Below are 45,945 nucleotides of genomic sequence, written 5' to 3'. Positions count from 1 at the left end.
AAGCTGTGGATGACTATCTGCAAAAAAATGAAAAAAGTTTTGAAACAGGGGGGGGACGGATAGGTCAAGAAAAATGAATAATTATATAAAAATATCAGTATGTGTTTTATTAAGTTTCGCGTTCTCGGTTGCTCCTCTCTTCTGCGGAGAGAAAGGAGTACCGAGACTTACGATGCAGCAGTTGATAGCCAAAATCGCTGAAGCTGAAAAACAAATGAAGACCGTGAGTTTTAGTTTTGTCCAGCAGACAAAACTTACTGTTGCTGAGACTGAGTATACGGTTGTCGGTACGGTAAAGATTAAGTTGCCTGGCCAATTAAGGCTGGAATGCGAGAAGCCAGAAATGTATACCGCTGTTTTGAAAGGCGATTTGTTAACCATATACTATCCCAGGTATAACCAGGTTACCACCGCAAAATTGTCGTCAATGACAAACGATGCAATGTTCAGTGATCTATTGTTAAAAATAATTGGTTCTTCAAAACAACTGAGTAAAACTTACCAGATGTCTATTCTCGAACAGTCAGAGCAGCAATGCGTCTTGGTGATGATCCCGCGCATAATGCCTTCTCTTAAGATAAAGGTGTGGGTTAATATGAAAACTTTAGTTTATGAAAAACTTGTGATTAACAGTGACAGTTTTCAGACTACAATGGAGATAAATGATTTTGAGATTAATACAATCCAGGACGATAATGTGTTTGAACTAAAGTTACCGTCAGATGTAGAAAAACTTGATCTGCCTCAAGAATAGAGTGTGCGGTGTAGCGGAACGTTAATAAATAATAGTAAGTCAGAAAGGTATTAATACAAAAAAGGTTTATGGATAATACTATCGGCGAGCTGTTGAAGCGTCGGCGTGAAAATTTGGGGTATACCCTTGATAAGGTTCATGTCGCAACTAAGATTTCTGTAAATTTTATTATAGCGATAGAAGCGAATGAATGGGATAAATTCCCGGCACGCGTGTATCTACGAGGATTTCTTAAAAAATATTCTGAATATCTGGAGTTAGATACACAAGAGATTTTACGGATGTTTGACCATCCGCCTGAAATAAGTGAGCCTAAAAGTATACAACAGGGCGCTAAAGATGGGATCAAGGATATATTCGGCCGCTTAGGTAAGTATATTACTCAAAATAATGATACCCCTGTTAAATATGCAGTTGGAATTGTTACCGGTGCGGTATTAGTGGTTTTACTGGTTATTTATGTTATAGATAATTATGATTTCATTGATTTTTCTTCTGGTAAAAATGTTATTTCAGCGATAAGTGTAAAAACAAGTAGTGTTACAGTACCATCAAATACTCAGCCTGCGGGGAAAAAGTATGTGTTAACTATAAAAGTATTTGTGGACACATGGATACGCGTAACGCTTGATGGTAAAAAAGAATTTGAAGGTATTGTGTATACAAACAAGAATTATCGTTGGGATGCCGGTGAGGCAATCAACCTTAAGGTGGGATATGTGCGCGGGATTGATGCTATGCTTGACGGTGAACATGTAGACTTACTCAGTGGCGCGAGGCAGGGAGTTAATGAAGTAAATTTACCAGTAAAAAGTAATTAAGATAAAATGCGTATACTTTTCTTGGTATTGGGATGCAGTAAAAATCAGGTTGAAGCTGAAACATTAGCGTCATTATTTGCTAATAAGGGTTATGAAATAGTTGATTCTTATCAAAACGCGGATTGTGTTATCATCCATACCTGTGCGTTTATCAGTACCGCAAGGGAAGAAGCGGAATGGCATATCCGTAAAGTGCTGGAGTACAAAAAAACGGGGAGCTGCAGAAAAGTTGTAGTGACCGGGTGTTGGGTGCAGTATCATACTGAAGATGTTGAAAAGATATTTCCTGAAGTAGATCATTTTGTTGGCACTGCTGAACTTCATAAATTAGAAAAAATATTGTCTCAAACTGATAAGTGTTTACAACAAAAACATGTTTCCCGCTCAGGTGGAGGGTATCTCGACCTGCCTTTAGGTTATAAACGTATGCTCCCAAAGGGCGAATATTCCGCGTTTATCCGTTTAGCAGAAGGGTGTAATCACGGATGCAGTTTTTGCGTAATACCTCAGCTGCGAGGGAAATATCGATCAAGGAGTATTAAAAGTATTGTGAATGAAGTTCGAATACTGTCATCATACGGGGTTAAAGAAATTAATCTTATTTCTCAGAATACAACATATTACGGATTGGATCTTTATAATAAACTTATGTTGACAAGGTTAATTGAAAAACTTGAAAACATTGAGGGTATAAAATGGATAAGATTACTTTATACTCATCCAATGTATATCAACTCTGAGTTGCTTAAGTTAATGAATGAATCCGATAAGTTGTGTAAGTATCTTGATATGCCGGTACAACATGTGAATGACAGGCTGTTGAAACTTATGCGGCGCGGGATGGGGACGAAGAAGTTGTTGGAGATCATCGGGAGAATAAGGAATACTGTACCTGAGATTGTATTAAGGACAACATTGATCGCCGGATTCCCAACTGAAACCAGAAAAGAATTCCGTGAACTTTCTGATTTTGTGAAGGAAATAAAATTCAACCATCTTGGCGCGTTTGAGTATAGTGATGAACCATCAACTCTGTCATATAAATTAAAAGAAAGAGTACCGCCTCTAGAAAAAACGCTGAGGGTGGAAACATTGTTTTCTATACAAAAACGTGTAGTATCGGATTATATGAAGAAACGTTTGGGTACAATATCAGAAGTGTTAATTACCGGCCTTAATCAGAAACATGCTGTAGGGAGGAGTTGTTACGAAGCGCCTGAGGTTGATGGTAATGTTATAATTAATACTCTAGCGGTAAAACCCGGTGATATTGTAAAAGTAAGGTATATCGGTTATCGCGAGTATGATATTATAGCGGAATTGGTGAAGGAATAATAGGATAGGGGTGGAATATGACAGTATTGAATATCGCAAATAAGATTACGCTAATACGTGTAGTGCTAATACCGTTTTTTATTATATGCTTGCTGATACCTGGATTTGTTTATACTGTCGCAGCGCTTATAATTTTTGTTATATGTTCATTAACGGATTCATTTGACGGTATGCTCGCAAGAAAATATAACCTCGTTAGTACGTTTGGTAAATTTGTTGACCCATTAGCGGATAAACTTTTGGTATCTTCCGCGTTTGTTTCGTTTATCGCGATTGACCAGCTTTCGGTTCCGGCATGGATGGTTATAATCATACTGGCTAGAGAATTTATTATTACCGGTATGCGCGGACTCGCGGCAACTAGCGGACGCGTTATTGCAGCGGATACCTCAGGGAAAGTTAAAACTACGGTACAGATGATAGTAATAATTTTAATACTTACGGTACTATGTGTATTGTCGGGTATTAAATACGGTATGTTTGATACAGGTATTGATTATGACAGAGCGGTAGTAATTGCAAAAAATGTTGGTTTTTATTCAGTAGCGCTTACTGTGGTGGTTACTATATACTCAGGGATAGATTATCTTGTTAAACACCGGGATCTGTTTTTATGACAAATATAAAACCCGGGATAGCTGTTGTATTAGCTAATATTGTGTCCACTTTTTTTGGGGTGGGGTATACAGGGTTTATAAAAGGAAGAGGGCAGGGAACCGTTGCTAGTTTTGTTGCTATGGTTGTCTTGTTTTTGCTTCATCGTAAAATTAATACTTATACGGAAGCGGGTATTCTGGTTGTTTTCATTATTATCGCTATTATTACTTCCGGGATTACAGAAAAGTTTTATGGTGTTAAAGATGACCCGAGGGTGGTTATCGATGAAGTTGTGGGGTGTTTGGTTACAATGTTTCTTTTACCAAAGAGTATCATTTTTTTAACTGCAGGGTTTATATTGTTCCGGGTGTTTGACATACTAAAACCTTTTCCAGCGAAACTCTCACAAAACCTGTCCGGCGGGATTGGGATTGTTGTAGATGATATTATAGCCGGGATTTATGCTAATGTTGTGATTTACATATCCGCATACGCCATAATGTTACTGTATAAATAAATGGTTGTTATACTAAAAAAAATTGTATAATTTTTAAAGATATGAACGAAAAACGTGTGATAAGTACGGAGTTCGAAAAAATGGTGGGTGAAACGAGGGAAAGAAAAAACGGAGGGAATGTGTGATGGTAAAAGAAAGAGAAAATGAAGAAATGAAAGATGCCGGTAAGGAAGTTAAGAAAGATACTGAGAAGGCTAAAGCGTTAGAGATGGCAATGACCCAGATTGAAAAAGAGTTTGGTAAGGAAGCTATTATGCGAATGGGTGAGAAGGTTGCAAAAATTAAGTTGGAATCTATCTCCACTGGTTCAATCGGGCTTGATATCGCTACCGGTATAGGAGGTATTCCCCGCGGGAGGATTACTGAAATATATGGTCCTGAATCTTCAGGGAAAACTACGTTGTGTCTTCATATAATAGCAAATACGCAAAAAAATGGCGGAGTTGCAGCGTTTATTGATGCGGAACATGCGATGGATCCTATATACGCGAAACGTATCGGGGTTGATGTTGAGAACTTGTTAATATCTCAGCCGGATTCCGGGGAACAAGGGTTGGAAATTTCGGACCGGTTAATCCGCAGCGGTGCGGTGGATTGTATAGTAATTGATTCAGTCGCAGCGCTGGTTCCCCGTTCAGAGATTGAGGGCGAGATGGGTGATATGCAGATGGGGTCACAGGCACGGTTGATGTCTCAAGCTTTAAGGAAACTTACTTCTAATATTTCGAAATCCAAGACCGCAATTGTTTTTACTAATCAGTTACGTCAAAAGATAGGTGTTATGTTCGGAAATCCGGAAACTACACCGGGTGGATTGGCATTAAAGTTTTACGCGTCAATACGGCTTGATATCCGCAAGATTGAAACCTTAAAACAAGGCGATGTGGTTGTGGGGATAAAAACACGGGTCAAGGTTGTAAAGAACAAGGTTGCTGCACCGTTCCGTAATGCAGAATTCGAACTTAACCCGCAAGAAGGTATTTCACGGACCGGTGAATTGCTTGACTACGGGGTTAATGAAAATATAATCGAAAAAAGCGGGTCATGGTTTATGTACAAAAACGAGCGGGTTGGGCAGGGACGGGATAATGCGAAGAAGTATTTTGTTGAACATCCCGAACTTCTGGATGAGATTGAACGCGTAATCCGTGAAAAATATAATCCTGTGGTTAAAGGGGACGAGTAAGTAAGCAGGCGATGTTGATAACGTTAAAAGTTGGCAGCCTTGCAACTAACTGCTATATATTATCCGATGATAGTACACGCAAATGCGTGATAATTGACCCGGGAGATGAAAGTAAAAGGATTATTAAGAAACTAAAAGAACTCGGCTTGGTGGTTGAGTATATTATCAATACGCACGGTCATCCTGATCATATATTTGGGGATAATGACGTAAAAGAATTTACAAGCGCAAAGATACTGGCGCATAAAAATGATGCTACGATGCTGGAACTCATTGATATTAAAATTGACAGGTTTTTGGAAGAGGATGATGTGGTGGAAACAGGGAAAATTAAGTTAAAGGTAATTCATACACCGGGGCATACACCCGGGGGGATATGTTTGTTATACGATGATATCTTATTTACCGGGGACACTTTGTTCTGCGGAACTGTCGGGCGTACGGACTTACCTGGGGGTAGTGAAGAACAAATTATTAGTTCAGTAAAGAATAAATTGATGATATTACCGGGTAAAGTAAAGATATTGCCCGGCCACGAGGATGCGTGTACTATTGAAGGTGAAAAATTGCATAACCCTTATTGTAGGTAAAGAATGCAGGAATAAATGAACGAAAAAACACATAAAGAACAGCAGCGCGGTTATATTTATAGGTTTATTGAATATTTAAAACCTTACTGGTTGAGAATACTCATAGGATTGTCTTTTATGGGTGTTGTTTCAATAATTGTGATGATTGTACCGTCCGTAGTAAGGTTTGTAATTGATAAAGTTATTCATAACAGCAGTGTTGTCATAAAATTGTTCTGGTTCGAGAAAACAGTATCTAGCGGGGAAGCGCTAAATATAATATTTGTCGTTCTAATAACAATATTTATCATACGTTCACTTTCTGTTTTCACAAGTAATTACATTATGTCATATGTTAGCCATAAATTATTGATGGATCTCCGAATGGCAATATTCAAGCATTTACAGTTGTTGTCGATGAAGTTTTATGATACCCGGCAAACCGGTAAGATTATGGCCAGGATAACGTCGGATGTTGATACACTGGCAGGTCTTAGCCGTGAACTTGCAATTGAGTTAACCACAGACACAATGACGCTTATCACAGTGATAACAATTTTGTTCATTATGAACGCAAAACTTGCAGTGATTGCGTTATGCGTACTTCCGTTATATGTGATTAATTATATGACATTACGCAATAAAATACGTAACCGCAGTTTGAGTATCCGTGAGAATTGGGCTGAGATATACGGGGGGTTGCAGGAAGTTATTGCCGGAGCAAAGGTTGTGAAGTCATTTACCGGTGAAAAACGTGAAGAACTTGGGTTTTTTCATGATTTGCATCAAACACTTATATCTAATATAGAACTCGCTAAATTATCGGGTACACTAGGCGGGGTAAGCAGTTTTCTTCATGGATTGGGCGTAGCTCTTATACTATGGCTTGGCGGGAGAGAAGTTATAAAGGGTGATCTCACCGCAGGGGCGTTAGTTGCGTTTTACTCGTATCTCGGATTATTATATGCTCCGGTAATTAAACTGACTAATATCAACGAAATGATAACCCGCGCTAACGTTTCATTACAGCGTATATTCGAAATTCTGGATACCCAGCCTGAAGTAAAGGAAAGTGAAAATGCGAAAAGGATTCCGGATATAAAAGGCCATGTTGTATTTGAAAACGTGTGTTTCAACTACGAACATGATCAAAGAGTATTAAAAAATATTCAGTTTGAAGTATTCCCGGGAACGATTAATGCGTTGGTAGGACGCAGTGGCGCAGGAAAAACTACAGTAACAAACCTTATATGCCGGTTCTACGATCCTTCTTCAGGGAGGATTTTAGTTGATGGAAATGATCTTAGTAATGTAACTCTAAAATCTTTACGCAGCCAAATCGGGATAGTTCTTCAGGAAAGTTTTTTGTTTTCAGGTACTATTAACGATAACCTTAAATACAGTAATATGGATGCTACTCAGTATGAAATTATAGAAGCTGCAAAAGCAGCGAATGCACATGAGTTTATAATGAATCTGCCCCGCGCTTATGAATCACAGATCGGTGAACGCGGTGTGAAACTTTCTGGCGGGCAGAAACAGAGGCTTGCAATTGCCCGGGCAATACTCAGGAATCCCAGAATATTGATTTTGGATGAAGCAACTTCAGCGCTTGATTCAGAATCCGAAGCTCTTATACAGGAAGCATTGGAACGGTTAATGCTTAACCGCACCAGTTTTGTTATTGCACATAGGTTGTCTACAATACTGAAGGCGGATAAGATATTGGCGTTCGAAAACGGTGAATTAATGGAATCAGGGAAACATGATGAGTTGTTGAAGAATGACGGTGTTTATGCGCGGTTATATAATCAGCAGTTTAAGCTCGTGAAGACGTATATGGATAACGATGTCGCAAATACAGTATCTTGATCTCTTTATCAATTTTGTGGCGTTAGATAAAGGATTGGCGGTTAATACTCAACTTGCATACCGCCGTGATGTAAAAACTTATCTTGAATACCTTGAACAAAAAAAAGTTGATTTATTCAAACTTTCGCATACAGATATCACGGAATACCTTTGGCAGCGGAGAGAGAAACGGTTGGAACCCACAACCTTGTTTCGCAATATTGAGTCAATCAAAATGTTTCATAGGTTCCTTGTGACGGAAGGATATGCGCAGGTTGACCCTACTGTTAATATTGTAACTCCTCAGCTTGCACAAAAACTACCGGAAGTTCTTTCCATTGAAGAAGTACAGGTGTTGATGGAACAGCCTAAGGTTTCTGACCGTGACGGTTATCGTGACCGCGCAATACTTGAAGTGTTGTATGCTGCCGGGTTAAGGATTTCTGAACTTAGCGGGTTATTGGTTTCAAACGTAAATCTTGAGTTAGGGTATGTTAGTGTTATTGGTAAGGGAGGGAAGGAACGTGTTGTCCCGTTAGGCAAGATTGCGCGTACCTCAGTAGTAGCATATATAGAAAATGAACGCGGTAAACGCGCGGGATCGGATGTTCCTGAACTTTTTGTTAGTTCCAGGTGCAAGAGAATATCCAGAATATCATTATGGAAAATAGTAAAAAAATATGTTCATCGCGCGGGAATACAAAAAAAAGTTACCCCTCACAGTTTAAGGCATTCATTTGCAACGCATATGCTGGAACGCGGGGCGGACCTAAGGTCTGTACAGGAAATGCTTGGCCATGCGAATATTGCTACTACACAAATATATACGCATCTTGACCGTGAACACTTGAAACAAATGCACCGTAAATACCATCCCCGCGGTTAAGATTGTCTAAAGTATTTTTGTATTTGTTAAAATCCCGTAAAGTATGATAATATTATTACTATAACAATGTAAATAGGCGGTATTTATTCATGGAAATTGCAAGGCAAGTAGAGGTTTTTAAAAAAAACCTAGTTGATTTAATATCAGAAGAAGAATTGATTAGTAAACTTAAACGCGGGAAGCCGTTAAGGATAAAACTTGGTGTTGATCCCACAGCGCCGGATCTTCATCTCGGGCATACCGTTAGTTTACACAAATTGCGCCAGTTACAGGATATTGGGCATCAGGTGGTTTTTATTATCGGTGACTTCACTGCGTGTATCGGCGATCCCAGTGGCAGATCGGCTACACGGCCGTCTTTAACTAAAGACCAGGTATTGGTTTATGCTAAAAGTTATACTGATCAGGTTTTTAAAATCCTTGATAAATCAAATACAGAAGTGGTGTTTAACAGTAGCTGGCTTGATAAACTGGGTATCAGCGGTATGCTTAACCTCGCATCACGGTATACTGTTGCGCGGATGATTGAACGCGATGATTTCCATAAGCGGTACACTACCGGCGTGCCAATAACAATCCTAGAGTTTTTATACCCGTTGATGCAGGGTTATGATTCAGTAGCAGTGCGTTCCGACCTTGAACTTGGGGGAACGGACCAGAAATTTAATTTACTTGTAGGGCGTGAACTGCAAAAAGAGTTTGGGCAGGAGCCTCAGCTGGTAGCTACATTGCCGTTGCTTGAGGGTACGGATGGCATAAAAAAAATGTCTAAATCATATGGGAATTATATCGGTATAGATGAACCGGCAAAAGATATGTTTGGGAAATTAATGTCTGTGCCAGATGATATTATGTATAAATACTTCCAGATATTTACGGATCTAGATATTAATGAATTAAAGACAAAGCATCCGCGGGATAATAAAGTGTTGCTCGCAAAACTGATCGTCGCAGAATATCATTCTTCACAAGAAGCAGAAGCTGTATCGGAAGAGTTTGCCAGGACGTTTACAAAAAAGGAATTCCCGCAGGATGCGCAAACGTATACCTGCCCGAAAGACGGGATGGGGATAATTGAATTATTGCTTGAGACCAAACTTGCTTCCTCAAAGAATGAAGCGCGCAGGTTGATACAACAGCATGCCGTGGAAATCGGCGATAGGAAAGCGGAAAATGACAAAGAAGTTGTTAATGTATCAGTACCGCTGGAATTACGTGTTGGTAAACGCAGGTTTATCAAAGTACTGCCTCCGAAATGAGTAATTCAAAAAGTAATTATCAGGCAATAGATTATAGGTATATACTAGCTCTGCCTTCAATTGTTTTGGTAGCATCAATACTACTGTCAATACTTGCCCCGCAATATTCATCTGTATTTCTTTTATTTAATGCGATACCATTGATTTATGTGTACTACGTCCGGGGATATGTTTTACCGCCTGTGTGGACACTGCTGGCAGTGCTTAGTTGTTTCCCAATCATAATAATAAAAGATGAAACTCTCATGAGCCAAATATATCAATTATTGATGGCGATATTGTTTTTATCTGCAGCATGGTGTTTGGTGAATAGGTTACACAGGGTAGTGAGTAAACAAAAACATGTTGTATTGGTAGGACTCTCTGAATCACAGAATAGGTGTGCAAGGATAGATGCAGAGATTGCTAATTATGAAATTCAGGAGAAAAGTTATATTGAGAAAAGTGAACGGTATCAGCTACTTTCTTCTGCTGCACGGGAACTCGGGGGGACACTTGACACAATAAAAATACGAACACAATTACTCAGTTATGCTCAAAAATGTTTTCCACAACAAAATGCAAAGTATCAGGTATCAACCCAGATAAATGATATGGTTTCTGACTGGGTTATAGCAAGGCGATCGCCGTTGCTTATAAGCGATATATCCCGCGATTTAAGGTTTGCCAGTATTCCTGATTATGTTGCGAACTCCCTGATTGCCGCACCGGTGTTTATTGACAAACAGATTGCCGGGGTGTTAAGAATTGATTTAATAGTAGGTAAAGCGTTTGATTCGGAAGATCTCAGGATGCTTGATATTTTGTGTTCAATTGCGAGTACGGCGTTGAGTAATGCTTTAATGTTTAATAATCTCCATGAACTGTCAGTCACCGATACACTTACAGGGATGTATACCCAGCGCTTTTTTATTGAACGGATGAATGAAGAAATCTTGCGTGCGGGACGGTATCATACAGAACTCGGGTTAGTAATGATAGATATAGATCATTTCAAAAAATATAATGATACCTACGGGCATGATGTTGGCGATATTGTGTTACGCCGGGTAGCGGGTAATATAAGTAATTGTATTGAAGAAACGGATATCCTGGGCCGTTACGGTGGGGAAGAATTTGTGGTACTGTTCCCAAGAGAGAATACCGTCGGGATTAAAGATATTGCTGAACATATTAGGGATGTTATAGAAAAAGACAAGTTCTTACTTAAAGGTAAAGAGTCTTTTGTTACGGTTAGTGCCGGTACTGCGGTATTCCCGGGTGAGGCTACCACCGGGCAGCAGTTAGTGAGGGTTGCGGATGAAAGGTTATACAAAGCTAAACAAACCGGTCGTAACCGCGTGGTGGGTAGCCTATGACTATAAGCATCTTTGTTAATGGATTCACGTTTTTGATGACAGCTATAAACCTGTGGTTGTTGATCTACCACGAAAAACATTTATTGATTGGAATTGCAATTACCGCGGTTGCAGGTATTTCTGCACTTGCTATTAATCTAAGCATTTATACAGCAGGGACTCAGCTGGTTTTGTTGATTGTATCTGTCCTTGTGTTCATAATTAAGAATAAGTTGATCGTAGAGAAGCGTATTCGCGAGAATATGGTTAATGAAAACTTGATTAAAGAGAAAAATAAAGTTGTTAAACTTGAGAACATTAAGAACAGGATAACCAATCTTGAGCAGGGAATTAGGAAAGTATTAAAGTTTTACGGTGTTACCCGCGAGCTTGCCGGGATTGTGGAGTTTGACGATATGATTACTCACCTGGAACATTCAGTAAAACTATGCTTACCGGTAACAAAAAAGGTTATGTTTTTTCTTACGTCCCCTGAACTTAATAAAGTGGAATTCGTGGGTGCAGGTAGTTCAGGAGATGCAAACAGTGAATATGACAATGAATTGGCTTTACGTGCTATACATAACCGCAAGTTAGAGATAGCTGGTGAAACCGGTATGATTGCGGTACCGCTGGTATTGATGTCTGAAGTTATCGGAGGGTTTATTATAAGAGTTCCTAATGATACCGAGCTTACTTCTCCAGTATTGTTACTGGATATTGAAATCCTGGCTAATCAGTTAAGTTTGGGTGTTGAAAAAGCTAGGTTGTATTCGCAGGTACAAAGAATATCGCGGACTGACGGGCTCACGGGTCTGCATCGCAGGCATTATTTCTTTGATAGGATGGAAGAAGAAATAGTACGTGCAAAAAAGTATGCTACTAATTTTGCGGTTGTTGTGATAGATATCGATCATTTTAAGAAGGTTAATGATACTCATGGGCATCAGGTAGGGGATGAAATCCTAAGGGGTATTGCCGAAATTATTAGAGAGTGTATTTATGAGACTGACATGGCAGGGCGTTTCGGTGGAGAGGAATTTATGATACTGCTCCGCCGGGCGGATGATCCTGCGGGGGTATTCCGTAAAATGGAATGGCTAAGAAATTGTGTGGAACGCAAAATGTTCGGGAATATTATGGAACCGTTAAGAGTGACGATAAGCATAGGTATTGCGTTTTATCCGAGAGATGATCAAACCGGCCGGAAAGTTTGGCAGTTAGCAGACCAGGCGTTGTTGCACTCAAAAAACACGGGACGAAATCGGACAACGGATTATTTAACAATAAAAAATGTTATTGATTAATTTTTCAGGGAGGGATTGTATGAAAACTGTAGAGAAACCATGGGGTAAGGAAATATGGGTAGCGCATACGGATAAGTATGTCGGTAAAGTTATCTGGATAAACAAAGGGCAGAGGTTGAGTAAGCAGTATCATAATATTAAGCATGAAACACTGTACGTGGATTCAGGTGTGCTTTATATTGAAATTAACGGGGAAGATCGTGTGATGCATGAAGGTGATGCCATTGTTATTACGCCGAAAACTGTTCATCGCATGGGTGCAAAGGGAAGTGATGTTAAAATATTTGAAGTCTCAACTAGTGAAGTGGAAGATGTGGTAAGGCTTGAGGATGATTATGGGCGTAAAGGTAAATAAGTTGCGGTTGGAGTGAATCTATGAAAAAGTATATTGTCGGTGTGGATTTGGGCGGGACTAAAGTCGCTGCGGCTGTTTTTAACAGAACAGGGAAGATTATTGGTGCACGGGTAAAGTTACCGACAGAAAAACGGTTTGGAAAACACAGTCTCCTGCAGAGTATTTATAATACAATCAATATGGCTATCCGTGATGCGGGTATAAAAATTAATATGGTTGAAGGTATTGGGCTTGGCTCGCCTGGGCCGCTGGATATTGAATCCGGAAGATTACTCACGCCAATAAATCTTAAACCATTGCACGGGTTTAATCTTCGTAGATGTTTTGAGAATAAGTATAAGGTTCCGGTAAGGTTGCAGAATGACGCAAATATTTTTGTTTTAGGTGAAGCCGTATACGGTGCGGGTAAAAAGTGTAAGATTGTTTATGGAGTAACTTTGGGGACAGGGTTGGGGAGCGGGTTAGTTATTGATAAAAAAGTGTATAACGGTGCAACGGGGAATGCCGCTGAAATCTGGTGTTTGCCTTACAAATCAGGGATTATAGAGGATTATGTTTCAGGCCGCGGGATTAAGAATATTTTTCGTAAATTGACTAACATGGATGTGGAACCCAGTATAATTGCGGAACGCGCCAGGGATGGGCATAAGATGGCAATATATACGTGGAAACTTTTTGGAAAGCATTTAGCATATGCGCTTAGCTGTGCGGTTGAGGTTGTTGACCCTGAAATAGTTGTAGTGGGAGGGTCGGTGTCAAAACAATACACGTTATTCTTTCCTTCGATGAAGAAATGGATGTCTTACTATCTGAGATATCTTCCACAAAAGAATGTGAAGGTTGTTCCTGCGACGCTTGGGAGCGATAGCGCGGTAGTTGGTGCAGCGGCGTTGTTCTTAAAATAATTAATATTGATTTCATAGAACTTGTTCTTGTATTTATTGTAAAATAAGTTATTAAGTGAATAACAAACGGGCAGATAGGGGATCTAAGCTTTTGGAGCAAAAAGGGCAGTTTCCACGCCGGCAGTTGTTAGTAAAGCCTCTACAAGTTAAGTACGCCAGCCTCCTAGCGTTGGTATTGATGTTATTTTTAATACTCTCCGAGGTTGAATTGTACTTTGTCATAAAACTGTTAGTGAACGCATCAGCGGCAGTTGATACTATGGCGCAAGTTAAAAAGTTGCAATTGATAATTCTAACCGCAGGATATGTGTTTATTGCGCTTGTGTTATTTATTGCTTTATTATTTTCTCATCGCATAGCCGGGCCGTTATACAGGATTGAAAAAATTATTAATAACATAACGGAAACCGGTAATATTGACCAAAAAATAGTATTGCGTAAAAGCGATGAACTTCATGAACTGGCAGAAGCGTTAAATAAAATGTTTGCTGTATTGAAAGACAAATATGAGCGAAAATAATTGGGACAAAAAATCTAAACTAATTAGTTTACATGAAACTGAATTGTTACTTCATGTAAGTGCGGCACAACAAAAAAGTGAGGCGAAGAATAAGGTTACCCATAAAATTAATTACAGCGATAAAGGGTCTCACCGTGTTTTAGTGATTGACGATGATGACGAGGTGCGCCGTGTTATTACACGTACAATCTTATGGCTTGGTTTTATCGCTGATGAGGCATCCACACCGGTTAAGGCGCTGGAGATGGTGGAAAAACGGTTTTATGACGTTATATTTTTAGATGTAATCCTTCCCACTATGAACGGGTTACAGTTATATAAAAAGATCAGGTATAAATCACCGTTGTCAAACGTATATTTCATGACAGCGTTTTCGGTAGATGAAATTATCCGGGAAGGATTGTTATTGGGTGCAAAAGCGTATATCCCAAAACCATTTGATCTGGATACTATTATTAAAATTGTGCGTACTGAAACAGAATGATTTCAAGGTTATTTTTGCTTATCTTATCAATATTGTTTTTGTCTTCCGAAAGCCTTATGGGTAAAGAGATTAATAGGATACTTCAGGAGTTTGATCTTATTGACAGATGTTATATCCGCGGTAACGGCGCCGAATTTACAATCGAGAATATTGACAAAAAAAGTGGTATCGGTGCAGGACGCGTGGTTTATGATTTTCAAAAGAACGAAAGTAATGACTATAGAGAACTTGTGTGTAGTAAAGAAGTGGATGGTAAGCCCAGAAAAGTAGTTGTTTGGATAAAAGGGGATGGAAGTAATAATACTGTAGCTATACGGTTACGTGACCGCAGCGGTGAGATGCATCAGTATAAACTATGTACATTGAATTTTAATGGGTGGAAGAATATTGAAGTTGTTTTAGGGAAAGATGCACTGTTAGGCAATACCTGGCTTGGGGACAGTAATGGCGAACTTGATGTTCCTGTAAGAGTTGTGAGTTTGGTAATCATGCACCCGGAAAATGCTGGTTTGACAGGTACGGTTATGTTTGACGGGCTGGCGTTGATTTCAGAAGTTTCTGATACTGAAGTGATAAAGTTGGGTTTTGTTTGGGAAAAACAAGGTGTTTGGGTTGTTGATGACAAAATTGGGGTGTGTCTTCGTATCAGTAATACTGACAATAATGAACATAAAGCTGTACTTCATCTCGTTGTACGGTCAAGTTATGATAAGGCCGTATACTCTGTTGAAGATGAAGTAGTTGTTCCTCCAAATGCGTCAATTGAGAAAGAGGCAGGGGTTATTATCAGTACTTCAGGTTATTACATTGTTGATGCGTGGCTGGCCTTTGGGAGCACCTCTACAACTGTTATAAGTACTGTTGTGCTAAAAAGTGATGTTTCAGATAACCAGAATACAAAATCAAAGTATTTTGCTGTGAATACCGAGCTTGCTACTCAACGAGACACTGTACGTGAAAAAGTTGTGAAGTTAGTTTCGTCTGCGGGGATTGGGTATGCTGTTGAGCCTTTAATATGGCAGGTAGTTGAGACCGAGGAACTAAAGTATAGTTTTGGTAATTACAAGGAGTATATTGATATTTGTCAAAGTAACGGTATAGAGCCTGTAATCTCGGTTGATTGCAGTGTAATACCTTATTATGGCAAAGAATTTACGGTACAACAACGCCGTGATGCGTTTTTTAAAATGGTAGAAATGGCTGTGCAAAAGTTGTCTCCAGGTTTATGGGGTGTTGAGTTTAAGAATATTGAAAGTTTAGTTATTCGTTCTGCTCAGGATAAGTCCGTCGACAGGTTCACAGCAAAAGAATATGCTGCGGTTGTAAAAATGTTGAGTGATACTGCGAAAAGAGGTAATCCAAAACTTAAGTTATTATTGAATATAAGCAGTGTAAAAGATCTAAAACTCGTAGAAGGGATTGGGAGTCAGCTTGCGGGAAGGTTCTTCGATATATTAACCGTTTCTTGTGAAGGTAATGACTTGCTTCAGTTTACTGAATCTTCTGTTTACAAAAATATAACGGGATTTACTAAAAATTTTAAGTTAAAGAATGTGTGGTTGACTGATGTCGGGGCTGGGTTTACTGGGCGGGAGGATAGGTTTTATGCTGGTTTGATTACCCGTGCGGCTGTTATGTTCAAAAACACAGAGGGAATAACGAATGTTGTGTGGGTTGCAGCACAAAACAAAAATGTTGGTTCAACAGATCAATATCCCGGCGGGATAGTAGGTTCTCACGGTCTCCCGTCATTGCAGTACTTGGCTATTAAAGTTACGATTGAAATGTTACAGGGTTGCGTAAAAGATCCTGCGTTTGAAGATAAGATTAATTATAATCCCGGGGTCTTGTCTTATGTGTTTGTTTCAAGTAAGGATAATTCAAGGATTCTGGCGTTGCTTCCTTATAAAAATATCGGCAATACAGGATTATCAGTATCGAATGATGGGGCGGTTATTACCGATAATGTGGGATATACTGAACGCGTGAGGCCGTCATTAAGCAAGGTGTCTATCCCATTGTGTATTAATGAAGGAGTATTTGTAAAACTTCGGGAAATTACTAATATGTATCTCACTCCGGCGCATTGCGTATTTGAACCTGATAGTGCGGTGATAAAACCGGGGGAAGCTGAAGCTGTTGTGAGAATTAAGGCTGAAATAAACACAAAAATATTGTGGGAACCCAATGATTACGTACACGTATCTTCCACTACTACCGATGTCCTCTCAAATACCGGTGCGGAAGTGCGGGTGGGACTTAAGAAGAAGGAGAAATTAAAGAAAGTTATCTGGCTTATAGGGCGGTTACTAAGCCCGTACGGATTTAATATCGGCACGGTCAAACTCCAGGTGGTAAGCCCGTAACCGGTTATTTGTATATTGACTTGTATTCTGGTGATAAGTGATAATATAAACATAGGTTGGGTTATAAGTTGCCGGGCGATTAGCTCAGTTGGCTAGAGCGCTAGTTTCACATACTAGAGGTCACAGGTTCAAGTCCTGTATCGCCCAATTTCTCGCCGGTACTGTTGGGATAGGTAGTTTTTACGGAAGGAAGGTATTGTGAACGACCAATTGAGAGCTTTGCTAGACCTGCAGAAGATTGATTCACAAATTGATGCGGTTAATGCTGAATTAAAAAAAATCCCTGAAGAAATTGAGTCTGAACGGTTGGCTATAAATGACGCGAAATTGATGCTGGAAGACAAAAAGAAGAGTTTTGTGCAGTTGAAACTGGAACAAAAAAGCCTGGATATTGAACTGTCTAATAAGGAAGAGGCTATTAAAAAACACAATACTGAACTTAATATGGTGAAAGATAATTCAATGTATCGCGCATTACTCTCAGAGATAGAAAAAGCGAAGATTGACAAAGGTATGATTGAAGAAAAAATGCTGGAATTGATGGATCTCGGGGATAGTCTTAATAAAGATAATAAGATTGAGGAGCAGAAGTATAAAGTTGAGGAAGCTAAAATCAATGACAGAATTGCTATTTTTGAAAAAAGAGTTGTGGAACTTAATACTCAACTCCAGCAATTATCTCAGCAGCGGCCGGGTTATATTGAAAAAATAGAACCTGGGATCATTTCTAAGTATGAACAGATACGAAAACTAAAAAGTTTTGTTATTGTTCCGATAGAAGGCGATTCCTGCGGTGGATGCAGGATACTGTTGCCCGCGTATATGCTTAACGATGTAAAAAAAGATAAAAATATAGTATTCTGCGAAAATTGTTCGCGTATATTGTATTATCCGGAATAATATTTTTTGTTATTTGAAATAATGAATATGCCCCGGTACGTAATGGTAAGTTGCGGCGCCGCCCGGTAAGTGATTACCAGGGAGGAAAGTCCGAACTCTCTTTGCTCCGGTTCTTCCGGTTGTGAAAAAGGGTAGCCTGTTAAGAGCAGGCCGCTGGAATTATGGAATATACTTGGTATTTCCATTATTTTAGCAGAGGTGCGAACAGTGACGGTAAAGATTGAAAAATCTTTACTTCCCGTTTATCACGGGAAATGTCCGTTGTTAAAGACGCGACGTGAAACGGCTAAATCCTTACCTGTGAGCAAGGCCAAAGATGGTGTGCGCGTGTTTGCCAAGTAAACAGCGCCTGCCAAAGTAGGCCGCATATCGGCGTGAAGCTAATTTGCGCCGGTTGAGTATCCGCAGCGATGTGGTACCCAGAGAAATGGCGTCGGCGTAACAGGAAAGAAATGTCCTGTTAACGCACAAAATTCGGCTTATGATTTATCTTACTGCCGGGGCATATTTATTGTTTTAAACTTCAGTGTTTCTCCTTTTAATATTTTATTTAAATTAAATACTTGACAAAAGAGCACGCTTATGTAAATAATATAGTGTAGTAAAGTGGAGAAAAGTGGAGAGTAATGTATGTTATTAGGCCAGTCTGTGCATATGCTCGATGAAAAGAACAGGTTTATTCTTCCTGCGCGATTTAACGGGGATACAAATAAGTCGGCATTCATGGTATTAACCGCCGGGACGGAACAGTGTTTATTTCTATTTAATGAATTTGCGTGGAACAATATCACGGAACGGTTGCAGAATATGAGTCAAATAGGTGAAGCTGAACACAGGGCGTTCAAACGCGTGTTTTTTTCAATGGCTATGGAGATCAAGCTTGATACGCAACGGCGTGTGTTAATTCCTAATATGTTACTGAAATTCGCAGGGATAAAGAAAAACATTATGATCATCGGCGTGGGTGACCGCATAGAAGTATGGACACCGGAGAAGTGGCAGTTGTATAGAGATAAGATAAGCGGGGCGAAATATAACAAGATTGCCGGTAAAGCGGGGATATGACAGAAAAATATCATGTCCCTGTAATGCTATCGGAAGCTGTAGAGTATCTGGTCACTGTGTTAGATGGCGAGTATGTCGACTGTACTTTGGGTGACGGCGGGCATACACAGGCAATTCTCGAGAAATTGAATGATGAAGGAAAAGTCGTAGCGTATGACCGTGATCCTGCAGCAATAAGTACCGCAGAGGTAAGGCTGGAAAAATGGCGTGGCCGTATACAATTCGTTAATGCACCGTTCTCAAAGATGAAGGAAACAGTACAGTCATGCACAGTGAGCGGCGTTTTGTTTGATCTTGGTGTTTCCACAAAACAGTTGATTGACTATCGGAGGGGATTCAGTTTTATGGGGACAGGGCCGTTGGATATGCGTATGGGTATTGGTTCGGTGGTTACTGCCGGGGATATTGTTAATAGTTATCAGTATGATGAGTTAGTAAAGATCTTCAGGGATTACGGGGAAGAACGGTACTCAAATAAGTACGCACATAAAATTGTTGAAGTAAGAAAAAATAAAAGAATTGAGACAACTTCTGAACTTGTAAGTATTTTAGCTGGGGGATATCAGGGTAAACATCCTGCTACACGAGTATTCCAGGCATTGCGTATTGCTGTGAATAACGAACTTGAGGAGTTAAACGCGGGGTTGATAACAGCAGTGGATAGCTTGAAACAGGGAGGGAGGATTGTTGTTATCTCTTATCATTCACTTGAAGATAGGATCGTTAAAAACATGTTTAAATCATATAAAAATGACGGGGTATTGAGTGTATTAACAAAAAAACCGTTGATTCCGAGTGAAGATGAAGTTCGAATAAACCGTTCTTCACGTAGTGCAAAAATGCGTGTAGCGGAGAAAAGATGAACGGTATTAACAAATAAATGCTGAAGAACATCCTGTACTTTGCTTTGTTCGTAAGCATACTCGTAACTGTTGTGTGGACACAGGTTGAGTCTGTACGGTTAGGGAATGACGTAAGTTCTATCTGTAAAAGAATAGCTAATGTTGAGAATAATAATAAGTATTTAAGAATACAACTTGATGAGTTAAGGGATCCCGGGCGGATAGAAAAAATTGCAAAGGAAAAGTTTGGAATGATCGAACCGAAGGGAAGTGAAGTGGTAATTCTTAAGTTGAAGAGTAAGTGAATATACAGATGAATTACAAAAAACGGTATAGTACTAACAGGTTTTCAGGAGAGAAGTCTGAAACAGTAAAAAATGTTAACTTAAAAAAACTGCGGTTCATTCGGAGAATGACTTTATTTGCGTTTTTCTGTATATCATTACGTTTGTTTTACGTACAGGTTGTACAGTTTAAACATTACCGCGGGAAAGCTGATGATTATACCAGGAAGAAAGAAGTGCGGTTCCCAATCCGCGGCAGTATTCTGGATCGTAACAACCAGGAATTGGCGTTAAGCCTATCAACTTATTCCTGTAAGATACTCACTAACGCGGTTAGGGATGCGAAAGAATCAGCCGAGGTTTTCAGTAAGTGTTTAAATCTTGACTATGGAGAGGTATACAAAAAAATATCGGATAAATCCAGGCGGTTTGTGTATCTAAAAAAACAACTCTTACCTGAAGAATGCCGTGCGTTGGATAGATTGGATACAAAACAGTTTAAGTGTTTACAGAAAGAAAATACTTATCGCCGGTTTTATCCTAATAAACAGCTTGCTCAGTATGTAGTGGGGTATATGAAATCAGAAAATCCATCGTCCGGGATTGAACTTTGTGCTGATGAAATTCTTTCAGGCGCGCCTGTGAAACAGATGAGGTTTAGGGATGCTCTGGGGAATGATGTCGGCAGTGTTATACCAATTGAGAAAACAGAAGATGCCCCTCATGATGTGGTGGTTACTATCGACAAAAAAGTGCAGTATATTGCGGAACGCGAATTAGCCGAAGGTATGCGCGTAACCCGTTCAAAAAAAGGTATTGTTGTAGTGCAAGAGCCGTTTACCGGTGAAATCCTTGCGTTAGCGTGTTTACCGTCTTATTCACCGGAAGATGTTCAGCGTGATTCTAAAGTACTGAATAATCCGGCAATTTCGCATGTATTTGAACCGGGTTCGGTTTTTAAGGCCATAACATTTTCTGCATTATTGGAAGAAGGAAAACTGGATATACATGAAAAGGTTTTTTGTGAGAATGGTAAGTGGGAGTTCCATAAGACAAGAATTATTAGTGATCACGAAAAAAAGGGTGCTCTTACTGCACAACAGGTGATGGAAGTGTCGTCAAATATTGGTACTGCAAAGTTGTCGTTGAGGTTGAATAAAAATAGTTTTTATGAATATATATGTATGTTCGGATTCAATGTTCCTACGGGAATATTTTTACCGGGAGAAAGTGGCGGATTATTGGAAGAGCCTAAACGCTGGAGATTGCCTACTCAGCCGACATTATCATTTGGGCAGGAAATTGCTGTTACTGCGATACAGGTGTTAAACGCATATTCTGTTCTGGCAAACGGCGGGGTATTGATGGAACCACAGATTTTAAAAGAAATACGTTGTTCAGAAACTGATAAAGTTGTTTGGTCCGGTAAGCCTGTTCGTATACGAAGAGTAATCTCTGCAGAAACATGCGCAGTGGTAACAAGTTTATTGGAGAGTGTTGTTCAAAGAGGTACTGGTATAAAAGCACAGGTGCCGGGGTATAGAATTGCCGGAAAAACCGGAACTGCACAGAAGTATGAAGCTGCGTTAAAGAGGTATTCTGATACAAAGTATAATGCGCTGTTCTGCGGGTTTCTTCCGGTTGAAAAGGCTAGAGCGGTAATTGTTGTTGTTTTAGATGAACCTGCGGGGTATGACCATACCGGCGGGAGCGTAGCAGGGCCGATTTTTGCGAGGATTGCGCAAAAGTTGATGGAATACTGGAATATTTCTCCTGATGGTACGTATGTTGAACAAAAAAACAAGATGGCAAGGAAACAGGATTATGCAAGCGCTAGGTAATTTATTAAAAAAGGTTAAAACTGAGAGTAAGTTCGATTCCAGGAAAATAGTTTCCGGGTTAAGTTGTGATTCCAGGCTGGTGAAACCGGGTGATATTTTTTTTGCAGTGCCCGGAGTTAAAGATGATGGGGTGAAGTATATTTCCGATGCTGTTAAAAACGGCGCTATTGCAGTTGTTGCTCATAGTAGTTTTTGTGGAGTCATTCCAGCAGAGGTTGTGCTGGTGAGTAATGTCCGTGAAGCTATGTGTTCGGTCTCGCGGGAGTTCTATGGGATTACGGTTGAAAATAATAAACTTGCCGGGATTACAGGGACTAACGGTAAAACTACAATAACATATTTGCTTGAGAGTATCGTATCCTCTGCGGGGTTGGTGCCCGGAGTGATCGGTACCATTAATTACAGGTGGAAAGGTAATGTGTGTGATTCAAAGAATACCACACCGGAATCAATTGAGTTTTACCGTATAATTTCAGAGATGATAAAAGCAGGTGTGAATACCGTGATTGCTGAGGTGTCTTCTCATTCACTTGACCAGACAAGGGTTTATAACGATGATTTTGATGTGTCCGTTTTTACAAATCTTACACCTGATCACCTGGATTATCATAAAGATATGGAAACCTATTTCCTGGCAAAGAGTGTGTTGTTTAAGAGTAAGGGTAGTACTCCTAAATGCCGGTACGCCGTGATTAATATTGATGATCCTTACGGTAAACGTTTAGCTCTTATTGCTGAAAATAACAAAATTACATTACTTACTTACTCGATAAATAATGGTAACGCAGAATTGAACGTAAAACATGTTGAGTATGGTGATAAGAATACAAGGTTTGTGATTGTTAATTCTATTACAGGTAAGGAAATATCTGTAGATACCCCGTTAATCGGGCAGCATAATGTTTATAATATCCTTGCTGCTTGGGGTGCGGGGATGTGTCTCGGGATTGAGGAAAAAAAAATTATTGATGGTATAAAACATATGACAGCTGTACCAGGTAGGTTGGAAACTGTCGATGCGGGACAAAAATATTCTGTATTTGTTGATTACGCTCATACACCGGATGCATTGGAGAATGTTTTAGGGATACTGCGTAAAGTAGCGAAGAAGCGTATTATCACAGTTTTTGGTTGCGGTGGTGACCGTGACCGCACAAAACGGCCGGTAATGGGTGAGATTGCGGTACGTTTAAGCGATTATGCAGTGGTTACGTCAGATAATCCCAGGACTGAGGATCCAGTGAAAATTGTTGTTGATATCGAGGTAGGAATTAAGCGTTCCAACCGCACAAACTATATTGTTAATATTGACCGCGAGAATGCTATCGCGGAAGCGTTGTCAATGGCGAAAGAAGGGGATATTGTTCTTATCGCAGGAAAAGGGCATGAGAATTATCAGATATTCAAGGATAAACGTATACATTTTGATGACCGTGAAGTTGCGCTTAAGTATCTTAGAAGGTTGATATGAAATATTTTAGTTTAAAGCAGTTAGCGGATATCGTGAACGGTAAAGTTGGTAACAACGGAGAGAATGTTGTTGTTAACGCTGTTATCCATGATACCCGTACGATGCTGGGCAGTGCGTTATACCTACCCGTGAAAGGGTTAAAGTTTGACGGGTATGAATTTATTAATACAGCATTTGAGAACGGCGCGGTGGCTGTCATTGTTGATGAAGAATGGCTGAAAAAGAATGCGGACAAACTTAAATCCAAGCCATTCATCTCCGTTCCTGATGCTGTTGTGGCAGTACAAAAACTTGCGGTATATTTACGTAATCAGGTATCGCCGGTGGTTATCGGGATAACAGGGTCTAATGGTAAAACTACAACTAAAGAGTTTGTGGGTAAAATATTTTCAGTTGACGGTAGCACAATAGTTAATCCGAGCAGTTGGAATAATTATCTTGGGCTACCCTTGACTCTGTGCCGGTTGAATAATAACACTAAATACTGTGTGCTGGAAATCGGGACTAATCATTTCGGGGAAGTATCGATGCTGGCAAAAATAGCGCTACCGGATATCGGAGTCATAACAAATATCGGGCGTGCGCATCTTGAGGCTTTTATTGATGAAGAAGGTGTTTTAAAAGAAAAATGTGAATTATTTAATAACATAAAACACGGCGGTACTGCGGTCGTTAATATTGATGACAAACGGTTAGCGGGATACGTTCTACGCGGGGATATAAGAAAAGTAACTTATTCTGTGATAAACGTTATGGCAGATGTGCATTTGATTGAAAGCAAGGTTAATGAAGATATCGGAGGGTGTAGCGGTAAAGTTGCATATGGTATAGACGTTATTAATTTTGATGTGCCGTTGTGGGGGGAGCATAATATCGCAAATCTTGTATCCGCAGTTAGCTGTGCGTATGCTGCAGGGATTAGGGCGGATGTTGTTGAACGTGCGTTGGTAAATTTAGAGTTGCCCAAATTACGGCAGGAAGTTGTGGTTCATAAGTCAGGCGCTGTAATTGTGGTTGATTGTTATAACGCAAATCCTGACTCAATGAAAAAATCAATTGCCGCGGTGAAAGATAAATATGCCGGGAAAAAGATTGTGCTTGTCCTTGGTGAGATGCTGGAACTCGGTGACAGCGCGGAAAAAGAGCATCGAGAAATAGGGTTGTTTATAGGGGCATTGAAAGTACAGAATACTTTGTTATACGGCAAAAACGCCGGGTTGATTGGTGAGGAGTTAGGCAAGCTTGGGAGATCATGGAAGTTATACAGTGAAAAAGATGAGTTATCAAGGGATCTTATTAAGGAACTTACTCCCGGGGTTGTGGTGTTAGTGAAAGGATCGAGGTTGTTGGAGTTAGAAAAAGTTGTGGAAAGTATTAAGTAAAATACAAAAGGGAGATTTATTATGTTATACCACTTATTATATCCTCTGAAACAAGTAGTATCGGGATTTAATATTTTCCAGTACATAACTTTTCGTTCAAGCGGCGCGTTATTGACAGCACTGATAATCTCGTTTATCTTAGGGCCGTGGGTTATTAAGAAGTTAAAAGATTGGAAGTTCACGCAGACTATCCGTACTGACGGCCCGCAGACACATCTGCAAAAATCCGGGACGCCTACTATGGGCGGGTTGCTTATACTGTTATCGCTGGTAGTATCAACACTTTTATGGGCGCGGTGGGATAATAGGTTCACGTGGTTGATATTGATAACAACCTTGGTGCTTGGCGCGCTTGGTTTTTATGATGATTACCTTAAACTTACCCGCAAGAATGTTAAAGGCGTTCCTCCGGCGGGGAAAATGGTGGTACAGTTTCTACTGGCATTGGGGGTAACAACGTATTTATTTTTTTATCCGCCAAATACTGATTTTACCACAACAATCAATATACCGTATCTAAAAGACGTATTTCTGGAACTTGGATTTATATACCTGTTTTTTTCTATGTTGTTGATCATAAGCGCGTCAAATGCTGTGAATCTTACCGATGGGCTTGATGGGTTGGCAATCGGAGTAGCAATGATCTCCGCGGTGGCGTATCTGATATTTTCGTATTTTGCGGGTAATGCAAAATTCGCGGCATATTTAAGAATTATACCGGTACGTGATGCTAGTGAACTTGCGATTTATCTTGCTGCGTTTATCGGGGCGGGGTTAGGGTTTTTGTGGTATAACGCACATCCGGCGGAAGTGTTTATGGGTGATACCGGGTCATTGTTTATCGGAGGTATGCTGGGAGTAACGGCGTTATGCGTAAAACAGGAAGTTATTATTGTTCTGGTAGGCGCTGTTTTTCTTATTGAGATTATGTCAGTAGTAATACAGGTATATTCATTCCGGCGGTTTGGGAAACGGGTGTTCAGGATGGCACCGTTACATCATCATTTTGAGCTTAAAGGATGGGCGGAGAATAAAGTTACCATACGGTTTTGGATTATTGCAATAATATTTTGCTTAATTGCTCTTGGATCGTTAAAGATCAGATAATCTGAAATTAAGGATTTTATGGGAAATAAGATGGCAGGTTTAAAAGGTAAACGTATAAGCGTTCTTGGTGCGGCTAAAAGCGGGATTGATGCTGCGAATTTATGTGTTAAATATGGCGCGAAGGTGTTGTTAAGCGATAATAAGCCGGAACAGGAATTACGGCAGGTTATTGGTAAAGTTAACCCTGAAGTATACCTTGAGTTCGGGGGGCATAGTAACAAACTGTTTGAATGTGATATCATGATAGTATCACCCGGTGTGCCTGCGTGTAGTGAGGTTGTAGTAAATGCGGGTAAACACGGGGTGGAGGTTATGGCGGAACTTGAGTTTGCGTGGAGGTTGATAAGCCCTGCGTATGCTGTGGCAATAACGGGGACTAATGGTAAAACTACAACCACAACACTAATTGACCGTATTTTCAGGGATGCTATTAATCCCGGGCAATCAAAGAATATGGGGTATGATAATGTGCTCTGTGCGGGGAATATAGGTACACCGTTATCCGGGATTGTTGAACAGGTAACTGAATCTACTGTGCTTATAATTGAAGTATCAAGTTATCAGCTTGAATTATGCTCAACGTTCTGCCCGAAAGTCGGAGTACTGATGAACCTGACCCCGGATCATCTTAAACGTCACGGGACTATGGATAGATATGCAGAGATAAAACAAAAAGTGTTTGATAATCATAAAAGTAATGGCAAGCATTTTGCTGTACTTAATTATGATGACCAGTATTGTCGCAGGGTTGCTGATAAGATTGATTCTGAAGTATTGTTTTTCAGTTGTGAAACTCCACAAAAACAGGGGTTGTGGTATTCCGATAGTAAGGCGGTTGGTATTTTCAGGGATAAGCAGTATGAGTTTAATTTATCGCCGGTTATTCCGGGGATGCATAATGTTTCAAATATACTCGCAGCTACGTCAGTTGGGTTGGCGTTAGGGTTTGATGAAAAGGTTGTCTCAAAAACTGTTAATACCTTTGAGGGAGTTGAGCATAGGATAGAATTTGTGCGTGAACTTCACGGAGTGAAGTATTATAACGATTCAAAAGCTACAAATGTTGATTCTGTGGTGGTTGCATTGGAAAGTTTTAAAAAAAATGTGGTTCTCATTATGGGTGGGCAGGATAAGGGTAGCCCGTATAAGCCGTTAATGGGGTTAATAAAAAACAGGGTTAAGAGTGTATTGTTAATAGGAGAAGCAGCGAGGATTATTTCCGGGGAATTAGGGCATATTGTCCCAACGGTGATGTGCAAAACATTAACCGGTGCGGTAGAGTACGCTCATGTAAATGCGTTACCGGGTGATGTCGTTTTATTATCCCCGGCTTGCGCGTCATTTGATCAGTTTAGTGATTATGAACATCGGGGAAAAGTGTTTAAGGAGTTGGTTAATAGGTTATGAGCCGAGCAAGTTCGCAGGAAAACGGGTACCTAGTATTTATCCCGGCGTTGGTATTAATGGCGATAGGCGCTGCGGTTGTGTATTCAGCTAGTGCGTTCATCTCCGCTGATTCTACAATGTATCTCCGCAAACATCTTATATGGATATTTGTAGGGCTTGTGTGTATAGGAATATTCAGCAGAATTGATTATCATTTCTTTAACGATAAAATGTTGTATATTGCAATAGGGACACTGGTTTTGTTAGGGTTAGTTTTAATTTTTGGGAAGTCGGTACTAGGTGCGAAAAGATGGTTCCGGTTGGCAGGGTTAAGTTTTCAACCGTCAGAACTTGCTAAGTTTGTTATGATACTATATTTTGCGAGTTACTTTGACAGGCATAAGAGTACTATTACTGATTTAACAAAAATGTGGCCGCTGTTGTCTGTATGGGTTGGGACAATGGGATTGATTTTACTGGAGCCTGACCTTGGGACACCGATGCTTATATGTTTTACCGGTGTTATACTATTATACGTCGCTGGGTTACCGAAAAAGGTGTTGATGATAGTAGGGTCTGTTGCCGTGATTGCCGGATTAGCGGCATTGATCTCAAAACCCTACAGGGTAATGCGTGTATTATCGTTTATAGGTATTTTGTTTGGTAATACACAGGGTGTTGATCTTAAGACCGGGTACCAGCTTGACCAGGCGTTATGCGCAGTGGGTTCCGGCGGGTTATTGGGTAGAGGGTTAGGGAAAAGTGTGTTAAGATACGCGTTTTTGCCGGAACGCCATACAGATTTTATTTTCCCGATATTTGCTGAAGAAATGGGATTACTGGGATCATTGATGATCCTTCTTTTGTTTATTTCAATCGCGTATGGCGGGTGGAAAATTGCGATTGAAGCAAAGGATGCGTTTGGGCAGTTAGTGGCGGTTGGGGTGACGGTGTCAATTGTATTCCAGGCGTTGTTTAATCTCGCGGTAGTAACAGGTTGCGCGCCGACAAAAGGGTTGCCATTGCCGTTTATATCATTCGGCGGGACTTCACTTGCAATTACGTGTTGTATGGTAGGAATTTTGTTGAATATATCGGGTTGGGAAAGTAAGAAGAAGAAAGGGTTGGCATTAAGTGCGCGCGGAAGAAGATGGTAAACGCGTAGTTATTGCAGCGGGAGGAACCGGCGGGCATTTATTTCCCGGGATTGCAGTGGGAGTTGAACTGCAAAAACGGGGTTACCGTGTAGTTTTTGTTGTAAAGAAAAACGATCAGGGGTTGCACGTTGTTAAATCTTATGGGTTTGAATTTCACGAGATTGATGTCATAGGATTACCCCGGAAATTAAGTTTCGGGTTATTTACTTTTGGATTTAAGATGATTGCCGGTTTTGTGGGGGTGTCAAGATTTTTGAATTCTTATAATCCTCAGGTAGTAGTCGGGATGGGTGCGTACGTATCATTCCCGGCCCTTCTGTGTGCAAAAATACAGGGAAGAATTGCTGTTGTACAGGAGCAGAATTATGTTCCTGGTATGGCAAATAAGGTTTTGTCAGTGTTTGTGGATATAGTAGCCGCTGCGTTTCCGGAAAGTATAAAAATGTTTTGGTGTAATAAACACAAATTTGTGTATACAGGAACGCCGATACGTGAGATGAAGGTTTGGGAGAGTGAAAAAGTGCGTGAAGAACTGGGTTTACGTGCTGAAACAAAGACTGTTCTTGTGTTTGGAGGAAGTCTTGGTGCTGGGAATATTAATAATGTAGTAAGCGGGTATATAGTTAAAAATGATAATGGATTACAGGATAATCTACAGGTTATACATCTTACAGGTAGTAAGGATTATGAGCATATAAAAAAAGTGTATGACGGTATTAAAACAAAAGTTGTGGTTTTGGAGAGAAGCGCTGAGATGGATAAAATGTATACAGCAGCGGATGTTGTGCTCTCTCGTGCAGGAGGGAGTACGCTTGCTGAATTATGTGTTTACAAAAAATATGCGTTACTGGTACCATATCCATACGCTACAAATGATCATCAGTGGCATAATGCGCAATGGTATACTTCCCACGGAGTTGCGGAAACTGTGCGTGATAATGAGTTTAATGAACGCATGTTTTCGGGTTTCATAGAAAAGGTGCTCAACGGGATTGATGTAAATGCTGTTGTAATGAAGTATAATATGTATAAATTCCCTGACGGGAGGAATGGTGTAGCCGATATTGTTGATGAATTGGTTTTTTTGAGGAAAAATGAAAAAAATTAATGTTTTAGTCACAAATGATGATGGATTTGATGCTGTAGGATTGAAGGTTCTTGTATCATCCTTGCAAAAAGTGGCAAGTGTGTATACTGTTGCTCCGGATTATCAGAATAGTTCGGTTAGTCATAGTTTGAATTTAAAATATCCTGTGTTTATTACCCGTGAGAATTCTAGGTTGTTTAAGATAACCGGTACTCCGGCGGATTGCGTTAGGCTGGGAGTGCTTGAGATTTACAAAAAAGTTAAGTTTGACTTAATTCTCTCGGGGATTAATTATGGCGCGAATATGGGTGAGGATGTGCTATATTCAGGTACTGTTGCAGCGGCACGGGAAAGTGTTTTATTGAATATTCCCGGAATAGCGGTGTCGTTGGTATGCGATAATGATAATTTTCAGAATTATAAACCAGCCGGTGATGTTGTTAAGAAGGTTGTTTCAAACTTATTGGTGTTAAGCAAAAAAACCGGGTGTAAGTTATGGAATATTAACGTTCCTAATATCACGGTCAAAACAGGGAAACTAAAAGGGATATGTTTTACAAAGCTTGGAAAACGTGTATATGACAACAAAATATGTGTGACCAAAAATCCGAGGGGCACAGATGTTTATTGGTTGATGGGAAGGTATGTTAGCGGTAAGAGCGTCATTAACAGCGATATTACAACTGTTGAAAAAGGATATGTGTCCGTCACGCCAATGATTACCGATACTACAAATAACGGTGTGTTAGATAGTATTATAGACATGGATTTATTGAAAAAATAAAGTTATGAAAATTGTACACGCTATTTTGTTGGTGGTGATATTAATGGCTTCGTGTACAAATGTGAACGCAGAGTTTGCCGCAAAGTTTGATCCTTATTATTCTTATCTCAGTTATACCACCTCATTTTTCCCGGAACGCGCGGTTGCAATCGGAGAAGAGCTTAGTGAAGGTAGGATTTACCGCGAATTATTCGTAAAATCTTTTATCCCTGGGTACCTTCTTACAGAGTTTTCGTATAATCCGTTACCCGCTATAGGCGGATATGTAAAACAATACACCGGGGATATTTATAATTCTATGACATTTACACCGACATTCAATCTTATCCGCAGCCTGTCAGCCGGGTTTGAGGAACCATGGGCGTTAACATTTTTTCTTGGTGAAATCCTGGGGTTTAAATATGCAGAAGAAGAACCGGATTATATGGGTGTGGGATATTCAGGATTCTTACTTTCCTATGGTGATACACATATTAAGGATAATACGTTTATCGGAGATAGTTGGTTGCAGGGTGAATGGAAAATTAAAGGCGCTCGGTTTTCAGAACACCAGAAACTTGTGTGGAGTTTCCGTATTGGCGGGAAGTATCACGGAAATCCCGGGATAAAGAGTGTGTATTATTTTGCGTTTGACCGTTCCCGAACAGATTACGGATTCCATAAGTTTTCGTTTATAAAAAATGCGGCGTTAAGTTATCAGGTGGATTTTGATAGCCAGAAGTTTGATGCGGTACGGCATTATTTGCTTGTTTCAAAGAAGTTTCCTATAGCTGACTACCGGCTTGCAGTAAAAGTTGAGCTCGGATTCGTGTGGGAGCGTTCAAGTAAATACGCGGGAGTTTTAAAACCCGCGGATGAAGGTGACAGATTCCAGCTTATTATACGTCCAAACGTTGAATTTTAAAAAAATATTATTTTTTTGTTGACAAAAAAAACGCGCTTTCCTATTATTAATCTTACAATTCTGCTTGTGAATAATTTCACAAGCGTTTTTGTGGTTAGTGTACTTTACGGATATTAGGGTGTTTTGTGTTCGATAGAAAGGTATATTAAGTGCAGTCGTTCCATATCACAAAAGAACATTGGGCTGAATTTCTTAAATCATTATCTTCGATGTCCATGTTATATGCGCCAAAGGTTTTGGATGAAGGTATTGGTGTTGATCCTCAGGTTGTGTATCACAGGTATCTGCCTGAAGATGTTGGTAATATTAAATTTCCTGCTTACCGTTTAAGACAGCCGATAAAAACGTTTTTCTTTGCTCCGGAGAATGTTGTATCAACGTTCTGGGTTGAAAAACCTGATTATAATGAATCCACAATGCCTGTTGTTATTTTTGGTGTAAAAGCGTGTGATATAAACGCAATCAAAGTACTGGATAAAATGTTTCTTGAAGGTGTTGGTCAGGATAATGAGTACGCGTCAAAACGTCAACGCACATTATTGATATCCAGTGATTGCACGGATATCTGCGAATATTGTTCATGTAACTTAGCAGGTGGCAGTCCGTGTGTCACGGATAGCGGGTATGACCTTAATATCACGCCTTTGGAAGACGGGTATATCGTGGAAGTTGGAAGCGAACCCGGGATGCATCTGGTTAATCAAAAACGTAATATTTTCCGTGAAGCGCCGGTTGGATATAAAGAAATGCAGAAGTCGCGTTGCGCAAAAGTTGTGGCTATGCTTGAAAAAAGTAATTTTGAGTACCGTCTTAAAAAAAGCAGGCAGGATGTACAAAAAAACGGGTACTATCTCACCGATCTTTGGAAACAATGCGCAGAGGATTGTGTGGAGTGTAGCGGGTGCAGGTTCAGCTGTCCAAGCTGTTACTGTTTTTTGCTGGAAGATACCGGCGATTTTGGGAAGTATCAAAAAGTGCGGCATTGGGATTCTTGTCAGTATAAAGGATACGGCCGTGTGGCCGGAGGGGGTAATCCACGGCAGCAGAAGCATGAAAGGTTACGCAATTTTCATTCTTGCAAACTGGATTACCGTATGCAGAACTTCGGGTTTTATGGTTGTACCGGCTGCGGGCGGTGTATTGAAGTTTGTCCCGTAAAAATTGATATCCGCAAAACATTGGTGAAACTTGAAAACGGGAGTAATCCTAAGTAATTATTTATGGAACATAAAAATAGAAATATGTATATGCCAATAGAGTGCATCGTTCAGGATAATATTGTTGAGACATCAAATATTAATACAGTATTTCTTAAACCAAAGACTGATTTTCATTTTAGGACAGGGCAGTTTATTGAGTTTACAATACCCGGTGTTGGGGAAGCGCCGTTTACCCCGTCATCTTCACCGTTAGTAACTGATAAATTTGAGGTTACTATAATGAAAGTAGGTAGAGTAACTGAACGGATACATGCATTAAAAAAAGGTGATACCATAGGTATCCGCGGGCCGTTTGGTAAAGGATATCCCATAGAAAAATATTATGGTAAAGATGTCCTGATACTCGGTGGCGGAGTTGGCCTTGCGCCGTTGAGGTCGTTGTTATTGAAACTTTTATCTGAAGTTGAGAAGTTTAATAAAATTGTGTTATGTTACGGTTCACGTTCACCAGAGGATGTTGTGTATAAACGTTTGTTCCCTGAATGGAAGAACATAAAGGGGTTGGAGATACTACGCAGTGTTGACCGTTGTCCTTCAGGAAAATGGGATGAAACTGTTGGGCTTGTGACGTGTTTACTTGATAAATGCGAGATTGAACTGTCTAATAGCGTAGCCATTGTGTGCGGGCCGCCGATTATGATGAAGTTCGGCACTAAAAAATTGTTGGAACTAGGTCATGAACCTGAAAATATATATTTATCAATGGAAAAAAATATGTCCTGCGGATTAGGGAAATGCGGGCATTGCCAGTTAGGGCCGTATTTTGTGTGTAAAGACGGGCCGGTATTTACCTATGAAGAGATTAAGAATATTGAAGGTATCTGGGATTAAGTAAAGAAAAGTAATTGTGATATGAAAAAAATACTGATTGATTTAGAAAAGTGTTATACTTGCAAGAAATGTGACGCTAAGTGCAGTTATTATTATCATGATAACAACACCGGGGTTGAACGTTTACTTGCACTCGCAAGTCAGAGGTTGGTATGCCGCAGGTGTAAGGAATCTTTTTGTGTAGCTGCATGCCCTAATAAAGCTCTTGAAAAACGCGAGGATGGCATGGTGGACCGGTATAGTTTCAGGTGTACCTCCTGTAAAACTTGTAGTATTGCGTGTCCATTCGGGACAATATATCCTGAGATTGTTACTCATAAAACCAGCGGGTGTGATCTCTGCGTAAACCGCAGTGATGATAATACCGTACCGTTATGCGTGCAGTCATGCCCGAATAATGCGTTGACTTGGGTTGAAGTTGAAGAAAATGCTGAACAGGATGTGTATTTAGTAAAGGATAAAGTTGCGGTGAAAACGTTACGTTGGGAAAAAGAGTCAAGAAAAAATGATAAACACTATACTTGAATTCATCGTATTCCCCGGGTTTTTGTTTACTGCCACGGTGGGTATGCTGGCTAGTTGGGTTGACCGTAAGGTAACCGCGCGGGTACAGTGGCGTGTTGGTCCGCCATTGCTGCAGCCGTTGTATGATTTTGTTAAGTTATTAGGGAAAGAAGTTGTAATACCGTCAGGTGTTAACGTTGCGGTCTTTCTTCTTATGCCGGTTGTAAGTTTTATGGTAGTAATAATGGTGTCTATTATGTTGTGGCAAGCATTTATCTTGCAAACAACAGGGTTTACCGGTGATTTAATCGTTGTGGTTTACATGTTAATGATCCCCGCGCTGGCGGTTATCATAGGAGCGTCTGCTTCAGCTAATCCGTTGGCGTCACTAGGAGCGAGCCGTGAGATGAAACTTGTCCTGGCGTATGAGTTGCCGTTTATACTGGCATGCATAGTACCTGTGATAAAGTCCGGGGGTATGTTAAAACTTCAGGGGTTGATTCATGCGCAAAATAACGGGGTATTTATGTTGTCTTTATCTGGTATCTGCGCGTTTGCGGTTGCGGTATTGTGTATCCAGGCAAAACTCGGGATGGTACCGTTTGATGCAGCAGAGGCTGAGACTGAAATAGCAGGTGGGGTTTTGATTGAGTATTCAGGATTACCCCTTGCGTTGTTTAAACTTGTAAAACAAATGTTATTGTTTGTACTTCCAATGCTATTGATAACATTATTCTTAGGCGGGGTACATCTTGGTTCAATTTTTGGGGTATTTAATACTGTATTAAAGTATGTTTTTGTTATAACATTAATCATTTTAATAAGGAATACTAATCCAAGAGTAAGAGTAGACCAGGCAGTAAAATTTTTCTGGGGTAAAGTTTCGGTGGTTGCGGTATTAGCGGTAGTTTTTGCGTTACTGGGGTATTAATTTAGGTATATGAAAATAACGACTAAAGCGTTAACAAAATCGATCTGGGTATACCATTGTGCGACGAGTCCGTGTAATAATTGTGATATTGAAATCCTTGATGCATTAACCCCGAGGCATGATCTTGAACGGTTTGGGATACAGCTTGTGGGCAGTCCAAGGCATGCGGATGCGTTGTTAGTGACCGGCGTACCGACAAGGAAGACTGCGCCGCGGTTGAAACTTGTATACGAACAAACCGCTAAACCGTGTTTTGTTATCGCAATAGGTTCCTGCGCATGTGGGGGTAATATGTTTCGTCATGCTTATAATTTTGTGAAAACAGTTGACGAAATTATTCCTGTGGATGCGTATGTCCCGGGATGCCCGCCAAAACCGGAAGCGATGATTATGGGTGTTGTAAAATTACTGGCAAAACTTAAAAACGGGAAGTGAGTTTAAGGTAAAGGATTTATGGTTGAAGCTTTTTTAAGTCAGGATATTGAGGATCAGATAACTAATACGTTAGGGACAAAGGTTGTGGAGTTTATCGAGAAAAACCCCAGACGGTTCTATCTGACGGTAAAACCTGTGGATTTACCGGAATGCGTTAAAATATTGGTGAAAGAATTGTGGTTACGCATGAGTACCGCCACAGCTGTGGATACCCGGGAATGTATAGAAATACTTTACCATTTTTCGCATGATAAAAGCGGGAAAATGTTTACTCTGAAAGTTAAATTAGAGGATAAAAGTAAACCTGAGATACGGTCTATTGCAACAATCTTTAAAGGTGCGGAATGGATTGAACGCGAGATCGCTGAATTGTTTGGAGTGAACTTCATAGGCCATCCGGATATGAAACGTTTACTTCTTTCATCTGATTGGCCGGAAGGTAAGTATCCGTTAAGGAGGGATAGCAAATGAGTGAATTACGCCGTACTGTTATCCCTATAGGCCCGTATCATCCGCTGCAGGAGGAGCCGGAATATTTTAAATTATACGTTGAAGGCGAACGCGTGGTGGATATTGATATTGAAGTGGGCTACTTGCATCGCGGGGTGGAAAGATTATCGGAAGATAAACATTATGACCAGATAGCGCATCTTGTGGAACGTATCTGCGGGATTTGTTCAACCTCGCATCCGTTTGCTTACATAAACGCAGTGGAAGACGCTGCAGGGTTCACTTCAAAGTTGCCGGGAAGAGTAAAACTTATCCGCACAATTATAGCTGAGATGGAACGCGTGCATTCGCATTTTCTGTGGTTAGGGCTGGCAGGGCATTTTCTTGGGTATAATACTGTATGGATGTGGGCATGGAAGTATCGTGAACCCTTGCTTGATATGTTTGAACTTATCTCGGGTAACCGCCAGCATTATAGTATGTTCAAGGTTGGCGGGGTACGCAGGGATATTAATAAGGAAGATATACCGCAGCTTCTGAAGGTATTGGATGAAATTCAGCGTGCAAATGATATGTTTAAAGGCGCGGTGATGGATGATCCTGTGATACAGGCACGGACAAAAAAGGTGTGTATTCTTACTAAAGAGAATGCGGAAGCGTATTGCGTTGTTGGCCCCACCGCGCGGGCAAGCGGTGTGGATATTGATGTCCGCCGGGATGATCCCTACGCAGCGTATGATATGTTGGACTGGAAAGTTATCACTCAAAAAGAAGGCGATGTGTTTGCGAAACTCGTTGTCCGTGTACTTGAGGTATACGAGTCTATCAGTATAATTAAACAGGCATTACATAAACTTGATGATTTCAATGACGGTATAGATATGCAGGTAAAAGAAATCCCGCCGGGTGATGGTATTGGCCGGCATGAAGCGCCCCGGGGTGAGGTTATTCATTTTGTGAGGTCTGATGGAACAAACCGCCCGGTACGGCATAAGATCCGTGCACCGAGTTATGTGAATATAGCATCCAACAAAATCGCGGTGGTAGGTAATACGGTTTCTGATGCAGCGCTTGCGCTTGCTGCTGTGGATCCGTGTTATTGTTGTACTGATAGAAGTATTGTTATAGATGTTAATACAAATAAAACAATAATGACTGGGAAAGATCTTGTGCGGTTATCACAAGAGAAAACTTTAGAGTTAAGGAAAAAACTTGGATGAATAGTTTGGCGTTATACTTAATAGGTTTTCCTTTAATATCAGGCGTTTTATGCCTGGTATTTCCGCGGTTACGCGAATTCCTTGCATTGATTGTTTCTCTTACAGTATTAGTGTTCAGCGTTATTTTGTTTATCCAGCAGCGGATAATTATGACGCCGTTTTTCAGGTTGGATAATCTCAGCGAGTTCATACTGATGGCAATAGCGCTGTTTGGTTTTTTGATTACCTTATATTCCCTGGAATATATGAAAGCAAAAAAAACTGTGGGGGAATATTATACCTATATTTTATGGGCATTATCCGCGTCTGTCGGTATTGTATTGGCGAATAATTATATTATACTTCTTACTTTCTGGGGTTTTCTCGGGCTTATACTATATCTTCTAATACAAATTGGGGTTGATACTATTCAAAATACAGAAGCGGCAAGGAAAACATTGATTATTGTCGGGGGGTCTGATGCGTTAATGCTTTTGGGGATAGCGTTGTTATGGGTATTAACCGGCACTTTTGAGATGGGTACAGCAAAGATATCGATGGTTTCACCTAAACCCGTGGAATCCTTAATGTTGTTCGGGTGGCAGTTGGAAGGGGTTAAGTCGGTTTCTGTATTAGCATCGGGGATTGGTATAATAGCGTATATTTGTTTTATAACATCTGCGTTTGCAAAAGCCGGGGTTATGCCGGTACATACGTGGATACCTGATATGTCAGTTGTTACATCCTTACCCGTAACTGCATACCTCCCTGCGGCATTAGATAAATTGCTGGGGATATACTTGTTATCCCGAGTGTGCTTGAATCTGTTTGAGTATAATATCTGGGCTAATCTTGTATTGATCATTATTGGAATGATTACGATTATAGCGGCAGTATTACTCGCAATGGTGCAGCATGATATGCGTAAATTATTGTCTTACCACGCTGTTTCACAGGTGGGGTATATGGTGATTGGTATTGCCACGGCTAATCCTATCGGTATAGCCGGCGGGATTTTTCATATGTTAAACCATGCAATCTATAAGTCATGCCTGTTTCTTACAAGTGGGAGTATAAAAAACCGTACGGGTATTACCGATCTTGATAATATGGGCGGATTATGGAAATATATGCCTATAACTTTTATTACATGCCTGATCTCAGCGCTGTCAATCTCAGGAATACCGCCATTGAACGGATTCGTTTCTAAATGGATGATTTATCAGGGTATAGTGGAGTATAGTACTAACTTGAGTAATCCTGTTGCTGTCTTTGGATGGTTCGCTCTTGCTGCTGCAATGTTTGGATCAGCGTTGACTGTTGCGTCATTCATGAAAATTATTCATGCTGCATTCCTTGGAGTTGAACACGAAAATTTTAAGGGTGTTATTAACGAAGTACCCTGGACAATGTGGGTACCGCAGGCGGTACTTGCGTTGTTGAGTGTGGTATTCGGCATATTTGCGTTCCAGTTGCCGATCCAGAAGTTTATTGTTCCGGCGCTTGTTTCACTTGGTGTGACGGATAGTGTTTCGATTCTTGTTAAATTCGTCGCAATGAATAATTCGGGGATTGCGATCTGGGCAACGATTGCAGGGATTGCGATAGGTGTGCTTGTTTATTTTATTAATAAAAACAAAATACGGAGAGTCCCAAATTTTATAGGCGGTGAAACCTTACTTCCGGAAGAACGTGTCAGCGGAGTTGATTTTTATACGACTATCCGCGAGATAAAGGTTATGGATACATTTTTAAAACTGTCAGAACGTAAATTAACGGATATTTACGAACTTTGTTTAAAGGCAATGATGTATCTCGCGTCGTTATTATCGGCAGTGCATACTGGTAATTTGCATGTATACTTAGGCTGGTTTTTAATTGGTGCTACGGTTTTGTTGATAGTATTGATGTAAAGAGGATATATGATAACTTTACAGGTGTTGATAGTGTTTATGATTATCGCTGCGGTTGTTGCCGTGGAGATTCAGGATTTGTTGTCTTCAGTAGTATCAGTAGGAGCAATTGGGTTGGCGTTATCGCTGTGTTTCTTATTGTTAAAAGCGCCGGATCTTGCTGTTGTGCAGTTGGTCGTTGAAATACTTGTATTGATCATTCTTATCCGTGCGACGATGTCACGCGATACTAAGGGTAGTGAACGCATGAGGTTGTTCCCGTATGTTGCCGGGATTGTGTTTATATCTGTTTTCACATTTTATGGATACGCAGTACTAAACGGTATACCGGAGTTTGGGCATCCTGTGATGAAAGTGTCAGGCCAGTATATAAAACACGCGTTGGTTCAAACGGGTTCAGCTAATGTTGTGATGGCAGTTATGCTGGATTATCGCGTGTTTGATACGCTGTGCCGTATAACTATTTTATTGACCGCAGCGGTTGGTGTTTTGACGGTATTACGCAGGGAAAGCAGAAAAAAACAGGAAGAAGTGAAGACTGATGGGAAATGATAACCGCCAGGTAACCGAGATTAGAGGTATGTCGTTGGTTGTTAAGACTGTTGCCAGGATATCAGTTGGGATGATACTGATGTTCGGCGTGTTTACAGCGTTCTACGGACATATTAATACCGGTGGCGGATTTGCTGGAGGAGTTATTATAGCGCTGGCAATGATTTTGATGTTGGTATCCTATGGGCGTGATATTTTTACTAACCGGTTTGATGAGTATAAAGCGTTATCATTTTTGGCGTTGGGAGTCCTGGGGTTCTTGGTTCTTATGTCGTTAGGTTTATTTGTGAAAGACGGGTATTTTTGTATGAATATTTTTGATAAAGGTAAACCGTTTGGGTTGATAAGTTCGGGTGTGATTTTGCCTTCGAACTTAATAGTTCTTTTTGCGGAAAGCGCGGGGTTATTAACAATATTCCTGGGGTTAGTATATTTTAAGGTATGGAAGGGAAAATGACGGAATATATTCTTTGTTTTATTCTGTTTTGTATAGGATTATACGCGGTTGTTATTAAGCGACACATTATTAAGATCATCATTGGTATCGGGATTATGGAGTATGCGGTTAATCTGTTATTTATTTTAATCGGTTATAAACACGGAGCGGGGTTTCCGTTTATTGAAGAAAACATGAAAGTTATGGCCGGAGTTAGTATGGTAGATCCTTTACCCCAGGCAATCGTTATGATTTCAATTATTATTAACTTAACGGTGGTTGCAATTATGGTAGCGCTGGCAGTAAGGATATACGAAAAATATGGAACATTTGATATCACCAAGATTAAAAGGTTAAAAGGATAAGAGACGGTTAAATTAATGATTTTTATTTTTGTTATCATACCAATACTTACAGCGATATTGTTGACGTTGTTTAATAAACTTGACCGCAGGTGGTTGGGGGTGGTTACTTCCGCTGCATTGGGTGTTAACCTTGTTGCTGCGTTTATATTGATCAGTAAACTTGCGGGGAATGGGTTCCAGCCGGTAGTGTATAAACTTGGCGGGTGGACGGTGCCTATGGGGATACTCCTTGTTGCTGACGGATTGACTGCGTTTATGCTGGTACTGATTAACCTCATATCAATGATTTGTGCCGTGTATTCAATTAAGTATATGGATAAGTTTTTGGATGAATGGAAATACTTTGTATTATTCCTGATGCTTACCGCCAGTTTTAATGGTGCAGTTTTAAGCGGTGATATTTTTAATATGTTCGTATTCATAGAGATGGGCACAATATCGGCAGCGGCATTGATCGCTTTTGATACTGCGCCGGAAGAGTTGGAGTCGGCGTTCAGGTATATGATCTTTGGCAGTGCAGCTGCGTTGTTTGTCATGCTTGGGATTGCACTAACCTATGCTTACACGTCAACGCTTAATATGGCGGATGTTGCGGTATCGATTGTGCTAAATAAAAATGTTGCGCTTATTAGTTTTATTACAGTATTGTTTATCATAGGGTTCTTCACAAAATCCGCGGTTGTGCCGTTCCATTTTTGGCTGCCGGATGCGCATTCGTCCGCACCGTCACCGGTGTCTGCGATGTTGTCCGGTATATTAGTGAAAGTACTTGGATTGTACGCATTAACCCGTATAATCTTTAATGTATTGGGAGCGGATGTCAGCGCGGTATTAATGGCGTTTGGCGTAGTGTCAATGATAGTTGGTGGGTTATTGGCTGTTTACCAGAAAGATATTAAACGGTTACTTGCGTATTCTACAATAAGCCAGGTGGGATACATACTTTTTGCGTTTGGGCTTAATACGCAGTTAGGATTTTTTGCGGGGTTGTTTCATATGTTCAACCACGCAGTGGCGAAGTCGCTAATGTTTCTTACATCAGGAGCTGTGATGTACGCTACAGATGAACGGATACTCGATAATTTCGGGGGAGGGTTACGTAAAAAAATGCCGTTGACTTCAATAACGTCATTTATTGGGTCAATGTCAATTTCGGGACTTCCGCCTCTGGGTGGGTTTTGGAGTAAGTTGTTGATTGTTATTGCGGCGGTGCAGTCGGGAAAGTACGGGTATGCATTGATTGCAGTTGTGGTCAGTATTATTACGTTGTCATACTTTATTAAATGGCATAAAGAAATATTTTTTGGAGAGTTACCGGAAAAATGGAGTAATATCAAGGAATCGCCATTGGTGATGTTGTTACCGATGATCATCCTGGCGTTATTGTGTGCGGTATCCGGGTTTTTGTTATTACCGGGTATTAGTTCTAACTTTTTAGAACCTGCGGCGAAGGTGTTATCCGGTGGTGTGGAGTACGGGAAAACGGTTTTAGAATTGGCTAAGTAATTTATGACAAGTAAACTGGTCGTGTTTATTTGCTCGTTTATAGTTTGGGTATTGTTCACCTGTAAGTTTGGGTGGGAATACTGGGTTATCGGGTTAATTTCAAGTGCGGGTATTGCGTGGTTCATCGGAGACTTGTTTACCTCTCACCCGGGGAAGTTTAAGCAGTCAAGCCGGTACGCATGGTTTCTTTACTACCTACCTGTATTTTTGTGGGAGATGGTAAAAGCTAATTTTGACCTTGCGTACAGGATTATACATCCTAATATGCCAATACGGCCGGGGATTGTTAAAGTTAAGACTAAGCTTAGGAGTGATACTGGATTGACTGTTTTAGCAAATTCTATATCGCTGACCCCCGGTAAAACTGCGTTGGATTTTGATCTTGAGAACGGGTATATTTATGTGCATTCGATTTATGTTAAATTGGATAAAAATGGTAATGATGCGGATACTGAACGGTTAGTACAAAAGTTTGATAATATTCTTTTGAAAGTATTTGAGGAGTTTTAAAGGGTAGGTTATGAAGAACAAGTTAGTGACATGGTTTATCAGTGTTTTACTTATAGGATTGTTGGTTTGGATTAACCACGTGATAAAGGTGGATTTATTCCTGCGGTTGATTAATCCGTTAATACTCGGATGTTTTTTGTGTTTATACAGAATAATAAGCGGCCCGACCGCCGCTGACCGTGCGGTATCCGTGGATACTATGGGGATCATGATCATAGGATTCTGCGGGGTACTTGCGTTTTGTACAAAACAGGATTTTTTAATTGATATTGCGTTAGCGTGGGGATTACAATCGTTCATAGCGAGCCTTGCGCTAGCGAAGTATATGGAAGGACATTCGTTGGATGATTAGTGTTATCGGTACTGTGCTAATAGTTATTGGGATAATATTTGATGTCCTCGGTGCAATTGGGTTATTAAGATTGCCTGATGTATACAGCCGGATTCAGGCAGCGACAAAATGCGCTACGCTTGGTACGTGTTCAATAATGCTTGGCGTTATTGTGGTGAATGGGTTTACTCTTCTTGGGGTAAAAGCGTTGTTATGCATAATATTTTTGTTGGTAACTTCGCCGGTAGCGGGGCATGCATTATGCCGTGCAGCGCATCAGTCAGGTATAAGGTTTACAAAAGAAACTGTTGTTGATAAGTACGCGGAAGATAAACAGGCGAATTTGTTATGAAATATCCAAAGATGAGAGAACTGGTAGAGGCAGTAAAGTCGTTCATCAGCCCGCCGTTTACCTCAAAATTCCCGGCGGTACCGCATAAACCGCAACGTGGTTTCCGCGGGAAGCCCGTGCCAAGTGAAGAGTATTGTATTGGGTGCGGTGCGTGCGCGGAATTATGTCCCGCAGCGGCAATTGAAGTTGAAGATAAGGCCGGTATAACAGGGCAAAAGCCTGTCCGTTTTATGCGGTGGAGATACGACCTCTGCGTGTTTTGCGGGCTCTGCGAAAAAGGGTGTACCACAAAAAAAGGTGTGGTTTTGTCTGATGAATACGACCTCGCGGTGTTTGATCGTAAACAGTTGGTGAGTAAAGATATTATCCGCGAACTGCTAACCTGCGACAGTTGCGGGGCAGTTATAGGTACAAAGATGCAGATGTTGTACGTTTACAAAAAACTTGGCCCGCTGGCGTATGGTAACTATCCTGTGGTTGCGTCTGCTTTGGAGAATGAAAAAGTTGCTGAGTTTAATGCTGAGAAAAAAGTTGAACCCGTACTTACTGACCGCACACAGGTGTTCCACATAAAATGTTCTAAATGCAAGAGAATGGCATTGTTGCACGACGATAATTATAAACGCCCCGGAACTTAGTAAGCTAGTTAATTATTTATACACTAATCCCGTAAAACATTTTTTTATTTTTGTTTTTTGTTATAATAACAATAACAGGAGGATGTTATGGTTGATAACGAAAACAAGCCAGTGAACAGTGGTATATACGAACTACGCTGGAATCCTTTTCTCGGGTGGTGGGTGATGTATGCGTCTTCACGGCAAAAACGGCCGCTCTTACCTAAAGATTACTGCCCGTTCTGTCCTGGTTCAGGGAAAGTGCCGCAAAAGTATGATGTTATGATGTATAACAACGATTTCCCGATCTTGCGGTTGGATCCTCCAAAGGTTAAGGATATAAAAAACGCTGGGCTTGCAAAAATAGTTAAAACTGCAAGGTCGTACGGTAAGTGCGAAGTAATACTTTACTCTTCTGAACATCAATCGCATATCGGGTCGTTTACTGACGATAAAATGTTTAGCCTGATGAACTTATGGAAGAACAGGTATCAGGAATTAGGGAATGAAAAAAAGGTTAAGTACGTGTATATCTTCGAAAACCGCGGGGAGGTTGTGGGGGTGACAATCCCTCATCCTCATGGGCAGGTGTATGCGTACCCGTTTATCCCGAAAAAAGTTGAGTTAGAACTTCGTGAATCAAAAAGGTACCACCAAAAAAATAAGAGTTGTATTCATTGCGATTTAGTTAAAGCTGAAACTGAAATCCAGGACCGTGTGGTTATGCAAAGTAAGTATTTCACGGTATTTATTCCTTACTTTGCGGAGTATCCTTACCAGGTATGGATCGTGCCAGGGAGGCATTTCCAGAATATTTTACAGATGTCATCTGCAGAAACTGATGACCTGGCAATAACGTTCCGTACCGTAGTAAAAATGTATGACGCGTTATTTAATATGCCGTTCCCATATATGATGTGTTTGCATCAGGAACCGGTTGACGGTAAAAACTACACGCATTATCATTTTCATATAGAATTTTATCCGCCGTTACGAAGTCAGGTAACCCAGAAGTTTAATGCCGGGTCAGAAACCGGTGCGTGGGTGCATGGTAACCCGTCTTCCCCTGAAGAAAAGGCGGAAGAATTACGGCAGGTATTAAAGAAGGTAGAGGGTAAGTAAACACGATGTCTTCTATGCAGGATAGCGCGGTTATACGTAAGTTTCGCATAGCTATATACCTTACCTCGGCTGCGTTGGTGATAGAAATATTTTCAGGTATTTGGTCGCATAGCCTTGCATTGATCGCTGATGCTGCGCATGTATTTACCGACCTTTTCGCGTTATCGTTAAGCCTTGCTGTGGTGTATCTTTCACAATACCCGCCTACTGAAAAACGTACTTACGGGTGGCATCGCGCGGAAGTGTTTGTCGCAATGATAAACAGCGGTACGTTAATTTTTCTTTCTCTATGGATAATTTATGAAGCGTATCAACGGTTTTTTAATCCTCAGGATATACGTCCCGTAGTTATGACAATCGCTGCAGTAGCCGGGATGGTGATTAATTATATTGTAGTTCGGGTGCTTGGGCATAAGCACGGGGATGAGAAGGATCTTAATGTAAAAAGTGCGTACTGGCATGTGATGGGCGATCTTTTATCGTCAATTGGCGTTGTTGCGGGTGCTGTGGTTATATGGATGACAAAACTTAATATCATAGACCCTGTGCTAAGCATAGGGATATCGTTGATGATAGTGTATAACGCAATAAATATTTTGCGTGATTCCACTAATATTTTGTTGGAAGGCGTTCCCCGGGGGATGAAGGTTGAAAGTATAGCGGAAGATATACGTAAAGTGAAAGAGATTGTTAATGTTCATGATATACACGTATGGGCTATATGCAGCCATATAACGTCGTTATCGTGCCATATTGAATTAGATGAAGGTGAACACAAAAAAAGCGCGGATGTTGTTGCGTTAGTGATAGGGATATTGAAGGAGAAGTACGGGATTACGCATACAACAATTCAAACTGAATGCGGGGAGATGAGTTGTAAACTTGAGGAAGTTATCACTAATGACCTTGAACATAAAGGGGATGAGCATGATGATGAGGATTAGTAAGGTTGTTGTAGTCTTTGTCAGTGCGGTAGTATTATCCGTGATGTACGGATGTGATACCCGTGATATTGGGAAATCGGATATGATAAGACCCCGAAATTGTGTATTCAATGCTATGCCTGTCAGTATTAATACTTCTGACGGGGTTATCCTCGCGGGGAGGTATTTCAGAGTGAAGGATGGTACTAACAAAGTTGTTATCATGCTTCACGGGTTGGGTAGCGATAAAAATGAGTGGCTATCTTTTGCATCAACTTCTGCAGCAGCGGGGTATGATGTCCTGATATACGACCTTCGCGGGCATGGGGAGAGCGTTAAAAGTCTCGATGGTAAAAAGGTTGATTACCGTACGTATACCTCTGCAGGTGCTGGTTCGGAATGGGCAAAGATGGTGGATGACCTTAATGCTGTGGTGAAGTATGTTGTTGAACAAAAAGGTGTGTCCGAACATAATATAATTCTCTGCGG

At 40.5% G+C, this 45,945-nt stretch carries 49 protein-coding genes and 1 tRNA gene; all 50 read left to right on the top strand.

Going from position 1 to position 45,945, the window contains the following annotated elements; all coding sequences use genetic code 11:
- Nucleotides 1–172: 172 nt before the first annotated feature.
- Nucleotides 173–754, top strand: coding sequence for an outer-membrane lipoprotein carrier protein LolA (locus tag WC955_04590; protein ID MFA5858323.1), 582 nt, complete (start codon nt 173–175; stop codon nt 752–754).
- A gap of 68 nt (nt 755–822) precedes the next feature.
- On the top strand, nt 823–1,575 hold the full coding sequence (locus WC955_04585; GenBank protein ID MFA5858322.1) for a RodZ domain-containing protein: 753 nt from the start codon (nt 823–825) through the stop codon (nt 1,573–1,575).
- Nucleotides 1,576–1,581: 6 nt separating this feature from the next.
- Nucleotides 1,582–2,910 carry a 30S ribosomal protein S12 methylthiotransferase RimO gene (gene rimO / locus WC955_04580; GenBank protein MFA5858321.1) on the top strand — a complete coding sequence of 443 codons (1,329 nt, stop codon included), beginning with the start codon at nt 1,582–1,584 and terminating at the stop codon, nt 2,908–2,910.
- A gap of 17 nt (nt 2,911–2,927) precedes the next feature.
- On the top strand, nt 2,928–3,527 hold the full coding sequence (gene pgsA, locus WC955_04575; protein MFA5858320.1) for a CDP-diacylglycerol--glycerol-3-phosphate 3-phosphatidyltransferase: 600 nt from the start codon (nt 2,928–2,930) through the stop codon (nt 3,525–3,527).
- Entirely contained in the window at nt 3,524–4,024 is a 501-nt protein-coding gene (locus WC955_04570; GenBank protein MFA5858319.1) for a phosphatidylglycerophosphatase A, read from the top strand. The genes pgsA and WC955_04570 overlap by 4 nt, the downstream gene beginning before the upstream one ends.
- Nucleotides 4,025–4,175: 151 nt before the next feature.
- Nucleotides 4,176–5,210 (top strand): recombinase RecA, encoded by a 1,035-nt coding sequence (recA, locus tag WC955_04565; GenBank protein MFA5858318.1) that lies wholly within the window; start codon nt 4,176–4,178, stop codon nt 5,208–5,210.
- 11 nt (nt 5,211–5,221) lie between these two features.
- A complete protein-coding gene (locus tag WC955_04560) occupies nt 5,222–5,800 on the top strand; it encodes an MBL fold metallo-hydrolase (protein ID MFA5858317.1) in 579 nt (192 codons plus the stop codon).
- A 15-nt stretch (nt 5,801–5,815) separates the two neighbouring features.
- Nucleotides 5,816–7,651: an ABC transporter ATP-binding protein gene (locus WC955_04555; protein ID MFA5858316.1), complete on the top strand. Its 1,836-nt coding sequence runs from the start codon at nt 5,816–5,818 to the stop codon at nt 7,649–7,651.
- A complete protein-coding gene (gene xerD, locus WC955_04550) occupies nt 7,629–8,516 on the top strand; it encodes a site-specific tyrosine recombinase XerD (protein MFA5858315.1) in 888 nt (295 codons plus the stop codon). The genes WC955_04555 and xerD overlap by 23 nt, the downstream gene beginning before the upstream one ends.
- An 89-nt stretch (nt 8,517–8,605) precedes the next feature.
- Nucleotides 8,606–9,775 (top strand): tyrosine--tRNA ligase, encoded by a 1,170-nt coding sequence (gene tyrS / locus WC955_04545; GenBank protein ID MFA5858314.1) that lies wholly within the window; start codon nt 8,606–8,608, stop codon nt 9,773–9,775.
- Nucleotides 9,772–11,133, top strand: coding sequence for a sensor domain-containing diguanylate cyclase (locus WC955_04540; protein ID MFA5858313.1), 1,362 nt, complete (start codon nt 9,772–9,774; stop codon nt 11,131–11,133). The genes tyrS and WC955_04540 overlap by 4 nt, the downstream gene beginning before the upstream one ends.
- Nucleotides 11,130–12,419, top strand: coding sequence for a GGDEF domain-containing protein (locus WC955_04535; protein ID MFA5858312.1), 1,290 nt, complete (start codon nt 11,130–11,132; stop codon nt 12,417–12,419). The genes WC955_04540 and WC955_04535 overlap by 4 nt, the downstream gene beginning before the upstream one ends.
- 19 nt (nt 12,420–12,438) lie before the next feature.
- On the top strand, nt 12,439–12,774 hold the full coding sequence (locus tag WC955_04530) for a cupin domain-containing protein (GenBank protein MFA5858311.1): 336 nt from the start codon (nt 12,439–12,441) through the stop codon (nt 12,772–12,774).
- A 20-nt stretch (nt 12,775–12,794) separates the two neighbouring features.
- Complete coding sequence (locus WC955_04525; GenBank protein ID MFA5858310.1) at nt 12,795–13,679, top strand: ROK family protein; 885 nt, start codon at nt 12,795–12,797, stop codon at nt 13,677–13,679.
- A 91-nt stretch (nt 13,680–13,770) separates the two neighbouring features.
- Nucleotides 13,771–14,199, top strand: a complete 429-nt coding sequence (locus WC955_04520; GenBank protein ID MFA5858309.1) for a HAMP domain-containing protein — start codon at nt 13,771–13,773, stop codon at nt 14,197–14,199.
- The gene (locus WC955_04515; protein MFA5858308.1) at nt 14,186–14,683 is read left to right on the top strand and encodes a response regulator; all 498 of its coding nucleotides are present in this window, start codon (nt 14,186–14,188) and stop codon (nt 14,681–14,683) included. The genes WC955_04520 and WC955_04515 overlap by 14 nt, the downstream gene beginning before the upstream one ends.
- 56 nt (nt 14,684–14,739) lie before the next feature.
- Nucleotides 14,740–17,049: a carbohydrate binding domain-containing protein gene (locus WC955_04510; protein ID MFA5858307.1), complete on the top strand. Its 2,310-nt coding sequence runs from the start codon at nt 14,740–14,742 to the stop codon at nt 17,047–17,049.
- A 73-nt stretch (nt 17,050–17,122) separates the two neighbouring features.
- Nucleotides 17,123–17,196 (top strand) — tRNA-Val (locus tag WC955_04505).
- Nucleotides 17,197–17,247: 51 nt separating this feature from the next.
- Nucleotides 17,248–17,949, top strand: coding sequence for a C4-type zinc ribbon domain-containing protein (locus tag WC955_04500; GenBank protein MFA5858306.1), 702 nt, complete (start codon nt 17,248–17,250; stop codon nt 17,947–17,949).
- A 630-nt stretch (nt 17,950–18,579) separates the two neighbouring features.
- Nucleotides 18,580–19,014 (top strand): division/cell wall cluster transcriptional repressor MraZ, encoded by a 435-nt coding sequence (gene mraZ / locus WC955_04495; protein MFA5858305.1) that lies wholly within the window; start codon nt 18,580–18,582, stop codon nt 19,012–19,014.
- Nucleotides 19,011–19,877 (top strand): 16S rRNA (cytosine(1402)-N(4))-methyltransferase RsmH, encoded by an 867-nt coding sequence (gene rsmH, locus WC955_04490; GenBank protein MFA5858304.1) that lies wholly within the window; start codon nt 19,011–19,013, stop codon nt 19,875–19,877. The genes mraZ and rsmH overlap by 4 nt, the downstream gene beginning before the upstream one ends.
- A gap of 17 nt (nt 19,878–19,894) precedes the next feature.
- Nucleotides 19,895–20,161 carry a cell division protein FtsL gene (ftsL, locus tag WC955_04485; protein MFA5858303.1) on the top strand — a complete coding sequence of 89 codons (267 nt, stop codon included), beginning with the start codon at nt 19,895–19,897 and terminating at the stop codon, nt 20,159–20,161.
- A gap of 8 nt (nt 20,162–20,169) precedes the next feature.
- Nucleotides 20,170–21,981: a penicillin-binding protein 2 gene (locus WC955_04480; protein ID MFA5858302.1), complete on the top strand. Its 1,812-nt coding sequence runs from the start codon at nt 20,170–20,172 to the stop codon at nt 21,979–21,981.
- On the top strand, nt 21,965–23,452 hold the full coding sequence (locus tag WC955_04475; GenBank protein MFA5858301.1) for a UDP-N-acetylmuramoyl-L-alanyl-D-glutamate--2,6-diaminopimelate ligase: 1,488 nt from the start codon (nt 21,965–21,967) through the stop codon (nt 23,450–23,452). The genes WC955_04480 and WC955_04475 overlap by 17 nt, the downstream gene beginning before the upstream one ends.
- Nucleotides 23,449–24,834: a UDP-N-acetylmuramoyl-tripeptide--D-alanyl-D-alanine ligase gene (gene murF, locus WC955_04470; GenBank protein ID MFA5858300.1), complete on the top strand. Its 1,386-nt coding sequence runs from the start codon at nt 23,449–23,451 to the stop codon at nt 24,832–24,834. The genes WC955_04475 and murF overlap by 4 nt, the downstream gene beginning before the upstream one ends.
- A 21-nt stretch (nt 24,835–24,855) precedes the next feature.
- Entirely contained in the window at nt 24,856–25,941 is a 1,086-nt protein-coding gene (gene mraY / locus WC955_04465) for a phospho-N-acetylmuramoyl-pentapeptide-transferase (protein ID MFA5858299.1), read from the top strand.
- Between the two features lie 30 nt (nt 25,942–25,971).
- Nucleotides 25,972–27,348 carry a UDP-N-acetylmuramoyl-L-alanine--D-glutamate ligase gene (gene murD, locus WC955_04460; protein ID MFA5858298.1) on the top strand — a complete coding sequence of 459 codons (1,377 nt, stop codon included), beginning with the start codon at nt 25,972–25,974 and terminating at the stop codon, nt 27,346–27,348.
- Nucleotides 27,345–28,484: an FtsW/RodA/SpoVE family cell cycle protein gene (locus WC955_04455; GenBank protein MFA5858297.1), complete on the top strand. Its 1,140-nt coding sequence runs from the start codon at nt 27,345–27,347 to the stop codon at nt 28,482–28,484. The genes murD and WC955_04455 overlap by 4 nt, the downstream gene beginning before the upstream one ends.
- Entirely contained in the window at nt 28,462–29,592 is a 1,131-nt protein-coding gene (locus tag WC955_04450) for a UDP-N-acetylglucosamine--N-acetylmuramyl-(pentapeptide) pyrophosphoryl-undecaprenol N-acetylglucosamine transferase (protein MFA5858296.1), read from the top strand. Before WC955_04455 ends, WC955_04450 begins: the two co-directional genes overlap by 23 nt.
- Entirely contained in the window at nt 29,579–30,355 is a 777-nt protein-coding gene (gene surE, locus WC955_04445; protein ID MFA5858295.1) for a 5'/3'-nucleotidase SurE, read from the top strand. The genes WC955_04450 and surE overlap by 14 nt, the downstream gene beginning before the upstream one ends.
- 4 nt (nt 30,356–30,359) lie before the next feature.
- Complete coding sequence (locus WC955_04440) at nt 30,360–31,259, top strand: hypothetical protein (GenBank protein MFA5858294.1); 900 nt, start codon at nt 30,360–30,362, stop codon at nt 31,257–31,259.
- A 149-nt stretch (nt 31,260–31,408) separates the two neighbouring features.
- Nucleotides 31,409–32,473 carry a 4Fe-4S dicluster domain-containing protein gene (locus WC955_04435; protein ID MFA5858293.1) on the top strand — a complete coding sequence of 355 codons (1,065 nt, stop codon included), beginning with the start codon at nt 31,409–31,411 and terminating at the stop codon, nt 32,471–32,473.
- Nucleotides 32,474–32,506: 33 nt separating this feature from the next.
- Nucleotides 32,507–33,310, top strand: a complete 804-nt coding sequence (locus WC955_04430) for an FAD/NAD(P)-binding protein (GenBank protein ID MFA5858292.1) — start codon at nt 32,507–32,509, stop codon at nt 33,308–33,310.
- 21 nt (nt 33,311–33,331) lie between these two features.
- Nucleotides 33,332–33,835: a 4Fe-4S dicluster domain-containing protein gene (locus tag WC955_04425; GenBank protein MFA5858291.1), complete on the top strand. Its 504-nt coding sequence runs from the start codon at nt 33,332–33,334 to the stop codon at nt 33,833–33,835.
- A complete protein-coding gene (locus WC955_04420; GenBank protein ID MFA5858290.1) occupies nt 33,816–34,745 on the top strand; it encodes a complex I subunit 1 family protein in 930 nt (309 codons plus the stop codon). Before WC955_04425 ends, WC955_04420 begins: the two co-directional genes overlap by 20 nt.
- A 9-nt stretch (nt 34,746–34,754) precedes the next feature.
- Complete coding sequence (gene nuoB / locus WC955_04415) at nt 34,755–35,180, top strand: NADH-quinone oxidoreductase subunit NuoB (GenBank protein MFA5858289.1); 426 nt, start codon at nt 34,755–34,757, stop codon at nt 35,178–35,180.
- An 18-nt stretch (nt 35,181–35,198) separates the two neighbouring features.
- Complete coding sequence (locus WC955_04410; GenBank protein MFA5858288.1) at nt 35,199–35,651, top strand: NADH-quinone oxidoreductase subunit C; 453 nt, start codon at nt 35,199–35,201, stop codon at nt 35,649–35,651.
- Nucleotides 35,648–36,850, top strand: a complete 1,203-nt coding sequence (locus WC955_04405; protein ID MFA5858287.1) for a nickel-dependent hydrogenase large subunit — start codon at nt 35,648–35,650, stop codon at nt 36,848–36,850. Before WC955_04410 ends, WC955_04405 begins: the two co-directional genes overlap by 4 nt.
- Entirely contained in the window at nt 36,847–38,742 is a 1,896-nt protein-coding gene (locus tag WC955_04400; GenBank protein ID MFA5858286.1) for a proton-conducting transporter membrane subunit, read from the top strand. Before WC955_04405 ends, WC955_04400 begins: the two co-directional genes overlap by 4 nt.
- 9 nt (nt 38,743–38,751) lie before the next feature.
- Nucleotides 38,752–39,294: a hydrogen gas-evolving membrane-bound hydrogenase subunit E gene (gene mbhE / locus WC955_04395; GenBank protein ID MFA5858285.1), complete on the top strand. Its 543-nt coding sequence runs from the start codon at nt 38,752–38,754 to the stop codon at nt 39,292–39,294.
- The gene (locus tag WC955_04390) at nt 39,284–39,751 is read left to right on the top strand and encodes an MnhB domain-containing protein (protein ID MFA5858284.1); all 468 of its coding nucleotides are present in this window, start codon (nt 39,284–39,286) and stop codon (nt 39,749–39,751) included. Before mbhE ends, WC955_04390 begins: the two co-directional genes overlap by 11 nt.
- The gene (locus tag WC955_04385; protein ID MFA5858283.1) at nt 39,748–40,095 is read left to right on the top strand and encodes a sodium:proton antiporter; all 348 of its coding nucleotides are present in this window, start codon (nt 39,748–39,750) and stop codon (nt 40,093–40,095) included. The genes WC955_04390 and WC955_04385 overlap by 4 nt, the downstream gene beginning before the upstream one ends.
- Nucleotides 40,096–40,110: 15 nt before the next feature.
- Complete coding sequence (locus WC955_04380) at nt 40,111–41,601, top strand: proton-conducting transporter membrane subunit (protein MFA5858282.1); 1,491 nt, start codon at nt 40,111–40,113, stop codon at nt 41,599–41,601.
- Between the two features lie 3 nt (nt 41,602–41,604).
- Nucleotides 41,605–42,111, top strand: coding sequence for a Na+/H+ antiporter subunit E (locus WC955_04375; protein MFA5858281.1), 507 nt, complete (start codon nt 41,605–41,607; stop codon nt 42,109–42,111).
- 10 nt (nt 42,112–42,121) lie between these two features.
- Nucleotides 42,122–42,463, top strand: coding sequence for a monovalent cation/H+ antiporter complex subunit F (locus WC955_04370; GenBank protein MFA5858280.1), 342 nt, complete (start codon nt 42,122–42,124; stop codon nt 42,461–42,463).
- Entirely contained in the window at nt 42,456–42,794 is a 339-nt protein-coding gene (gene mnhG / locus WC955_04365; protein ID MFA5858279.1) for a monovalent cation/H(+) antiporter subunit G, read from the top strand. Before WC955_04370 ends, mnhG begins: the two co-directional genes overlap by 8 nt.
- Nucleotides 42,791–43,432, top strand: a complete 642-nt coding sequence (locus WC955_04360; GenBank protein MFA5858278.1) for a 4Fe-4S dicluster domain-containing protein — start codon at nt 42,791–42,793, stop codon at nt 43,430–43,432. Before mnhG ends, WC955_04360 begins: the two co-directional genes overlap by 4 nt.
- 87 nt (nt 43,433–43,519) lie before the next feature.
- A complete protein-coding gene (galT, locus tag WC955_04355) occupies nt 43,520–44,533 on the top strand; it encodes a galactose-1-phosphate uridylyltransferase (GenBank protein MFA5858277.1) in 1,014 nt (337 codons plus the stop codon).
- Between the two features lie 5 nt (nt 44,534–44,538).
- Nucleotides 44,539–45,477: a cation diffusion facilitator family transporter gene (locus WC955_04350; protein MFA5858276.1), complete on the top strand. Its 939-nt coding sequence runs from the start codon at nt 44,539–44,541 to the stop codon at nt 45,475–45,477.
- Nucleotides 45,461–45,945 (top strand): alpha/beta fold hydrolase (locus WC955_04345; GenBank protein ID MFA5858275.1); only part of this gene is annotated, 485 nt, incomplete at its 3' end. The genes WC955_04350 and WC955_04345, both read left to right, overlap by 17 nt.

Source organism: Elusimicrobiota bacterium, from assembly GCA_041658405.1.
In the GTDB taxonomy this organism is placed as follows: Bacteria; Elusimicrobiota; UBA5214; order JBBAAG01; family JBBAAG01; genus JBBAAG01.
This window is presented reverse-complemented; position numbering and strand designations above follow the sequence as displayed.

Coding starts and splice junctions, on each gene's coding strand:
- xerD (MFA5858315.1), top strand. CDS start 7,629: ATGTCGCAAATACAGTATCTTGATCTCTTTATCAATTTTGTGGCGTTA.
- WC955_04385 (MFA5858283.1), top strand. CDS start 39,748: ATGACGGAATATATTCTTTGTTTTATTCTGTTTTGTATAGGATTATAC.
- murD (MFA5858298.1), top strand. CDS start 25,972: ATGGCAGGTTTAAAAGGTAAACGTATAAGCGTTCTTGGTGCGGCTAAA.
- WC955_04530 (MFA5858311.1), top strand. CDS start 12,439: ATGAAAACTGTAGAGAAACCATGGGGTAAGGAAATATGGGTAGCGCAT.
- mraY (MFA5858299.1), top strand. CDS start 24,856: ATGTTATACCACTTATTATATCCTCTGAAACAAGTAGTATCGGGATTT.
- WC955_04510 (MFA5858307.1), top strand. CDS start 14,740: ATGGGTAAAGAGATTAATAGGATACTTCAGGAGTTTGATCTTATTGAC.
- WC955_04455 (MFA5858297.1), top strand. CDS start 27,345: ATGAGCCGAGCAAGTTCGCAGGAAAACGGGTACCTAGTATTTATCCCG.
- mnhG (MFA5858279.1), top strand. CDS start 42,456: ATGATTAGTGTTATCGGTACTGTGCTAATAGTTATTGGGATAATATTT.
- mraZ (MFA5858305.1), top strand. CDS start 18,580: ATGTTATTAGGCCAGTCTGTGCATATGCTCGATGAAAAGAACAGGTTT.
- WC955_04375 (MFA5858281.1), top strand. CDS start 41,605: ATGACAAGTAAACTGGTCGTGTTTATTTGCTCGTTTATAGTTTGGGTA.
- WC955_04360 (MFA5858278.1), top strand. CDS start 42,791: ATGAAATATCCAAAGATGAGAGAACTGGTAGAGGCAGTAAAGTCGTTC.
- WC955_04515 (MFA5858308.1), top strand. CDS start 14,186: ATGAGCGAAAATAATTGGGACAAAAAATCTAAACTAATTAGTTTACAT.
- WC955_04525 (MFA5858310.1), top strand. CDS start 12,795: ATGAAAAAGTATATTGTCGGTGTGGATTTGGGCGGGACTAAAGTCGCT.
- WC955_04480 (MFA5858302.1), top strand. CDS start 20,170: ATGAATTACAAAAAACGGTATAGTACTAACAGGTTTTCAGGAGAGAAG.
- WC955_04475 (MFA5858301.1), top strand. CDS start 21,965: ATGCAAGCGCTAGGTAATTTATTAAAAAAGGTTAAAACTGAGAGTAAG.
- WC955_04410 (MFA5858288.1), top strand. CDS start 35,199: ATGGTTGAAGCTTTTTTAAGTCAGGATATTGAGGATCAGATAACTAAT.
- murF (MFA5858300.1), top strand. CDS start 23,449: ATGAAATATTTTAGTTTAAAGCAGTTAGCGGATATCGTGAACGGTAAA.
- WC955_04540 (MFA5858313.1), top strand. CDS start 9,772: ATGAGTAATTCAAAAAGTAATTATCAGGCAATAGATTATAGGTATATA.
- WC955_04535 (MFA5858312.1), top strand. CDS start 11,130: ATGACTATAAGCATCTTTGTTAATGGATTCACGTTTTTGATGACAGCT.
- galT (MFA5858277.1), top strand. CDS start 43,520: ATGGTTGATAACGAAAACAAGCCAGTGAACAGTGGTATATACGAACTA.
- WC955_04405 (MFA5858287.1), top strand. CDS start 35,648: ATGAGTGAATTACGCCGTACTGTTATCCCTATAGGCCCGTATCATCCG.
- WC955_04420 (MFA5858290.1), top strand. CDS start 33,816: ATGATAAACACTATACTTGAATTCATCGTATTCCCCGGGTTTTTGTTT.
- tyrS (MFA5858314.1), top strand. CDS start 8,606: ATGGAAATTGCAAGGCAAGTAGAGGTTTTTAAAAAAAACCTAGTTGAT.
- WC955_04560 (MFA5858317.1), top strand. CDS start 5,222: ATGTTGATAACGTTAAAAGTTGGCAGCCTTGCAACTAACTGCTATATA.
- pgsA (MFA5858320.1), top strand. CDS start 2,928: ATGACAGTATTGAATATCGCAAATAAGATTACGCTAATACGTGTAGTG.
- WC955_04555 (MFA5858316.1), top strand. CDS start 5,816: ATGAACGAAAAAACACATAAAGAACAGCAGCGCGGTTATATTTATAGG.
- WC955_04390 (MFA5858284.1), top strand. CDS start 39,284: ATGGGAAATGATAACCGCCAGGTAACCGAGATTAGAGGTATGTCGTTG.
- WC955_04350 (MFA5858276.1), top strand. CDS start 44,539: ATGTCTTCTATGCAGGATAGCGCGGTTATACGTAAGTTTCGCATAGCT.
- nuoB (MFA5858289.1), top strand. CDS start 34,755: ATGAAAATAACGACTAAAGCGTTAACAAAATCGATCTGGGTATACCAT.
- WC955_04430 (MFA5858292.1), top strand. CDS start 32,507: ATGCCAATAGAGTGCATCGTTCAGGATAATATTGTTGAGACATCAAAT.
- WC955_04380 (MFA5858282.1), top strand. CDS start 40,111: ATGATTTTTATTTTTGTTATCATACCAATACTTACAGCGATATTGTTG.
- WC955_04400 (MFA5858286.1), top strand. CDS start 36,847: ATGAATAGTTTGGCGTTATACTTAATAGGTTTTCCTTTAATATCAGGC.
- WC955_04440 (MFA5858294.1), top strand. CDS start 30,360: ATGAAAATTGTACACGCTATTTTGTTGGTGGTGATATTAATGGCTTCG.
- mbhE (MFA5858285.1), top strand. CDS start 38,752: ATGATAACTTTACAGGTGTTGATAGTGTTTATGATTATCGCTGCGGTT.
- WC955_04570 (MFA5858319.1), top strand. CDS start 3,524: ATGACAAATATAAAACCCGGGATAGCTGTTGTATTAGCTAATATTGTG.
- WC955_04425 (MFA5858291.1), top strand. CDS start 33,332: ATGAAAAAAATACTGATTGATTTAGAAAAGTGTTATACTTGCAAGAAA.
- surE (MFA5858295.1), top strand. CDS start 29,579: ATGAAAAAAATTAATGTTTTAGTCACAAATGATGATGGATTTGATGCT.
- ftsL (MFA5858303.1), top strand. CDS start 19,895: ATGCTGAAGAACATCCTGTACTTTGCTTTGTTCGTAAGCATACTCGTA.
- rsmH (MFA5858304.1), top strand. CDS start 19,011: ATGACAGAAAAATATCATGTCCCTGTAATGCTATCGGAAGCTGTAGAG.
- rimO (MFA5858321.1), top strand. CDS start 1,582: ATGCGTATACTTTTCTTGGTATTGGGATGCAGTAAAAATCAGGTTGAA.
- WC955_04590 (MFA5858323.1), top strand. CDS start 173: ATGCAGCAGTTGATAGCCAAAATCGCTGAAGCTGAAAAACAAATGAAG.
- WC955_04370 (MFA5858280.1), top strand. CDS start 42,122: ATGAAGAACAAGTTAGTGACATGGTTTATCAGTGTTTTACTTATAGGA.
- recA (MFA5858318.1), top strand. CDS start 4,176: ATGAAAGATGCCGGTAAGGAAGTTAAGAAAGATACTGAGAAGGCTAAA.
- WC955_04585 (MFA5858322.1), top strand. CDS start 823: ATGGATAATACTATCGGCGAGCTGTTGAAGCGTCGGCGTGAAAATTTG.